The sequence below is a fragment of the Microbacterium sp. 1S1 genome, assembly GCF_008271365.1.
Classification (GTDB): domain Bacteria; phylum Actinomycetota; class Actinomycetes; order Actinomycetales; family Microbacteriaceae; genus Microbacterium.
Genome location: NZ_CP043430.1, coordinates 335256 through 390015 on the forward strand (window position 1 = coordinate 335256; position 54760 = coordinate 390015).

Sequence of the window (54760 nt, forward strand, 5' to 3'; positions counted from 1 at the left end):
GTGGTCTTCATCGCCGATGAGATCCAGACGGGGCTGGGCCGTACCGGGGCGTGGTTCGCCAGCACCCACTTCGGCCTCGTGCCCGACCTCGTGCTCACGGCGAAAGGTATCGCCGGCGGGCTGCCCTTGGCCGCGGTGACCGGTCGCGCGGAGATCATGGACGCTCCGGACCCGGGGGGCCTGGGCGGCACGTTCGGCGGCAACCCCGTGTCCATCGCGTCCGCGCTCGCGGTGTTCGACGAACTCGAGAACGGGACCTTCTTCGCCGACGCCCACCGCATCGGCGCGCACCTGTCCGCGCGTCTCGACGGTCTGCGCACCCGCCACCCTGTCATCGGCGACGTCCGAGGCATCGGGGCCATGCAGGCCTTCGAGGTGAGCGCTCCCGGGACGACGCAGCCGCTCGCCGGAGCCGCCACCATGATCGCGGAGTTCGCCGCTCAGCGCGGCATCCTGCTCCTGACGGCCGGCAGCGACGGCAACGTGATCCGCTTCCTTCCCACCCTCACGACGACCCAGGAGCAGCTCGACCTCGCGGTGGATGTCATCGACGAAGCCCTCAGCACGCTCCGCTGAGCACGCGGAGGCGCAGTGCCTCCCCGTCCCATCGCACCCGGGCCAGGTCATGCACGATCAGGTCCGGGGCGGCGGAGGCGGAGCACGCGCCCACCCCGACGACGAGCCCCGCGCCGGCCGCCCTGGCGGCGCGGATTCCCGGCGACGAGTCCTCGAAGACCACGCAGTCCCCCGGTTCCCGGTCGAGGAGGTCCGCGGCGCGGAGGTAGGGATCCGGCGCCGGTTTACCGCGGTCCACGTCCTCCGCAGCGACGAGCACGGTGGGCACGGGGACGCCCGCGCCGCGCATCCGTGCGGTCGCGACCTCCCTGTTGCTGCTCGTCGCGACCGCCCAGAGCTCGTGCGGCAGCGCGGTGAGCAGATCGGCAGCGCCGGGCATCTCGATCGTCGAGGCCGCGACGGCGAGCTCGCGCTCGAACAGGTCTGCCGTCGCCTCGCCCACGTGCTCGGGACTCACGACGGCCGCGACCACGTCGCTCGGCCGCATGCCGTGCGGCGCGTCGCGGAGGAAGTCGAACTCCGGGGCGTAGCGCCGCGCCCAGGTCTCCCACGCGATCGCCGCCGTCGGGACGGAGTCCACGAGCACCCCGTCGCAGTCGAACAGCAGTCCGGCCGCTCGGACCACCACCTCGGCACCTTCCCGTGCGTGTGCTAACTTTGGCATAGGTCAAATCTAGCCCAGGAGGCAGCGCCATCGTGTCGACCCCGCCCAGAACAGCGATCGCCCTTCGCCACGTCCCATTCGAAGATCTCGGGATCCTCGCGCCCCTGCTGACGGCGCGTGGCTATCAGACCACCATGCTCGACGCCGGCATCGACGACGTCGACCCGGATGCCCTCACCGCCGCGGACCTGCTCGTCGTCCTCGGCGGACCGATCGGCGTCTACGACGACGACCGGTATCCGTTCCTGCGCACCTCGAAGGCAGCCGTCACCGCTCGCCTCGACAACGGCGGCGCGACCTTGGGCGTCTGCCTCGGCGCGCAGCTCCTGGCGGAGGCCCTGGGCGCGCACGTGCGGCCGACCGGCGCCGTGGAGATCGGTTACGCCCCGCTCAGCCTCACCCCGGCGGGCAGGGACTCCGTTCTCGCACCGCTCGACGGTGAGCCCGTGCTCCACTGGCACGGAGACGAGTTCGCGATCCCCGCCGGCGAGCTCTCGCTCGCGAGCACTCCCGGGTTCCCCCATCAGGCGTTCGCGGTCGGCCGCACCCTCGGCCTGCAGTTCCACCTCGAGGCCGATCACCGGGCTATCGAGCGCTGGCTCATCGGCCACGCCCACGAACTCCACCACAACGGTATCGACCCGCGAACCATCCGCCGGCAGGCGCAGACCCACGGGCCGCGGCTCGAGACCCTCGCCACCCGCGTGCTGAACGACTGGCTGGACGCCGTCGAGGCCTAGACGACACCGGGCAGCGGAAGAGGCCGGACCCCCAGCGAATCCGGCCTCTGCTCCCCTCGACCTCAGGCGGCGCGACGCAGCGGCACCGTCGGGAAGTCGATCGGCACATCGAGCGCGATGTTCACGTAGTTCGTGAACAGGTTCAGCGCCACCTGACCGATCGTCTCGACGATCTGCTCGTCGGTCCAGCCGTGGGCACGGAGAGCATCGACGTCGGCCGAGGTCACCTGGCCCCTTTCCTCGACCAGCTTGAGGGCGAACGCGAGCAGGGCCGCCGTGCGCGGGTCGTCGGACTTGCCGTCCTGCGCCTCCGCCAGGACGTCCTTCGACAGACCGGCCTTCTTGCCGAGCGCCGTGTGCGCGGCGAGGCAGTAGCCGCACGAGTTGCGGTTCGCGACGGCGACGGCGATCTGCTCACCGAGTGCGGCGCCGAGCGTCCCCCCGCCGTAGGCACCGAAGGCGCTCCACATGCTGGTGAGGGCGGCGGGCGAGTTCGCCACCGCACGGAACATCGCCGGGACGGCGCCGAAGGCCGAGCCGATCTGCTCGAGCTGGTCCTTGACGGGGCCGGTGGCGGTCTCACGGTCGACGAGAGGGACGTTGGGCATGGGATGCTCCTTTGTTTCGAGATGAGCCGTGTTCGGCTTCCCCTCCAGTGTTCCCGCTTCTGCCGCACTTTGCGCATCATATGGTCTTGCTTTCATTGCAGATCGTCCAGAAGAATGGAGGCATGCCACCGCTCGATCGCCTCACCCCGTTGCTCGACCGCTTCCGCGTGCGCAGCCGCCTGTTCCACACCGGCCCCCTCTGCGGCACCACGGTCTTCGCGGCCAGCGCGGGGCACGGCTTCCTCCACGTGCTGCGACGCGGGGAGATGGAGGTGACGCACCAGCGCCCCGACGGCAGCATCGAGCGCGAGACCATCACGCGACCGAGCCTGCTCTTCTTCCCGCGCCCCCTCGATCACACCTTCCTCAACGCACCGACGGACGAATCGGACTTCGCCTGCGCGACGATCGACTTCGACGGCGGCGCGACGCATCCGCTCGTCCGCACCCTCCCCGCCGTGATCGTCCTGCCCCTCGATGAGGTCTCCACCCTCGAGCCGGCACTGGACCTGCTCTTCGCAGAGGTGGACAACGTGCGCTGTGGTCGCCCGCTGCTCGCGGACCGCCTGTTCGAGGTGGTGCTCATCCAACTCCTGCGCTGGATGCTCGATCACTCCGAAGAACTCACCCTGCCGCCCGGGCTGCTGCCCGGCCTGGCCGACGAACGCCTCGCGCCCGCCCTCGTCGCGATGCACGAAGCGCCCGGGAATCCGTGGACGCTCGATGCCCTCGCCCGGACCGCGGCGATGTCGCGCAGTGCCTTCGCGGCGCGTTTCAAAGAGGTGGTGGGCCGCGCACCCGGCGACTACCTCACGGAGTGGCGGCTCACGATCGCCCAGGAGCAGCTCCGCGCCGGGATGTCGGTGAGCGCCGTCGCCGCAGACCTGGGTTATGCGAGCGCCTCCGCGTTCTCCCGGGCGTTCGCCCAGCGGCTCGGCCGCTCCCCACGCGCCTGGCTCGGACTGGCGGCCTGAGCCTAGCCCCCCGCCGACATCACCGCGGCGACCCCCCTCACGATCCGGTCGAGGTGGCCGGCCGAGAGCGCGGGGTGGACGGGGAGCGAGAGCACCTCCCGTGCCGCTCTCTCGGTCTCCGGCAGCGCATCGGCCGGGGCATAGCGGGCCAGCGAGGGGAGCCGATGGTTCGGGATCGGGTAGTAGACCCCGGAGCCCACGCCGTGCTCGTCACGGAGAGCTTCGCGCACCCGATCGCGCTCACCCGCGGCGATCCGCACCGTGTACTGGTGGTACACGTGCACGGCCCCGTCGGCGACCGCCGGCACGGTGAGCCCGTCGATACCCCTCAGGGCGGAATCGAGGAAGGCGGCGTTCCGCTGCCGCTGCACGGTCCAGGCGGCGACCCGACGAAGCTGCACCCGGCCGACGGCGGCATGCACCTCGCTCATCCGATTGTTGTAACCGACGACCTCGTTCGCGTACTGGGTCTCCATTCCCTGATTCCGGAGCAGACGAACCCTGCGCGCGGTCTGCTCGTCGGCGCACGTCACCATGCCGCCCTCGATCGCGGTCATGTTCTTCGTCGGATACAGGCTGAACATCCCGAAAGCACCGATGGTGCCCACGGGGCGCCCTCGCCACGAGGCGCCGTGCGCCTGCGCGGCGTCCTCGTAGACGTCGAGCCCGTGCTCACGGGCGACCTCCTCGATACCGTCCACGAGGAACGGATGCCCGTACAGATGCACCGGCATGATGCCCTTCGTACGGGCGGTGACGGCAGCGCGGACCCGCGCCGGATCCAGGGTGAAGTGCGTCGGCTCGATGTCGACGAACACGGGCGTCGCACCGGCCAGCACCACCGAGTTCGCGACGGCCGCGAAGGTGAAGGACGGCACGATCACCTCGTCGCCGGGACCGACACCGGAGGCGAGGAGCCCGAGGAGCTGACCGCTCGTCCCGGAGTTCACGGCGACGGTCGTGCGGCCGTCGGCGAACTGCGCCGCGAACTCCTCCTCGAACGCCGCGACCTCGGGCCCTTGCGCGAGCATTCCGCTGCGGAGCACCCGTTCGACGGCCGCCACTTCCTCGTCGCCGATGAGCGGCGCGGCGGCGGGGATGAGGTCCTTGTGCATGGAGATGCCCTTCGTCGGGGAGGCTCGGAGCGAGCCGGATCGGAGGTGGAGGCAGGATTCGAACCTGCGTACGCGGTCTTGCGGGCCGCGACCTGGCCACTCGGTCACTCCACCGGGTCGGATATCGTCATGCCCCCGGCGGCGAATACCCCTGCAGGAAGCGACCGAAGCGCTGCACCGCGTCGACCAGGGTGCCCACCTCGGGGAGGAAAGCGATGCGCACGTGGTCCGTGTCCGCACCGTTGAAGGCGCGGCCGTGCACGAGGAGGATGCGCTCGGCGTCGAGGAAGTCGAGCACCAGCCGCTCGTCGTCGACGATGCCGAAGACCTCCGGGTCGAGGCGCGGGAAGAGGTAGAGCCCGCCGCCCGCCTCCTGCACCTCCACGCCCGGAATCGCTCGGAGCGCCGCCGTGGCGGCGTCGCGCTGCACGGTCAGCCGCCCCTGCGCCGAGACGAGGGCGTCCAGCGAGGTGTCCTGGTTCAGCGCCACGGTGATCGCGTGCTGCGCGGGCACCGAGGCGCACATCCGCATCGACGCGAGCAACCGCACCCCGGAGAGGAAGGGGTCGTCGCGGGCGAACCCGGTCGTGAGCGCCCATGCCGCGCGGTACCCCGCGACGCGGTGGGTCTTCGACAACCCGGCGAAGGTGACACAGGGCACATCGGGTGCGACCTGCGCCATCGACACGTGCGCGAAGCCCGGATACACGACGCGATCGTAGATCTCATCCGAGAGCAGCAGCAGCCCATGGCGGCGGGCCAGCTCGGCGATGCCCTCGAGCGTCGCGCGGTCGTACACGGCTCCGGTCGGGTTGTTCGGATTGATGACGACGATCGCGACCGTCCGCGGGCCGATCGCCGCCGCCATGGCTTCGAGGTCGGGGAGCCAGCCCGACTCCTCGACACAGGGGTAATGCACCGGCGTGCCCCCGGCGAGCACCGTCGACGCCGTCCACAGCGGATAGTCGGGGCTCGGGATGAGCACCTCGTCACCGGGCTCCAGCAGCGCCTGCAGGGTGAGGCCCACGAGCTCGGAGACGCCGTTGCCGACGGTCACCGCGTCGATCCCGAGGGCGGGGAATCCGGGGCGGCGCGCATAGTGCGCGCGGATGGCCTCCCGCGTCTCCGGCAGGCCGGGGGACTCGGAGTACCCGTGGGCGTGCGGCAGGGCCGCCCGGAGCGCCTCGACGATGACCGGCGGCGCCTCGAAGCCGAAGGGGGCCGGATTGCCGATGTTCAGCCGGAGGATCTCCTCACCCCGGGACTCCAGCTCTGCGGCCCGCTCCGCCACCGGCCCGCGCAGGTCGTAGAGGACACCGTCCAGCCGGGACGAGCGCCCGATGCGAATCGCCTCCCGGACGTTCCTCTCGGTCATACGTCCGCCTCCGTGGCCGCAGGGCCGGCCGACGCCGCCACGTCGTCGGCGAGTCGCCGCAACTCGGCGTCGTCGAGATCGTGCACGGTGAGACGGAGGTGGTGCGCACCGGCGGAACCGGGCTCCAGCGCGAACTCCGACCCCGCTCGGACGAGCCAGCCACGCCGCGCGAGCCGGGCGGCGACGTCGGGAGCCTCGTCGCGGACGTCGACCCACACGTTCAGGCCGCTCTCCGCACGGACGTCCAGGCCGCGCGCGGACAGAAGGGCCGCGAACGAGCGATTGCGGACGGCGTACCGGCCGCCCGCCTCCGCGATCAGGCGATGCACCTCGTCGTCGCGCAGCATGGCCGCGGCGAGCTGCTGCATGACATGACTCACCCACATGGTGCCGGGGCTCAGCCGGAGGGCGAGCCGCTCGGCGGTGACCGGATCGGAGGCCGTGAGGGCCAACCGCATGTCGGGGCCGAGGAACTTGGACACCGACCGCACCAGAGCCCAGCGCTCCTGGGCGGGCCCGATGATGCTCGCGTACGGAGTGGGCGCCAGCAGCGAGAAATGGTCGTCCTCGATCACGAGGACGTGCGGATACGGCGCGAGCACCTCACGCAGCTCGGCGGCCCGGGCGGGGCTGATGCTGACGCCGGTCGGATTGTGTGCGCGGGGCGTGCAGACGACCGCGCGCACGCCGCTCTCCAGCGCCTCGCGCAGCCCGTCCACCGTGATCCCCTCGGCATCGACCGGGATGGCGACGGGGGTGTAGCCGGCCAGACGCGCGGTCTGGATGCTGGAGAGGAAGCAGGGGTCCTCGAGTCCGACCCGGTCGCCGTGCACCAGCGTCTGGGCGAGCAGCCGCTCCACCGCGTCGACGGCACCGGCCGTGACGGACAGCCGGAAGGGACGCGCCTGATCTTCGGCGATCCACCGCGTCGCCCATTCGGCGAGCCCGGCGTCGATCACGGACTCGCCGTAGAGGACCGGCGTCGGCTGGACCGCTTTCAGAGCGGCCGCCAGATCGGGGAGCAGCGCCGGCTGCGGGTTGCCGCTGCCGATGTCCCGCAGGGCGGTCCCCGGGGTGAAGCCCTCGTCGTGGGTGGCGGCCGGACCGAGCACCGTCGTCCCGGTTCGCCCGCCGGTGGTCGCGATGCGCGCGTTCACGAGCGAGCGGTACGCGGCGAGCACCGTGTTGCGGTTGACACCGAGCCGCTCGGCGAGGGTGCGGACCGGCGGCAGACGATCACCGGCGACGAGGGTCCCCCGCTCCACGAGGTCGCGCACGCTCTCCGTAATCTCCGCAGCGGTGACACCGCGGATCGCCTCGGTCCCACCGTCTCTGCTCTCCGCCGTGCCCATGTCTCGACGGTAGGGGAGATTTTGGCCTATGTCAAAATATCCCACCCCGTCAGGGACGGTCGTCGACCTCCACGCCGTCCTCGATCTCCTCCGGCTCCAGGTCGGTCACGTCGACCTCGGGGGTGTCGCCCTCGCCGTTGTTCGCCGTCGGCGGCTCCCCGTGGAACCCGGTCGTCTCGTCCTGTCGCGGATCGCTCATGATGCCTCCTCGGTTGGTGTGCCCCCAGGATCGCGGAGGACCGGTGGGGCCGGCGAGCGCCTTGACAACGCCCATACCGTCCGTCAGTCCCTCTCCCCCACCTCCCGCCCCAGGCGCTGCGTGATCCACACCGGGATGAAGGATGCCAGGATCACCACGGTCGCGACGACGTTGACGACGTTCGCCTCGTTGGGCCTGGCCATCTGGTTCATGATCCAGAGCGGAAGCGTGTCCACGCCGGGAGGCGCGGTGAAGATCGTCACGTACACCTCGTCGAAGCTCAGGGCGAAGGCGAGGATGGCGCCCGCGATGAGCGCGCTGCGGAACTGCGGCAGCGTGATCAGCAGGAACGTCTGCCACGGCGTGGCCCCCAGGTCGCGTGACGCCTCCTCGATTCCGGGGTTCATGCGACGCAGGCGCGCGAGGACGTTGTTGAAGACCATCACGATGCAGAACGTCCCGTGCGCGATGATCATCCCGAAGAACCCGACCTGGATGCCGATGGGTTCGAGCAGGCGGTTGTAGGTGTTGTTCAGCGCGACACCCGTGACGATTCCGGGGAGTGCGATCGGCAGCACGACGAGGAGGTTCACCGCTCGCTGCCCGAAGAACGAATAGCGCTGCAGCGCGAAGGCGACGAGCGTGCCGAGCACGACCGCGATCACGGTGGCGCCGGCCGCGACGAGGACCGAGTTGAGCAGTGCCGCGCGCACCGCGTCGCTCGTGAAGGCCTTGCCCCACCACTCGAGGGAGAAGCCGGGGACGGGCCAACTCGCGATCCGTGCGGCGTTGAACGAGTTCAGCACCACGAGTGCCAGCGGGATGTACAGGAACGCGAGGACGATCGCGACGACGACCCCGAGGACGATCGTGGAGGTGCGGGAGAGTCTCAGCATGGCGGCCTCACATCCTTTCCAGAGCCCCGGTGCGCTGGACGCTCACGAGGTAGACGATGACGAAGGCGATGGGCACCAGCGAGTACGCGGCGGCCAGCGGCGGGTTGAGGTTGATGTTGGAGGCGATCACGCTGCCGATCATCTGCGTGTCACCGCCGACGAACCGCGCGACCAGGTAGTCGCCGAGGCTCAGGGAGAAGGTGAACACGGAGCCGGCGATGAGCGCGGGGCGGATGAGCGGGAGCACCACGGTGACGACGGTGCGCAGCGCTCCGGCCCCGAGATCGGCGGACGCGTCGAAGAGGTTCGGTGGCAGTTGACGGATCGCGGTGTACACGGGCACCGCCATGTACGGCAGCCACAGATAGGTGAGAGTGAGCACGACCGTGACGATCGTGAAACCCGGCCCCGAGATGCCGAACGGTGCCAGCGCCCAGTTCGCGAAACCCTGCTCCGTGAAGGTGATGCGCATCGCGAGCACCTTCACGAGATACCCGGCCCACAGCGGCAGCGTGATCGACACCGCGAGCAGCGCACGCAGCCACGGAGAGGCGACCTTGGCCATGAAGATGCCGAGCGGAACCGACACGAGCACGGCGAGGACGGTCACGGCGAGCGCGATGCCGAGGGTGCGCAGCGACGTGGAGAGGTAGGCGGGGTTCACGAAGAGCTGTTCGAAGTTGCGCAGCGTGAACCCCGGCTTCACCTTCGACGTGAACGGATCGGTCACCCAGAACGCCGTCACCAGCAGCATGACGAGGGAGAAGATGTAGATCCCGACGAGCCAGGTCAGCGGGAGGGCCAAGAGTCCGGCGATGCGGAGACGACGCTTCATTTCGGTCCCGTTCTATGAGGAGGAGGCGAGGGGCGGGAAGCCCGCCCCCCGCGGCGGATCAGCCCTTCACCGAGAGCCAGGCGTCCGTCCACTGCTGGAAGTTCGTGCACGTGACGTCGGTGCGACCGTCGATGCACTGTTCGATCGGGGTGGTCCAGAACCACACCTTCTCGAAGTACTCCTCGTCGGTGGCGTTGTAGTAGTCGCAGTGCGCCTGCGCTTCCTCGCTCGTGTCGCAGAACGCAGCATTCGCGGGGGCCATGCCGAAGTTCATCGCGATGGCGCCGTTGACCTCGGGCGAGGAGGCGTAGTCCATCCAGGCATAGGCGCAGTTCGGGTTCTTCGACTCCGCGGCCAGCATCCAGGCGTCAGACCACCCGGTGGAGCCCTCCTCAGGCAGCACGCTCTTGAACTTGTCGTCCTCGGCGAGCTTGCGCAGCACCTCCCAGGAGGTGCCGACGACCGTGGTGCCGCCGGCGAACGAGGTGATCTGCGCCGCGGGGTCGGACCAGTACTCCGACACGATGTCGTTCTGCTGCTTGAGCAGGTCGACCGCGGCGGCGAGCTGCTCCTCGTCGAGCGCGTACGGGTTGGTGATGCCCAGGTCGGGCTCGTGCGCCATCAGGTACACCGCGGCGTCGGCGATGTAGATCGGGGCGTCGTAGGCGATGACCTTGCCCGCGTAGGGGCTGTCCTTCTCCCACGCGATGTCCCAGCTCGTGGGCTCTTCGGTGACGACCTCGCTGTTGTACTGGAGGATGTTGGCGCCGCGGCCGATCGGGATGCCGTACGACTTGCCGTTGATGGTGTCGTAGATCTGGCCCTTCATCCCCTCGACGATGTCGTCGCCGAAGTTGGGGATGAGGTCGAGGTTCAGCGGCTGCACGTCGCCACCCGCGATGAGCCGGAGACTCGCGTCGCCGGAGGCGGACACGAGGTCGTAGTCGCCGGTGCGCATGAGCTGGACCATCTCGTCGCTCGTGCCGGCGACGCGGCGGTTGACGACGCACCCCGTCTCGGCCGTGAACGCATCGCTCCATGCGGGCTCGACGAACCCGCTCCACGCGATGATGTTCACCTCCTTCTCGTTGTCGCCGAGCTCGTCCATCATCGCGATGTCGGGGACGTCGATCTGGATCTCGCCGTTCCCTTCCGGGGCGGCCTCGCCGCCGGAACAGGCGGAGAGGGTGAGGGCGGCGACGGCCGCCAGGGCCGAGGCGGCCAGGGTCTTGGTACGCATGGATCGCTCCTTCGTGATCGGTGCTGAGGGGGACGGGTGTTTCAGGGCAGCCGCGCCGCGTGGTCGGGAGACCAGACGGCGCGGACGTGGTCGCCGCGGCGGATGTCGGCGGCGTCGGGGAGGGCGTTCGGCCGCTCGACGATCAGGTCGAGACCGGCGTCGGCGGAGACCAGGTAGCGCGTTGCCGGTCCGGTGTAGATCACTTCACGGACGGTGCCTGCGAGCGCGACCTCACCGTCACGGAGCACGGCGTCAGGGGCGACGAGCCGCAGCCGCTCCGGGCGGACGCTCATGGTGACCTTCTCCCCCGTGAGCTGAGCGGTGACATCGGCCTCGATGAGGTTGGACAGCCCGAGGAAGCGCGCGACGAAGGCGGTCTGCGGCGCCTCGTAGACCTCCCGCGCCGTCCCGATCTGCTCGATGCGGCCGCCGTTGAACACGGCGACCCGGTCGCTGAGGGTCAGGGCCTCCTCCTGATCGTGCGTGACGAAGATGAAGGTGATGCCCACCTCGCGTTGGATCTGCTTGAGCTCGATCTGCATCTGTTCGCGGAGCTGCTTGTCGAGCGCCCCCAGCGGCTCGTCCAGCAGCAGCACCTGCGGGCGGAGGATCAGTGCCCGCGCCAGGGCGATGCGCTGCCGCTGCCCCCCGGAGAGCTGATGCGGGAGTCGGTCAGCGACGTGGTCGAGGCGCACCTGCTCCAGCGCCCGCTGCACGCGCTCCTGACGCGCCGTCTTCCGCTCCCTGCGGATGCGCAGCCCGTACCCGACGTTCTCGGCGATGGTCAGATGCGGGAAGAGCGCGTAGTCCTGGAACACGGTGTTCACGGCCCTGGCATGCGGCGGGGTGCGCGTGACGTCGGCCCCGGAGAGCCGGATGATTCCCGTCGTGACGTCCTCGAAGCCGGCGATCATCCGGAGCACCGTCGTCTTCCCCGACCCCGAAGGTCCGAGCATCGACAGGAACTCCCCCGGCGCGACGTCGAGGTCCAACCCCTGCACCGCGGTGACGTCGCCGAAGGATTTCGTGACCCCGGAGAGCGTGACCGCACCGGCGACGGATACCGGATCGGAAGGGGCGGGGTCGGGCAGGGCCGTGGCGATCATGTCGCTCCTCGGGTCGTCGTCGAACGGGAGAGTTCCCTAAACGTATAAAACTAGATGTAATAGTTCAATAACGAATTATCACGACTCGCCAACGGAGGGGCAGAATCGCACCATGGGATCGAGCACCGCGCCGCACACGGCCACCGATTCCGCAGTCGCGACGGCGCCGGACGATCTCCCGCACCCCCACCGCCTGCAGGGCGCTCTCTTCCAGCCGATCGGCGACGAAGGGCGCGCCGAGCTCGTCGAACGACGCCTCGTCGACGCGATCACGCGCGGTCACATCCGTGCCGGTGAGCGCCTCCCCTCCGAGGCAGACCTGGCCAAGAGCCTCGGCGTCGCCCCGGTCACGGTGCGGGAGGCACTGCTCGCCCTTCGCGGGCGTGGCCTGGTCGTCACCCGCCGCGGCCGCAACGGCGGCAGCTTCGTCGCTCCGCACGCCGACCCGCTGTCGTTCGCCGAGGAGGCCCTGCGCTCGACCTCGCGCCTCGCCCTCCGTGACCTCGGCGCCCACTACGCCGCGATCACCGGAGCGTGCGTCCGCCTCGCGGCGAAGCGGGCCGATCCGAGCGAGGCGCAGCAGGCGCGGGACCGCCTGCAGCGCCTGGACGGACTCGGCGGCGAGCAGCAGCGACGTCTCCTCGACGACGTGCAGATCGAGGTCGTCGCCCTGAGCCAGTCGGCGCGGCTCACCAGGGAGCAGATGAAGCTGCAGGCCGAGCTCTCGCCCTACCTGCGGCTGATCGCGCACGGCACGGACGACCTGCGACGGCAGGCCACGCACCTGCGCGCCGTCATCGACGCTGTGGAGGCCGGCGACGCCGACGCCGCGGGAGCGCGAACGGAACGGATGGTCACGGAGACCATCGACGCACTGATCCGGCTGCAGTCCGCGGCCGGATAGCCCAGAGCATCACCATCGACGTGCACAGGAGGACGCGATGAGCATTGCCACAGACACCGCCATCCAGGCCGCGGCCCGGATCGTCGAAGAGTACTTCGCCGACCCCGTCCGCACGCTCCGCGGCTGGGTCGACCCCTTCGCCGCCGAAGTCGCCGCGACCCGCAGGATGGGACCGCTCACGATGGCGAAGATCGACGCGCTCGTGGAGCCGTACGCCCTCGCCACCCTCGACCTGCGCACCGTCCCCGTGTACGGCGCCGGATTCATCGCCGCCATCGACCTGGTCTCCGATGCCCGGAGCCACCTGTCGTGGTGGCAGGGCGACGAGCGGCGTCAGCTCGTGCTCGCCTCGCAGTCGGTGAACAAGGAGAACATCGACTACAGCGCCCTCGAGTGGTATCGCGTGCCCATGACGAGCGGGATGCCGCACGTGGCCGGCCCGTACGTCGACTACCTCTGCAGCGACGAGTACACGATCACCATCGCCGTACCGGCCGAGGTCGACGGGACCCGCATCGGCGTCGCGGGGCTCGATCTGCTCGTCTCCGCCGTCGAGCGCGACCTCACCCATCGGTTCGCCGCGTTGGGGCGAGACGTCACGCTCACCAACGGCGTCGGCCGCGTCGTCGTATCCACGGATCCACGGTGGGCGACCGGGGACTCCGTCCGCGGCAGTCGTCTCGCCGAACTGCCGCGGGTGGCGTGCGCCGGCGTCGCGCTGGACGTCATCGTCGACCCCTCGTGACACGCCCTCGTCGGCGCACGCAGGGAGGGTCCAGGTACGCCGGATAGCGTACAGACGCGGCCGGCCCTCACGGACCGGGTTCCCGCACCCCACACGATCACCGCGATCCCCCACAGAGGACACGATGACCCCCGGCTCCCCGCCCCTCGCCGCTTCCGCTCCCGGCTACGACGGCTTCATCGGCTGGGTGCTCAGCCTCATCGAGACCCTCGGCGAGGTGGGCGTCGGTCTCGCCGTGCTCATCGAGACGTTCGTCCCGCCGATCCCCTCCGAGGCGATCCTTCCCGCGGCCGGATTCCTCGCCTACGACGGGCGGATGAACGCCTGGGGCGCCTGGGCCGCGGCCACCATCGGCGGACTGGTGGGGGCCTGGATCTGGTACGCACTCGGCGCCGCGGTCGGCCGGGACCGCACGCGGCGCATCGTCGGACGCATCCCTCTCCTCGACCACGACGACTTCGACAAGGCCGAGGCGTTCTTCGCGCGGTGGGGTGGCGGCGCCGTGCTGTTCGGCCGCTGCGTCCCGCTCGTGCGCTCGTTCATCTCGATCCCGGCCGGCATCGAGCGCATGCCCCTGTGGAAATTCACGCTGTACACGCTGCTCGGCTCAGCGGTCTGGAACGGCATCTGGATCGGCCTCGGCTTCGCTTTCGGCCCTGCCATCCGGCCGATCCTCGAACAGTGGAGCGGCGTGCTCTCCGACGTGGTCGTCGGCCTGCTGATCCTGCTGCTGCTCGTCTTCATCGTCCTGCGCATCCGTCGCCGGATGCGGGAGGCGGCGGCACGCCGCGCGGAGGACAACGGCCCGGCCTGAGTGCCCTCCGTCCGGCGGCTTCACAGAGAAGTCCGCCGAGACGAAGAGCACCGGGAGTCAGTCCCTCGGAGCGACAGAACGAGCGGCGGCGGCGTCGGAGGGGATGACCAGCGTCGGCCTCGTGGCATGGTGAAGGACGTTCGCGGAGGTGCTGCCGAGGACCGTCGCGGCGAGCCCCCGTCGGCCCCGCGATCCGAGGACGATGAGCGTGCTGTCGCGTTCCTCCGCGGCGGCGATGATCGCCTCCGACGCGGAGACGACGCTGGACGACACCAGCGGTTCGGCGCGGAGGCCGAGCGTGCGGGCGAACTCCGCTCCTTCAGCCGCGACCTGCTCCGACGCGTCGAGGAGCGCCGCGTCCACGCCCTCCAGTCTCTCGAGCACCGGGTGCCCCTGAAGGTGCGCCGCAAGACCCTCCATCGGCTGCCGGGCGAAGAAGATCACGGCCTCCGCCCCCGGGAACAGGGCCGCAGCGGCCTCCACCGCTGCGCGGGAGTTCGGGGATCCGTCGTAGGCGATCAGGACTCTCGGAATGGACATGGTGGTCTCCTTCGTTCGGCGGGGCAGTTCCGGTTCCGCGGTGTTCACAGCGTGCGGGTGGAGATCGTCTCCACCGTCCGGTCGGGTCGGCGGGTGCGGAAGAGCACCGCGACGAGCAGGGCGCCCACCAGGGCGATCCCACCGGCCGCGACGAACGCAGCCGAGTATCCGGCAGTGAGGGCCTCGGCGTCGCCCAGGTGGCTCGCGCCGAAACCCGCGGCGACCGCCGACACCGCCGCGAGGCCGATCGCCGAGCCGACCTGATAGCTCGTGTTGACGATGCCGGAGGCGAGCCCGCCCTCCTCCGGCGGCGCAGCCGAGATGGCGACCTGCAGGGACGGGATGAACGCGAGGGCCTGCCCGAATGCGACGACCAGAGACGGCCCGAAGGCATCGACCCAGTAGTTCCCGTCCGGGCGGATGAAGGCCATCCACCCCAGGCCGGCGGCGAGGACGATCAGCCCGAGCACGATGGGCACCTTCGGCCCGAAGGCGGCGATCACCCGCGGGGCCAGCACGATCATCCCGATCATGATGAGGGCGGTCATCGGCAGCAGCGCAGCCCCGGCGGGGAAGGCACTGAAACCGAGCACCTGCTGCAGGTAGAGGTTGAGGAAGAACCACAGGGGGATCCACGCGGCGCCGAGCAGGACCTGCGCGAGGTTCGCGGCACCGAGGTTCGGGGATCGGAAGATCGACAGGCGCATGAGCGGCTCGCGCTTCACGCGCTGGATGAGCAGGAACAGCGCCAGCAGGGCGACACCCGCGCCGATCGCGATCCAGGTCTCACCGGCACCCCACCCGACGACCTCGGCGCGGACGATGCCGTAGACCAGGGCGGCGAGGCCAAGAGTCACCGTCAGAGCGCCGATCACGTCGACGGAGCCCTTCGCTCCGAGCTTTCCTCCGGGGAGGGAGGGCCACATCACCGCGAGGACGAGCACCGCGATCGGGACGTTGATGAAGAAGACCCACGGCCACGAGGCGAACTCGGTGATGACGCCACCGAGGAACACACCGGCGGTACCACCGGCCGGGGCGGCCGCGCCGTAGAACGCCATCGCCTTCGTGAGCTCGCGCGGGTCGCGCGCGAAGAGCATCATGAGCAGCGTGAGCGCGGCCGGAGCGATGAGGGCCGAGCCAGCCCCCTGCAGCACCCGGCCGACGAGCTCGGTGGCGACATCACCCGCGAACCCCGCGACCAGGGAACCCGCCCCGAGGATGACCCAGCCCGTGGCGAACATGCGCCGCGGCCCGAACAGGTCGGACAGGCGCCCACCGAGGAGCAGCAGGCCGCCGAGGGCGATCACGTAGGCGTTGAAGACCCAGGAGAGGGTGTTCGGGGTGAACCCGAGATCCTCCTGCATCCGCGGCAGCGCCACGCCGATGATGGACGCGTCCATGATGACCATGAACTGCGCCAGGGCGATGAGCGTCAGCCCCCACCATCGCGCGGGACTTCTCGTTGACGATGACACGTCGTGCTCCATTTCCGTCGGGAAGAGACGCCGGTCGGCGTCTCTCGTGTTAATACCCTAGGGGGGTATGGTATTCCCAGCAAGAGGCGAGCTCCGTCGGCGACAGTGCCCGATGTCGGCGGGGCCGGGCACGATGGAGGCATGACGGATGGCTACGACCCCGACTTCCTCGGCATCCCGGTGCCGTTGCCCGTGCCGCCGATGCCCGTGCGCTCACTGCCGGCACCGCGGTTCACGGTCCTGCTGGATCCGGAGCGGCGCCTCGCCGCGGTGACCGCCGTCACCATCGACGGCAGCCGCCTGCGGGAACTGCCGCGAACGGGTGAGTGGCGGCTCGACCCGCGAGTGCCCGCGGAGGAGCAGACGGGTCCGACGGTCTACGCCCGGAACGACCTCGACCGCGGACACCTCGTGCGCCGGCGCGACCCGGGATGGGGCGAGCTCGACGAGGCACGCATCGCGGCGGAGGCGACCTTCACCTATCCGAACGCCGCCCCCCAGGCGGCGGGCTTCAATCAGTCGAAGGATCTCTGGCTCGGGCTCGAGGACCACGTGCTCGCGTATGCCGAGACCACGGCGGAGCGTGTCTCGGTGTTCACCGCCCCCGTCCTCGCTGAGACCGATCCGCCGTACCGAGGCATCCGGGTGCCCCTGCGGTACTGGAAGATCGCAGCCTGGCGCGCGGAGGACGGGCTCGCGGCCGCCGCTTTCGTCCTCGACCAGTCCGAGCTCGTGGACACCCGGGAGGGCAGCCTCGCCCTCCCACCGCTCGGAGCTTTCCGCACCTTCCAGGTGCCGGTCGCCGCGGTCGCCGCCCTCACCGGTGTCGACCTCGGCCCGCTGCCCGACGCCGACGTCCTCCCCCGACGCGGGGTGCGCGAGACCGGGTGGCGCCCGCTGCACACGGCCGACGACATCGTCGTGTGACAGCGGGCGCTCCGCGTCATTCGCCGGCGCGCGCGACCTCCAGGGACGGGTAGTCGACGTATCCCTCCGCCGTCGAGCCGTAGAACAGCTCCGGGCGCGGCTCGTTCAGCTCGGCGCCGGTCCGCCAGCGCTCGACGAGATCCGGATTGGCGATGACGGGACGGCCGGCCGCGACCGCGTCGGCCCAGTCCTCCGCCACCAGCTCCTCGGCCGCGGCGCGCGTGGTCTCGACGCCGAAGCCGGTGTTGACGATCAGCGGCGCGCCCGCCGCCCGACGGATGGCCTGGACGAGCTCTCCCGCGGGCTCCGCGTGCAGCACGTCGACGAAGGCCAGACCCAACGGCGCCAGCCCCTCGGCGAGCGCGGTGTAGGTGGCGAGCACGTCGGTCGGGTCGTCCTCGATGACGCCCTGGATGCCGTGGGCGGGCGAGAGGCGGATGCCGGTGCGGTCGGCGCCCACGGCGTGGGCGACGGCCGTGGTCACCTCGATCGCGAAGCGAGCGCGGTTCTCCGGCGAGCCGCCGTACCGGTCATCGCGGACGTTGGAGACCGGGGACAGGAACTCATGGACGAGGTAGCCGTTGGCACCGTGCACCTCGACGCCGTCGAAGCCCGCTGCGATCGCGTTGCGCGCGGCTTGGACGAACTGCTCGACGACCACGGGGATCTCCGCGAGGGTGAGGGCGTGCGCGACGGGCAGATCGGCCTTGCCCGCGAGCGTGCGTGTCTGGCCGGGGGCCGCGAGGGCGCTCGGCGCGACGACGCGAGGCTCCCCCGAGATGTCCGGGTGGCCCACCCGACCGCCGTGCATGAGCTGCATGACGATGGTGCCGCCCTCCGCGTGCACGGCGTCGGCCACGCGTCGCCATCCCTCGAGCTGAGCGGGGGTGACGATGCCCGGCTGCCCCGGGTACGACTTGCCCTCGAGAACGGGCCAGACGCCCTCCGAGATGATCAGCCCCTGTCCCGCACGCTGACGGTAGTACTCCTCGACCATCGCGGTCGGCACGCCGTCGGCGTCCGCGCGCGTGCGGGTGAGCGGCGCCATCACGACGCGGTTGGACAGGTGCAGCGAGCCGAAGTCGGCGGGATCGAAGAGAGTCACAGAGGGACCAAGGCCCCCGCCCGCCACTGTATTCCCGTGAATCAACCGCCGAGGTCGGCGACGAGGTTCGCGAAGTGGTCGAGGTCGGCGGCGGTCCAGCCGCGCAAACGCTCGCCGATGCGCCCCTCGTACCGGGAGCGGGCGAGGGCCACACGCTCCTCGGCCAGTGGCGTGGCGACGAGGACGCGAGCCCGGCGGTCCTCGGGATCCGGGATGCTCTCGACGAGCCCGAGCTGCTCGAGTTGACGCACCTGCCGGCTCACGGCGGACTTGTCGGTCTGCAGCCGCTCGATGAGAGCTCCCGCCGTCGTCGCCCGCCCGGTGAGGATGGAGGTCAGCACCTGGTACCCGAGCGGCTGCAGATCCGGGTGCACAGTGGCGGCGGCCTCCCGCCAGCCGACGCGGATGCGGGCGAACAGGCGCCCGAGCTCATGCTCGACGCGGGCGACGGCCTGGTCGAGATCGTCGATCGCGGCGCCGTCCGTCGGGTCGGACGCCTCGGCGCCGGCGGGGTCGACGGTCGAGGCACTCATGCCGCCAGTGTACGGCGAAGCCCCGCGGCCGGTTGCGGCGGCGGGGCTTCGCTCAGACCTCGGCGAGGAGCCGGAACACCTTGGATGCGGCCTCGACCTCGGTGGGCGTGAGCTGGTCGATGACCGCGCGGAGCCGCGTGCCGTACTCGCGACGGACGGCCGTGAGCGCGGTGCAGGCGGCGGGCGTCGCGGTGAGCACCCGCAGCCTGCCGTCGCGCTCGTCCGGCACCGAGGCGATCAGACCGAGATCCTCCAGCATGCGCACCTGGCGGCTGACGACCGACTTGTCCATCTCGAAGCGCTCGGCGAGCTCGTGCGCGCTGGCCGAGCCCGCGCGATCGATGAACGTGAGCAGCTTGTACCCGGCGACCTGCAGCTCCGGGTGGACCCGGGACGCCGATTCCTTCCACAGCGACCGGGTCCGCGCGAAGATCAGGTTGAGATGCGCCTGGAGGTCGCTGAGGGCGGTGTCGACGTCGGGGGTGACGACCGCCTCGGACGAGATCATGTCAGCGCTCCCGCTTCCGATCCTCGCGCTCGAGCACGCTCACCGCACCGGTGGTGGCGGCCGGCTCGGCCTGCCCGGTCCGGATCGTCCCGGTCGAGAGGTTCGCCCCGACTTCCGCCTCGGAGACCTCGATGACGGACTCCTCGGCCTGCTCGCGCAGCTGCTCCGCGGCGTTTTTGGTCGACAGCGGCTTGTTCTTGATGAACGTGATCGCGATGATCGCGATCACGGCCAGCGGGATGGCGAGGATGAACGCGTCCGCGATGCCGTGCCCGTAGGCGCTCTCGACGATCGTGCGGATCGTGTCGGGCAGCTCGCCCACCTTCGGCACGTCACCCGAACCCAGTCGCTCCAGGGCGCTGATCTCGTCGGGCGTGGTCGGGGTGAAGCCCTTGAGGCCGTCCTTCATGAAGTCGGCGACGCTCGTGGAGAGCAGCGACCCCATCACCGTCACACCGATGGTGCCGGCGATCGTGCGGAAGAAGTTGACGTTCGACGAGGCCGCGCCCAGCTGCTGCGGAGCCGTGTCGTTCTGCACGATGAGGGTCAGGTTCTGCATGACCATGCCGAGCCCCGCGCCGAGGACGAACATGTACACGGCCACCAGGGTGAACGGGGTGTCGTAGCGCAGGGTCGCCATCAGGCTCACGCCGATCGTGGCGAGGATCGAGCCGGTGACCATCCAGCCCTTCCACTTGCCGAAGCGGCTCACGAGCTGGCCGATGATGATGGACGCGCCCATCTGACCGATGATCATCGGGATGGTCATCAGACCGGACTCGGTCGGCGTGGCGCCACGGGCCAGCTGGAAGTACTGCGCGAGGAAGACCGAGGTCGCGAACATCGAGACGCCGATCGCGATCGACGCGATGACCGACAGCGTGAAGGTGCGGTTGCGGAACAGCGACATCGGGACGATCGGTTCCTTGACGAAGAACTCGACCGCGACGAAGGCGGCGATCGCCACACCCGCGGTCACGGCGAGCGCGATGCTCGTGCCGGAGTCCCAGTCGAACTGGTTGCCGCCCATGGAGACCCAGATCAGCAGCGTCGAGACGCCGACGGCGAGGAGGACGATGCCGAAGTAGTCGATGGACACCTTGGTGTCGCGCTGCGGCTTGGGCAGGTGCAGCGTGAACTGCAGCAGGACGAGGGCGACGATCGCGAACGGGACGCCGACGAAGAAGTTGGCGCGCCAGCCCCACGCATCAGTGATCACGCCGCCGAGCAGCGGGCCGCCGATGGTGCCGAGGGCCATGATGCCGCCGACGACACCCATGTACTTGCCGCGCTCGCGCGGGGAGATGATGAGGGCGACGGCGATCATGACGAGCGACATCAGGCCGCCGACACCGATGCCCTGCACGACGCGGACGGCGATGAGCATGTTCGTGTCGGTGGAGAAGCCGGCGATGACGGTGCCGACGGTGAAGAGGATGAGCGAGATCTGGATGAGGACCTTGCGGTCGACGAGGTCGGCCAGCTTGCCCCAGATCGGGGTCGAGACGGCGGTCGCGAGGAGGCTCGCGGTGATGACCCAGGTGTACTGCGACTGGGTGCCGCCGAGGTCGGCGATGATGACGGGCATCGAGGTCGAGACGACCGTGCCGGAGAGCACGGCGACGAACATGCCGACGATGAGGCCGGAGATCGCGGTGAAGACCTCGCGGGCCGAGCGCGCGGTCTCGGAAGAGGATGAGGTGTGTGTCACGGGGGAATGCTCCTGCATAGAAAGTTGATCGAGATCAACCATACGCCGATAGTTGCTGTTTCGCAACTATCGTTGCGTCTACCTCACCGCGGGGATGCGGTCAAGGACATCGCCCCGACTGGCCGAGCGGACGACGCTGACCCCATGACCACGGAAGTCCGCTCCCGCCTCGACCGGCGCCTGCTGCTCTCGGGCTTCCTGTTCGGCTGCGGAATCGCCGCCTCGATGATCGACCTCTTCGTCTTCCATCTCGTGCTGCACTGGCACCACTTCTACGACCTGTCGACCTCCGAGATCGCCCTGGTCTCCGACGGCTTCTTCCACGCGTTCGGCTGGTTCATCACGATCCTCGGGGCCTTCCTCCTCGCCGACGTCCGCCGCCGGGAACCGGTGCGGTGGACGCGGTGGGCCGGTGCCGTGATCGCCGGTGTCGGGTTCTTCCAGCTCTTCGACGGCGTGGCCGACCACAAGCTCCTCCGGATCCATCAGATCCGCTACGGTGTCGAACTCCTGCTCTACGACACCGTGTGGATCGTGTCCGCCATCGTGCTCCTCGCGATCGGCAGCCTCCTGGTGTGGCGGACCCGATCCGTCCGGACGGAGTGATGACCGTGCGCGAAGGGCACGACGGGCACCACGACCCGCCCCGGCTTCCGGGCCTCGACGCCGACGCGAGCGGTGGGGGAATGGACGTCCTCCCCCTCCTCGCGCTCGTCGTCCTCGTCGGTGCCGCTGCGCTGTATCTCGGCGGACTGCGGCTCGCGCGGGATCGCAGCCCCTGGCCCCGGCCCCGGACGGCCGCGTGGATGGCCGGCCTGCTGTGCGCCGGGGTCGGCATGGTCGGCCCGTTCGCCGCTCTGGCCCACAGCAGCTTCCCGGTGCACATGGCCGGCCACGTGATGGTGGGGATGCTGGCGCCGCTCCTCCTCGTGCTCGGGCGTCCGGTCACGCTGGCCCTGCGCGCCCTGCCGGTGACCGCAGCGCGCGCTCTCTCCCGGGTACTGCGCAGCGATCCGATCCGGGTGCTCACGCATCCGGTGGTCGCCGGGATCCTCTCGATCGGGGGCCTGTGGCTGCTCTACACCACTCCCCTCTTCCCCCTCCTGCACGCTTCGCCCTGGCTGCATGCCGCCGTGCACCTGCACGTGCTGCTGACGGGGTATCTGTTCACCGCGAGCATCGTGCGACTCGACCCCGATCCGCATCGCGCGTCGGTCGCCGTCCGCGCCCTCGTCCTGATCGTCTTCGTCGCGGCGCACTCGATCCTCGCCAAGTGGGTGTGGGCACACCCGCCCCTGGGTGTCGACGTCGGGGACGCGCGGATCGGGGCGGAACTGATGTTCTACGCCGGAGACGCCGTCGACGTACTGCTGATGGTGCTATTGCTCCGGCAGTGGTACGCGGCGACGCGACCGCGCGCGTCGGCTCAGCCGCAGAACGAGGAGAATCCGTCGTGGAGGCGCTCGATCGCCTCGACGGCCTCCGGCGCCTGAAGGTCGGTCATGCCGCCCAGCTGATCGGCACCGGAGCGGATGAGGTCGCCGAGCTGGCCCTCCGTTCCGTCCGCGACGTCGTCGAGCGTCGCGACGAGGTCGTCCCGCGCCGCATCGAGCTGCTCCGCGGAGACATCGCCCTGGGCGAGCAGCGCCTGGTACTGCGCGTAGGCGTCGTCGATGGCCGTGCAGGTCTCCGCCACCGGCACACCGAACGCGTCACCGGCGGCCTGGGTGACCTGGGCACAGCCGGCCAGGAGCCCGGCGGTGAGCAACAGGGGGACGAGAGCGATTCGGCGCATGACCCGAGAGTAGCCGCGCCAGCTGGGGCGCGGCTGACCCTCGGTCGGTGCGGCGGTCAGCCTCCGGACGGGTTCTCGAGGGGCTTGCCGTCGTCGTCCGTCGTCTCACGCTCGAGCACGTCCTCGGTGCTCTCGCCGCTGTCGTCGGGAGCGCCGCCGGATGCCGTGTCGGCCTCCTCGTCGGCACCGGGGGTACCCTGCGTGTTCTGGGGGTCGCTCATGCTCTCCTCCTCTGTTCGGTCCGACGAGCGTATGCGTGCGGAACGCGCCTGACGCAGGGGGTTGACCGGGCGCGCGACGACGATCACACTGCCGCCGTCGCCGCGACTCACTCCGCCGTCCAGAGCCGCTCGATCGGCACAGGGCGCCCGAGAATGCGTTCCGCCGCGCGATGCCCGGAGAACAGGGCCGCGGGCACCGTCGCCGGGTCGTCGGTCCAGGTGGCCTCGCCCGCGAGGTGCAGCACGCCGCCGACCGGGGTCGCGATGTCATCGTGGTCCGCGGTGGTCGAGCCGACCGTCATGTAGGCGTAGGAGCCGTGCGCGTACGGATCGTCCTGCCAGGCCGTGCGGTGCATCCGCACCGGAGCCGGGATCCCGTCGCCGTACAGCCGCCGGAGCTGGGTCATGATCGATTCCTGCACCTGCCCGTCGCTCCAGTCGCGCGTCGCGATCGCCGCGGGGCCGGCGGCGAAGGTGAGCAGGAGCGGCTCGTCGTGCAGCGGGGTCAGGTCGTACCAGGAGTGCCACCACCGCGCTTCGGGGCCTTGCTGCCGGACGGCGTAGACGCCGTCCGCCCAGAACCGCTCGGGGAACCGGAGGAAGACCTTCTCGAACGCATTCATCCGCAGCCGCGCGAGCGCCTCGGCATTGACGGCCGGCAGGGGCGGGACGATCTCCAGGGTCCCGGCGTGCAGGACGCCGACGGGAACCGTCACCACGACGGTGTCGCCCGCGAAGTCTCCGCCCGAGGTCCGCGCCCAGATGCCGTCCTCGCTCCAGTCGATACGGGTGACGACATGCTGCAACCGGACGTCGAGCCCGTCGGCGAGGCGTTCCGGGAGGACGCCATAGCCGTCCGGGAACACCACCTCGTCGCCCTCGATCGCGTCGTCATCGAGGCCGTGGGCCGCGAGGTCCTCGATCCACGCGCCGTACTGCTCCTCGGCGCGGTGCTCCAGGTATTCGCGCACCCGCTGCGTGCGATCGGCGCTCCATCCCTGGCGTGAGAGGGCCTCCTCCGTGACGTCGCGGTAGGAGGCGTCAGGAGCAGAGACGGAGACGACCTCGGGCAGCACCGCGTCCACCGCGTGGACATCGTCCGCGAAGGCTCGCGCTTCCTCGGCAGAGAGGGGGCGGCCGTCGGGCCCGTGGTACGCGATCGGTCGGCTGTCCACCTGGAACCCGCCGACGGTGAACTCCACCGTCCGCATGCCGAACGCCTCCGCCGCGGCGGCCACGGGACTGCCCTCGATGCCGTGGATCCAGGAGGCGCCCAGGTCGAGAGCACCGTCCGAGCGGTCCGTGTGCACCCGTCCGCCGACCCGGTCCCGCGCTTCGAGCACCGCCACCGTCCGCCCCGCGTCCTGCAGCAGCCGCGCGGCGGTGAGCCCCGCGACCCCGGCTCCGACGACGATCGTGTCGACGTGCTCCATGCTGCCTCCCGCGGCCGCAGCGGCGCGGCCTCGGTCCGACGATATCCGAGTGCGGATGACGACCACAGCCCGCTCCGAATCTCAACCCCCTGGGCGCCGCACGCGGGACAGCGCATCGTGGGGTCATGAGCCACCACCCCGATGACATCAAGCAGCCCCTGGACCATCTGCCCCCGGCGGACGAGCGGGACAAGGCCGTCGAGATCGACGAGCCGCACTACCCGACCTCCGGCGCACCCGTCGACAGCCCTGACGTGTCGCCGGAGACCGCGGCAGAGCCCGACAAGCCGAACCGCCACGGCGTGGACAAGCTTCCCCCGACGTCGCGCTGACCGCTCCGCCGTCCCTCAACTATTGTTGAGGTCTACGGAAGGGCGGCGGATGGAACCGGACGATCTCCTCCCGATCGGGGAGGTCACCCGACGCACGGGAGTCGCGCCCTCCGCGCTGCACTTCTACGAACAGCTCGGTCTCATCGCCTCGACGCGCACGCCCGGCAACCAGCGACGGTACCGCCGACACATGCTGCGACGGATCTCGATCATCGTCGTGGCGAAGCGCATCGGCATCCCGCTCAGTGAGGTGCAGGAGCTCTTCCAGACGCTGCCCGTGGACGCCCCGCCCTCGCACGCGGACTGGCGACGCGTGGCCAAGCGCTGGCGCGCCGAGTTGGAAGAGCGACGCACCCAGCTCGAGCACCTGCAGCGCGAGTTGGCGGGCTGCATCGGCTGCGGCTGCCTCTCCCTCAAGGCGTGCCGTCTGCTGAATCCCGAGGACACCCTCGGCGAGAGCGGCCCCGGCCCCCGCCGTATCTGACCTTCGAAGCCGGTGCTGGACGAAGGTGGGGTGTTGCGACGCCCCCATCGGTGAGACCGTGGAGGTATCCCCACCAGCGATCAGCGAGGTTGCGCCTCTTGGCAACGGGTTCCTGTGGAGATGGAACGAAGGGTCCATCGAATGGGCAAGTTCATCTATGAGGGTGGTCCGAAGATCGAGATCGAGGACCGCGCTCTCACGCACATCAAGCTCGTCATGATGACGAAGCTCCGCCGCGGCGAACCGATGCCGTTCTCCTGGAAGGAAGACGCGTCCGTCGGCGGCGGACGCACGACCGTCTGGGTGCACGCGCACTCCAACATCGTGTTCACGTTCTTCGGCAGCAGGCCCCCGGCGATCAACCGGCGGTGGGTGGACGCGTTGGCCTTCACAGCCAACTCGCCGACGGGCCTCTATCTGGTGCCCGAGCCGAACGAGTCGAGCAGCGCCTCCGCGCAGCTCGCCGACCTCGCCGTCTGACAGGGGAGCAGCGGAGCGGAGCGTGACGGCGGCTCTCATTCCGGGGAATCGTCGCCGTCTTCGTCGCGCTCGGCCTTCTCCGCTTCCTTCTCTGCGCGCTTCTGAGCCTCCTCAGCACGCTTCTGCGCATCCTGCTCGGCCTTCTTCTGCGCTTCGGCCGCTTTCTCGGCTGCCTTCTCCGCGTCCTTCTGTGTCTTGTCCGCCTTCGTGTCCTCCTCCGGACCGGGCGCAGGCGCGGGAGCCTCGGCCGGGGTCACCGGCTCCTCCGCCTCCTCCGGAACGGTCACGGGAACGACGGCGGGCGACGGCGTCGAGCTCGGCGTCGTTTCCGTGTCGACCGGCGTCACCCCCGGGTCCGGAGCGAAAGCGCCCGCCGCCCAGAGCGTCCCGGCGACCGTGACCGCGACCGCGGCCGCGACAAGGCCCGCCAGCCGCCCCCGACGGCGCCGCGTCCCTCGCTGTCGGCCGCTCTCGGGCAGGGGTACCGCCGCTCCGGTCCGGGCTGCCGTCTCGTCGGCGGCGAGAGACGGCCCCACGGGCAGCACGAGCGTGCGCGTCGCCCCGGACGGAGTCGCAGCCGCCTGCTCTGCGTAGGCCGCGGCGGCGATCGGAGCCGGGATGCGGGGCCGCGGGGGCTTCGCGGGGTCGTGCGAGAGTTCGGACGCCGCCGCGTAGACGCCGGCCGCACTCGGCCGCTCGTCGGGGTTCGTCGCGGTCATCCGCCGGAGCAGGGCACCCCACTCGGGACCCACCGATGCGGGGATCTCCGGCGCCTCGATGAGGCGGGCCAGCGTCGCCCCAATGCCCTCGGCCCCGGCGAACGCCCGCTCTCCCGTCAGCGCTTCCCGCAGCACCAAGCCCAACGCGTAGATGTCGGCGGCGGGCGCCGGCGGGGCGCCGTTCAACTGTTCCGGGGCGAGGTAGGCCGCGGTCCCGATGACCGTGCCGGGGGAGGTCAGCCGCGCCGCGTCCACGAGCACGGAGATCCCGAAGTCCGCGAGCTTCGCGCCCGAGCGGCTTCCAGCGAGTGCGCTACCGGTGAGCAACACATTGGAGGGCTTGATGTCGCGGTGCACGATGCCCGCGCTGTGCACGACGTGCAGCGCCTCCGCCAGATCCGCGGCGAGCGCAGCCACCTCGGTCGGGGGCAGCGGTCCCTGAGCGATCCGCGCCGCGAGGGTCGGACCCTCGACGAACTCCATCACCAGGTACTCGGCGCGTCCGGGACGGAGCTGCGCGTCGTACAGGGTGACCAGCGCCGGGTGGTTGAGTGACGCGAGCACGGTCATCTCGCCGCGGGCCCGCTCGGAGGCCGCTCCCTCCTCCGTCTCGGCGCGGAGCATCTTGATGGCGACGGTGCGCCCCAGAAGGGAATCCTCCGCGCGGTACACCCGGGCCATCCCGCCCTGCCCGACGCACTCCCGGAGGTGGTAGCGACCGTCGAGCAGCGCCTCCGTGGGAAGCGAGTCATCCGTCATCGTCGAATCCTCCTGCCGCGTCATCGGGCGCTGCACGGCGAAGCCCACTCTAGAGGTCCGATCGGAGCTGCCGCCGGGCCTTGACACGCGGCCTCCGGACGGGGGCGGCTTCGCACCGCGGGAGAATGGGACTCATGTCCGCGCGTTCCTCCCAGCGACTGCTCCTCTCCGTCCGCCGGCTGCTGCACACCGATCCGTCCGCGGTCGCTCACACCGAGGCGATGCCCGTGATCGACGAGCACACCGTGCCGCGCGTGCTCGACCTGGCGACGCGCATCGGCGAGTCGATGTTCGCGGTCGGGGCGTCCGCTCACGAGGTCACTCTTGCGATCACACGCGTGTGCGAGGCGTACGGCCTGAAAGGTGTGCAGGTCGATGTCACCTACAACTCGATCACCGTCTCTTTCCACCTGAGCGGCGAGGTCTGGCCGGAGACGCTCGTGCGCGTCGTGCGGGTCGCCGCCCCTGACCACGCCAAGCTGCAGCGGGTGCAGGCGCTCGTCGCCGACATCGACGGCGGACTGGACCTGGAGTCCGCGCGCACCGCGTTCCGAGTGATCCGCCGCGTGCCCTTCCGCTATCAGCAGCCCGTGGTGATCGTCGCCAGGGCGCTCCTCGCGGTCGGGGTGAGCATCATGCTCGGGGCATCTCCGCTCATCGTCGGTCTCACCTTCGTCGCCGCCCTCGGCGCGGCGCTCACCCAGGCGGGCCTGGCCCGACTCCGGGTGCCGCTGTTCTTCAGCCAGATCGCGGGAGGCTTCGTCACCACGGTGGTCGCGGTGGCGGTGTCGGCTCTCGGAAGCGCGGGTGTCGAGCCGTTCGTCGGCATCCGCCCGTCCATCATCGTCGCCTCGGGCATCGTGCTCATGCTCGCCGGACTCACCGTGGTGGGCGCCGCGCAGGATGCCATCGACGGCTTCGCGCTCACCGCGGGCGGACGCATCCTCGACCTCACGATGCAGACCCTCGGGGTCGTGATCGGCATCCTCGTCGGGTTGGAACTGGGCGGAGTGCTCGGGTTCACGATGGGGCTGCCGGACGACCCGGCTCCGTTCGGGCCGCTCCTGGGCCAGTTCGCCGGAGCGATCATCATCGCGGTCGCCGTGGCGGTGTTCAACGGGGCGGGGCTCCGCATCATCCTCGTGAGCGCCCTGCTCAGCGCCGTGACCCTCGCCGGCTATGCGGGCACCGTCGCCGTCGGGCTGCACCCTGCCGCGGCGAGCGCGGTCGGAGCGCTGCTGGCGAGCTTCATCGGCATGCTCATCGCGCACAACCTGCACGTGCCCTCCGTCGCGGTGACCACGGCGGCGATCGTCCCGCTCGTGCCCGGTGTCGCGGTGTTCCAGGGCCTGCTCGAGGTCGTGCACGCGGCGGGCAGCTCCACCGGCATGCTCACCGTCGGCGGATCGCTCATCGACGCGGCGGTGATCGGCATCGTCCTCGCCTCCGGCGCTTCCCTCGGCCTGTACCTCGGGACCCCCGTGCGGGCGACGCTCGCCGGTGTCGCGAAGGCCAGGGCCCGCGTACGCCGCTGAGCGCCGCTCCTCCCGGCGCCGGAGAGGACGATGCGCCCGCCCGGACGGAGCCTCGACGGACGCAGCGGGTGGAGTCAGTGGCCGCCGAGGTCTCTGATGAGCTCGGCCTCGTCTTCCTTGGACAGCGAGGTCTGCACCACGGTGCCGTTGTAGGGGGCAAGGGCTTCGGCGAACTTGTCCTCCGTGAGCTTGAGCGCGTAGATGACGACGGCGGACTTCCCGGCCGTCACGGTGGACTTCACGCGGTCACGGAACTCGGCGTCGATGCCGGTCTTGTCGAGACCGGAGAAGAGGGCCCCGAGCAGGCCCCCGAACACCAGACCGGCGACCGGGATGAAGAACAGGATGCCGATCAGCGCACCGAACAGCGCGCCGGACGCGACGCCGAGGCCGATCCTGCTCCCGGCGCCCGGGTACTCCACTTTGGTCTTGCCCTCGCCGTCGACCTTCACGAGGGCGAGGCCGGCGAGTTCGACGACGAGGTCGTCCTGCAGCGCCTGGACGCGGTTGTAGGCGCCCTCCGCGTCGCTCTCGGTGTCGTAGGAGATGACGATCAGTTCAGCCATGGTTGTCCTGCTTTCGATTGCGTTCGGAGATGCTCTCCACGCGCGCAGAGGCACCGGTCTCGCCACCGACATTAGGCGCGGCCTCGGCACGTGACGAGGACGTCCGCGTGGATTCACCCGGGTGACTCTTACGCCGGGATCCGAGCCAGGCGCCCCGATCGATCGTGCGATCCGCGACAGGGGGTATCCGAGAGCCTCGCTGACCTGGTGTACTGAGCCGTATCGGCCCGGCGCAGGGGGTGCCGGGCATTCGCGAGAGGGCCCCGCTCATGGCCGAACACGCTCATCCGACCCTCCGGCGCGTCGCCGCGTTCGTCACGGCCGCCGTGCTGGCCGCCACGGGTGCGGTCGCGATGGCGGTGTCCTCCCCTGCTCCCGCCGCTGCCGACTTCCCGGAATCCGTGAACCCGTTCGCGGTCGGGGGTGGCTTCACCGTCTACGCCCGCGACGACGCGCTGATCCGGAACCAGGAGACCGAGGGCAGCATCGCCGTCGGCCGGACCGCGACGGTCGCCCCGGCGAACGCGAGCCAGTACACGATCATCCACGTCTCCGCAGGGACCGGCGACTACGACCTCCCCGTGGTCGACGGCGATCCGACGCGCTTCCTCGTCGGTCGCTACAGCCCGGACAGCACCGGCATCCTCGCGATCACGAGCGCCGGCACCACCGATCCTGACCTGCTGGGCGACCTGAAGATGGTCCAGCGGGACGGCCCCTGGCAGGCCTTCCCGCGTGCCGACTGGCTGCGGCTGAACGAGAACCCGGCGAACCCCGATCAGACACCGCTGATCGATGCCACCCACCAGCGATACCCGGCGGACGCGGCTCCCCCCACCGGCACCGCGGGCGGCGGGAGCATCTACACGGTCGACACCTCCGCCACCGCCGTCGCCGACTACGTCGAGGCGAACCGAGACGCCTCCTGGCAGGAGGCGCAGACTTGTCTCGCCGACATCGCGGACCCGGCCGCCGGCCTGGGCTCCCCGGTCACCGTCGCCGAAGACGCCGGCAGTCGTGTGGTGCTCGCGCCGCTGAGCGCCGACCAGCCGAACGTCCTGGACTACGCCGACATCGCCGGCACCGCGCTCATCCAGTTCTCCCCTGGGCCCACGCCGGGCGCCTCCAACCCGCTGATCATCCGTGTGCCGGCGGGGACGACCGAGGTGATCGGAGCGCGCGCCGATCCGCAGGGCGCCTTCTCGCCGTACATCATGTGGGATCTGTCCTCGCTCTCGGGCGATGTCACGGTGCGCGCGGCGGAGGCGAGGATCGACGGCTCGATCTACGCTCCCGACGCATCGGTGACGGTCAACGCCGCCCCCCTCGACGGGCAGGTCATCGGGAGGAACGTCGTCCTCGACGGCGGCGAGACGCACTCCTTCCTGTTCGCCGGGGAAGTCCCGTGCGCGGCGGATCAGGGGACCTTCGCCGTGCGCAAGGAGCTGTCCGGCATCACGGCCGCGGACCTCCCGGAAGGCGCGACGTTCACCGTGAACTATCTCGCGACCGATCCCGACGGCGAGACCACGGTGGGTACCCTGGAGGTGCCGGCGGACGGCAGCCCGGTGCTCGCGGGCGAACAGTTCCCGCTGGGCACGGTCGTCGAGTTCGAGGAGATCGAGGCGGAGAGCGTCCCCGGGTGGGAGTGGGGCGAGCCGGTGATCGACCCGGACCCGCTGACCATCGGTACCGGGACCGCGCAGGTCGTCGTGACCAATACCGCCACCGCGCAGACCGGCACCTTCAGCATCGTCAAATCGATCGACGACGTCTCCGGCGGTCAACCGGGACCGCCGTCTCAGGCCACCGTCCCCGTCTCGTGGACGGCGACGTTCCGTGGCGAGCAGATCGGCGCGGGGACCCTCGACGTGCCGGTCGACTCGACGGTCGTCGACGTGGGCGTCGCCTTCCCCGTCGGCACGGTGATCGTGCTGTCCGAGGACCTGTCGGGCATCGATCCGCCCGACGGCTACGAATGGGCGGGATCGCACTGGTCACCGCGGCGGGTCTTCGTCATCAGGGACACCGGCACGGTCGCGGTCGAGCTGGTCAACGCCGTGACCCCTGCTGCTTCCGAACGATCCATCACGATCGTCAAGTCCGCGGAGGGCGGGGCGTCGGACGCGGGCTACGAGTACGCGATCTCGTACAACACGGACCCGCCCGGAACCCGCACCCAGCTCACGCTCCCGGTGGGCGAACCCGCCGCTCTCGACGACATCGAGTCCGGGGCCGACACTCTGCGTCTCGCCGAACTCATCCCGACTTTCGAGGGCGAACCCGTCGACCCTGCCGGGTGGCTCCCCCCGGTCGTCTCCGTGACCTCCGGCGGCGAGACGACGCAATACCGCCCCGCGAACTTCGAGGGGGCAGGACCGCTGGAGACAGCCATCGTCGAGATCCCGCTGCCCGCCACCGGCGACATCCTCATCGACATCGACAACGAGCTCCGTCAGGGGACGTTCGAGGTGTCCAAGGCCTTCGCCGGCATCCCGCCCGAGAGCGTGCCGAGCGGCCTGCAGTTCACCATCCGCTGGACCGCGACGCTCCCCACCGGTGAGGTCCAACGCGGAACCATGCGGGTGCCGGGCGACGGCACTCCGCGTGCCCCGCGGGACGACGCCGGCGAGCCGATCCTCTTCCCTGCGGGGACGACTGTGACGTTCGAGGAGCTGCCCGCCCCGGCGCTCCCCCGGATGAGGTGGGGGGCGGCGGCGTTCGAACCCGCGCAGGTGGTGATCGGACAGAACGGCGCAGCTGTCGTCTCGACGACCCTCCGGAACAGCGGCACTCTCCTCACCAACACGTTCACCGTGGTGAAGGACCTCGCCGGGATCGACGCCGATGAGCTTCTGGTCGACTCGTTCACCGTCGAGTACACCGCCCGGATCCCGGGACAGAGCGAGCCGGTCACCGGCACCATGACGGTTCCCGCCGACGGCACTCCCGCGACGCCGCTCGACGACGCGGGCGAACCGGTCATGTTCCCCTTGGGGACGACCGTGGAGCTGACCGAGCCCGCTCCGGACGACGCCGCGCTCCCGCCCAACTTCGACTGGAGCGAGGTGACCTGGTCGCCTCAGAGCAGTCTGGTCATCGGATTCCGCGACGCGCCCGCACTGCAGGTCACCAACTCCGCGGTGGAGCTGACCCGCTGGGCGCTCACGAAGCGGGTCGAGGGGACCGATTCCCTCCCGCCCGGCACGGCCTTCGCCTTCGACTGGTGGGCCAACGAGGTGCCCCAGTCCCGCGTCGAGATCGAGCCGGGCGCCACCATCCTCTCGCCGTACTTCCCCGTCGGGACGATCCTCAAGGTGCGGGAGGCGGCACCACCCTCCGTGCCGGGCCTCGCCTGGTCAGAACCGCAGTGGAGCGTCGACGGCGAGGTCCTGCAACCCGACGCGGATGGGCGGGTGGCGCTCCCGACCACGGTCTCCCGCGATGTCGGTGTCGCGGAGCTCCTCCTCACGAACACGGCGAACGGGGAGGCGGCGACCCCGACGGCGGGGGTGGCGACGACGGCGGAGGCGGCGGGTCCGGTGGGGCGCTGCCCTCGACCGGCGGGCAGCCGGTGTCGCCGCTGGTGCTCCTCGGCGCTCTGGCCGCGGTCCTGCTGGGCGCCTTCCTCGCCTCGCGTCGGCGCCGCCGCAGCTGAGGGACCCGGGGGTTCGTCGCGTCGCCCTCGGACGCGCGGGAACCGCGATGTCGGTGGCGGCGTCTACCGTCCCTGTCGTGCCGGAGCCCGTGCAGCAGTGGTGGTCGAGACGTCAGTTCTCGCGGGGCCTCGACGTGCCCTACGCCGTCGGGACGTACCGGGCGGCGTGGGCGGCCTATCCCGAGCTGATCCGGCAGTACCACCCCGAGCTCAATCAGGGGATCGCGCTCTCGCAGATCCCGCTCGCGGCCGACGTGCTGCTGTGCTGGGAGTGCGGCGTCGGGCATCTGTTCGCCGCGACCCCGACGGAGCAGCGCGAGCGTCCCGGCCGGGTCCGGCGCCGCTCGTCGTGGTGCCCGGAGTGCTCCGCGCTCGCCCGGCCGCAGCCCGTCGTCCTCGGCGAGGCACGCGCGATCCCGGCGCGGCCCAAGAAGGCACCACGCGCCGTCTGCAGCAAGACCCCCGATCTGCCGACCGGCACCGCCTTCCTGAGCACCTGCGCACCGGCTCCCGCCTCCGCCGCCGAGGCCCGGCTCCGCCACGCGCTGGGAGAACACCTGCTCTTCACGGGCGGGGTCAACGCCATCAAGGTGGCGCGGCCCTTCTTCCAGCACACGGAGGTGTGGCCGGACATCCTGCTCCCGGAGCTGCGGATCGCGATCGAGTACGACACCGTCGGCCGGCACGGCCTCGAGCACGTGGGCAGACGGCAGCAGACCGACCTCCGGAAGGACCGGGCGGTGCGCGGCGCGGGATGGGAGGTCGTGCGGGTGCGGCTGGGGCCGCTCGAGCCGCTCGGTCCGTTCGACCTTCAGCTCGCCACCGTCGGCGCCGCGGGCGTGACCCGGATCATCGACCGGCTCCGCGACATCCGCGGAGCACTCATGGTCGACGCGTACCTGCGCTGACGGAGCCCTCGTCTGCCGGGACGACTGCGCCGTCACGGAGGGCGAGTTCACGTGCGGCATCGGCGACCAGCGCCCCGTCGTGCGTGACACAGAGGACGACAGCACCCCGTTCCGCCTCCGCGCGCAGGACCCCGCGGACCCGCGCGACGGAGTCCGCGTCGAGCGCGGATGTCGGCTCGTCGAGGAGAAGGATGTCGGCTTCGCCCGCGAGCCCCTGGGCGAGGAGCACGCGCTGTTGCTGCCCGCCCGACAGCGCGGCGAACGGGATCCGCTCCAGGGAGGAGACGGCCGTCCTGTCCATCGCCTCGTCCACGCTCCGCCGCGATCGCCGACCGCTTCTCCGCCGCCCCCAAGTGCCGACTTCCACCACGTCTCGCGCGGTCAGGGGGAGGCGAGGCGAGACTGCGGCCCGCTGGGGCACGAACGCGATCCGGCCGTCCACGAGTCGCCGGCCCCGTGTGGGGGCGCGAACGCCCGCGACCACCTCGAGGAGCGTGGACTTTCCGGCACCGTTCGGGCCCGTGATGGCGACGAGCTCGCCCGGTCCGATGTCGAGGTCGACGCCGCGCAGCGCTTCCCGCCGTTCGTAGAGGACGTCGACCGCGTCCAGCCGGATGCGGGCGTCGAGGGTCCCTGTGGTCGTCTGCACGACTCCAGTTTATGAATTTGATAATCATTCTCAAAAACGCATAGGCTCACCTCTCGTGACCGCACCCTCCGTCGCCCTGATCAGCCCGTTCACGCTCGACTTCGTCCAGCGCGGGCTGATCGGCGGCGCCCTCGTCGCGATCCTCTGCGGGGTCGTGGGCACCTGGGTCGTGGTCAGGGGGATGGCGTTCCTCGGCGAAGCCCTGGCCCACGGGATGCTGCCGGGCGTCGCCCTCGCCACGGTGCTCGGAGCCCCCGTGCTCGTCGGCGGGGCGCTCAGTGCCGTCGCCATGAGCATCGGTATCGGGGCGCTCCAGCGCCGCGCGAAGCTCTCCTACGACACGAGCATCGGACTGCTCTTCGTCTCGATGCTGGCGCTCGGCGTGATCATCGTCTCCCACTCCGGCAGCTTCGCCACGGATGCGACGGCCATCCTCTTCGGCGACATCCTCGCGATCACCGCAGCCGACCTGCTTCTACTCGCCGCCGCCGCGGCCATCGGCGTGACCGTGACGGTCGTCGCCCACCGACCGCTCGTCGCTCTCGCGCTCGACGGGCGGATCGCCTCGGTGCTCGGCCTCCGCCCGCGGCTGGCTCAGGCCACCCTCGTCGGTCTCGTGACCCTGGCGGTCGTCGCCTCCTACCAAGCCGTCGGCTCCATGCTCGTGGTCGGTCTCCTCCTCGCCCCGGCGGCCGCTGCCGGTCCGTGGACGTCTCGGATCCCGTCCCGCATGATCCTCGCCGCCGCGTTCGGCGTCGTCGCGGTCCTGCTCGGCCTCCTCGTCTCCTGGTATGCGGCCACCGCCGCCGGGGCCTCCGTCGCCGCCGCGGCGATCGGCCTCGCGGTCCTGTCCTGGGCGGCGCGCACCACGGTGACCGCGCTGAGACCGTCCGCACGCGACGGCTCGCGCCCCTCTTCCGTCCCCGCTTCCTGACTCCTCTCGAAAGGCCCCCGTGCGCTCCCCATTCGTCCCCGTCACCGCCCTCGCCGCGCTGGCGTTCGCTCTCGCCTCCTGTGCCGGACCCTCGACGTCCCTCCCGACCGGCTCCTCCCCGGCAGCCGACGGTCACGGCGCGATCGCCGGAGCAGAGGAGGTCGCCGAACCGCCGCTCGGCCTCACCACGATCGATCCTGCGGGCGTGGTGACGCACCTGGACCTCCTCGACGAGACCATCAGCGAGCTCGGCACGGTCGATGCTCCGACCGGGATGACCACCGATGGCCGGTACCTGTTCGCGGACACCGGCGACGGCGTCGACATCGTCGACAGCGGCGTGTGGACCTGGGACCACGTCGATCACTTCCACTACTACCGGGCGGAGTCCGCACTGCTCGGCACGGTGTCAGGAGACGGCGCTGCGACGATCGCCACGACGAACAGCTCCACGACGGGCGGGACGGGCATCTTCTTCGCCGGCTCCGGAGCCGCCGTCCTGCTGGACACCGAGGCTCTGTCGAAGGGCGAGATCCGCGAGTCCTTCCGGCTGCAGCGCGAACCGCACGACGGGCTCGTCGTCCCGGTGGGCTCCTTCGCCCTCGTGACGGACGGCGAGCAGGGTACGGCGACGAAAGTCGTCGGCTACACCTCGACCGGGGAGCCGACCGGTCTCGAGGAGCCCTGCGCTGCACCCTCGGGCTCCCGGACGACCCGCGTGGGCGCCGTGATCGGCTGTGCGGACGGCGCCCTGCTCGCAGTCGTCGAGGACGGCGAGCTGGCCGTCGAGCGCGTCCCCTTCCCCCATGGAGCGACGGGAGGGGTCACGGCGTTCGACAACCGCGAGGGCCGGCCGACGGTCGCCGGCCTGGCCGGCCCCACCGACATCCGGCTCCTCGACACCCGGCAGCGCGCGTGGACGCTGCTGACGGCGCCGTCGCCGGTGGTGCAGGTGACCGCGGTCCACGACGAGGACGGACACGTGCTCGCCCTCACCGAGGACGGCCGCGTGCTGGTGCTCCGCGCCGCCGACGGGGCCGTGCTCGCCGAGACCGCCCCCCTGGTCGCCGAGTCGCTGTCCGCGGGAGCCTCTCCGACACTGATCGCCGATCAGCACCGCGCGTACCTCAGCGGCCCGGTCGAGCATCGGCTGTTCGAGATCGACTATGCGGACGGCGCGAGAGTCGCCCGCACGTTCGACACCGCCACCGAGCCGGCCTTCATGGCCGAGACGGGACGCTGACATGCGACTCCTCCGTCCCCTCGCCGTCGCCGCCCTGGCCGGTCTCGCCGTGGCCGGTCTGACGGCCTGCACCGCCCCCGCCGACGACCGGCCGGTGGTCGTCGTCTCGACGAACATCCTCGGCGACGTGGTCGACGAACTCGTCGGCGACCAGGCACGGGTCGTCACCCTGATGAAGCCCGACGCCGATCCGCACTCCTTCGAGATCTCGGCGCAGGAGGCGGCCACGCTCCGCGACGCCGACCTCCTGGTGTCCAACGGTCTCGGCCTCGAGGAAGGGCTCCAGCAGCATCTCGAGGCCGCCGTCGATGCGAACGTGCCGTCCTTCGTCGCTGGCGAGGCGATCGAGGTCCTGGACTACCGCGAGGGCGATGCCGCCGGGATGCCGGACTCGCACTTCTGGACGGATCCCGGTCGCATGATCGACGTCGTGGATGCCCTCGAACCCGCACTCCGCGAGATCGACGGCATCGACGCCGATGCCCTCGCCGAGAGCGTCGCCGCGTACCGCGGGCAGGTGGAGGAGCTCGACGCCGAGATGACGACCGCGTTCGCGAGCATCCCGGACGATCGCCGGGCGCTGGTGACCAATCACCACGTGTTCGGGTACCTCGCCGACCGCTTCGACTTCGAGGTCGTCGGCGCGGTGATCCCCGGCGGCACGACGCTCGCCGCCCCCTCGGCATCCGATCTCGCCGACCTCGTCGACGCGGTGGAGGAGACGGGCGTCCCCGCGATCTTCGCGGAGTCCTCCTCCCCCGACCGTCTCGTCCAGGCGCTCGCCGACGAAGCCGACATCCACGTCGACGTCATCGAGCTGTTCACCGAGTCGCTCACCGCCGACGGCGGCGACGCCCCCGACTACCTGACCATGATGCGCGTCAACACCGAGCGCATCACCTCCGGTCTCACGCGCTGAGACCATCCCTCACAAGAAAGAAGCACCAGATGAAGACACTCCCCCTGCGCCGAGCGTTGGTCGGGGCCGTCGCCCTCGGCGCCGCCGTCACGCTCGCCTCCTGCTCGACCACGGCGGGCGGCGGCTCCGCGCCGAGCGACGCCCCGGCCGCGGACGCCGGCCCCCGCGTCGCCATCTCGTATGACGGGGGCATCGTCGTCCTGGACGGCGAGACCCTCGACACCGTTGCCGACTTCGACTCCGAGCCCTTCACGCGGCTGAACCCGGCCGGCGACGGTCGCCACGTCATGGTGACCATGAGCGAGGGCTTCCAGGTTCTGGACACCGGTGCCGGCTCGACCGACGAGGCCGAGCTGACCGACACGGTGTTCGAGGCCGACACCCCGGGGCACGTCGTCCGGCACGGCGGCAAGACCATCCTCTACGCCGACGGCACCAGCGACACGACGATCTTCGACACCGCCGACCTCGGCTCCGGAGAGCTCCCGGAGGTCGAGACCGTCGACGGCGTCGAAGCCCATCACGGGGTCTCCGTGCTCCTGGAGGACGGCACATTCCTCACCACGGTCGGCGATGCCGACGGACGCACCGGCATCGTGGTGCGTGACGCGGAGGGGAACGAGGTCGCGTCCTCCGACCAGTGCCCCGGCGTGCACGGCGAAGGCACTGCGGCGGGCGAGGTCGTCGTGTTCGGCTGCGAGGACGGCGCCCTCGTCTACAAGGACGGCGAGATCACCAAGCTCGCCGCCCCGGACCAGCCGTACGGCCGCATGGGCAACGCCTACGTGAGCGAGACGAGCCCGATCGTCGTGGGCGACTACAAGAACGACCCGGACGCCGAGGGCTACCTGCTCGACGCGGTCACGCTCATCGACACCGACGCGCTGACCTCGAAGGTCGTATCGCTGCCCGAGGGCGCGGAGTACACGTTCCGCGACGTCGTCCGCGGTCCGGGCGACCTCGCCTACATCCTGGGCGCTGACGGAGCCATCCACGTGCTCGACCCGGAGTCCGGCGAGGTCACCGACTCCTACCCGGTCATCGACGCGTGGGAGGGGCCGGCCGAGTGGCAGGATCCGCACCCCGCCATCGTCGTCGCCGGCGACATCGCGTACGTGACCGAGCCCGCCGCGAAGAGCGTGCACGCGGTCGACCTCACCACCGGCGAGGTGCTCGCGAGCGCCGAGCTGGAGGTCACCCCGAACGAGATCGCGCCGGCCGCCGGCTGAGGCGTCCACAGGCCGCGGGTCCGTCCCCTTCGGGCGGGCCCGCGGCATCGCGGGCGCACAGCATCCCCCTCGCCACGCCATCGCGCAACCCCCGTGCCCGAACGTTCCTCTCCTCGTAGTACTGGACGGGCGAGCGGCGCTCGCCCCGAGGCCGAGGAGGAGCCATGTCGAAGGCAACCGACGACCGACGCGGAGCGACGTCCGCCCCGTCGCCCGAGCACGAGGACAAACCGGACAACCCCACCGATCTGCAGAAGCGGTCGTGGAAATACGTCCTGGTCAAGAGCATCCGGGAGTTCTCCGCGGACCAGTGCATGGACGGCGCCGCAGGCCTGACCTACTACGCGGTGCTCTCGATCTTCCCCGCCATGATCGCCGTCTTCTCGCTGCTCGGCGTGTTCGGGCAGGGCGGGGCCGCCGCCGACGCCGTGCTCGGAATCATCGAGGACGTCGCGCCGCCCGAGACCGCGCAGGCGCTACGCGGTCCCATCGAGCAGATCTCCCAGGCCCCCGGAGCCGGTATCGCCCTCGTCACCGGTATCCTCCTCGCGCTGTGGTCGGCGTCGGGGTACGTCGGCGCCTTCAGCCGGATGATGAACCGCATCTACGAGATCGACGAAGGACGCCCCTTCTGGAAGCTGCGGCCGATGCAGCTCCTCGTCACCCTCATCACGGTCGTCTCGCTGACCATCGTGGCCATCGTGCTCGTACTGTCCGGCGACGTGGTCTCGGCGCTGGGCGACGCGATCGGCGCCGGCGAGGGCGTGCAGCTCGCGTGGAGCATCGCCAAGTGGCCGCTGCTGCTGTTCGTCGTGGTCTTCCTCGTGGCGGTCCTCTACTACGCCACCCCGAACGCCAAGCAGCCGAAGTTCCGATGGATCAGCGTGGGCGCCATCGTCGCGATCGTGGTCCTCGCGATCGCCACCCTCGGCTTCGTCTTCTACGTCACGACCTTCTCGAACTACGAGCGCACGTACGGATCGATGGCGGGCATCATCGTGTTCCTGCTGTGGCTGTGGATCGCGAACCTCGCCCTGCTGTTCGGCGCGGAGTTCGACGCCGAGCTCGAGCGCGGACGCCAGCTCCAGGCGGGTATGGCCGCCGAGCGGGACATCCAGCTTCCGCCGCGGGACACCCGGCAGAGCGACAAGCGCGCCGAGAAGGAGGAGAAGGACATCGCGGAGGGCCGCCGTATCCGTCTGGAGAACGAGGGGGACGACGACGAGGACGGTCACCGTCGCGGTGGCCGGTCGAGCCGTTCCTGAACCGACCCGGCTCGGACGAGGCGCCCGCCAAGGGGGAGGAGTTCGGCGAGCGCCTCGTCAGCCCCTCGCGGCTCGGAGGCGGCCCCCCGCTACCTCGCACGGCGTTCGGAGCAGATAAAGGATGCTCCGGACTTCCGTCGAGCGCAATCGTTTTTCGCTTTCCGCCGCACACTGTGGACGAAAGTCGCTAGTCCGTGCGAGCGAGCGCCCGGTGCACGGCCTCTCGCGGGGAGGGTCGTGTGGTGGACTGTCCACATGGAGCAGACACCCGGGACAGCCCCTGCGGCGAGCGCAGGGTCGGATCCCGACGGCGCCGCGCGGCTGCGAAGGCTCCTCGCCACGGCAGAACACCTCAGGGAGAGATGGCACCTGCACCAGGACGGCCCGATCCGTTCCGGCGAAGCCGGCATCGTCCTTCTCGTTCGTGGCCCGCGTGGGGAAGCGGCCGCGCTCAAGGTGCAGCCACCCGGCCCGGAGGTCGACGCGGCCGTTCTCGGCCTGGGCCAGTGGGACGGCGAGGGGGTCGTGCGGGTGCTCGCGAGCGACGCCGAGCGAGGCGCACTGCTCTTGGAGCGCCTCGATCCCGACCGGAGTCTGGAGGGCGTCACGGATGACGACGAGGCGACCCACGTCGTCGGCGCGCTTCTCGCGCGCCTGCACAGCGTCCGCCCTACCGACGGCCTTCCGTTCCTCGGCACGGTCGTGCAGCAGATGCTCGACCGCGCACAGGAGGCGAGGACGGCGCTCTCCACTGAGGACCGGCGGCGGTTCGACCGCTGGGTGGGCCAGGTCGGCGAGGTCGCCACGGAGTCGATCGATCGCTTCCTGCACTGGGACATGCACTTCGGGAACGTGCTGCGTGCGGACCGAGAACCCTGGCTGGCGATCGACCCGGAGCCCCTCATCGGCGACGCCGGCTTCGATCTCTGGCCCGTGCTGGACAGCGGGTGGAGCAGCGACCCCACGAGGACCGATGCCGCTCGCATCGTCCGTCGCCGCTTCGACATCCTCACCGACATGCTGCAGCTCGACCGGGACCGCGCAATTGCCTGGACTGCGGCGCGACTTCTCCAGAACACGCTCTGGGACATCGAGGACGGGGAGCCGACCATCGCCTTCTCCGCGACCGTGCTCGACGATGCCTTGCGGAACCGTCCCGCATCCTAACCTGTCCCCAGGGAGAAGCGCCAAGGGATCGATACGCCGAGAGCACCGAGCGACCCTGGCGACATGAGCACTGTCCTGTCCCGCACTGCGGGCATCGTCCTTCGAGGGATCATGGCGGCGATCCTCCTCGTCCGACGCCCGCGGCCGATCCACGCGCACGGCGCGATCTTCGACGGACGGCTGGAGATGCGACCGTCCCCCGGCTCAGGCATCCGCGGGATCGACGATCCGCCGGTCGCCGACGTACCGGTCGTCGTGCGCGTCTCGCGATCGGTGGGGCTGCCGCCGTGGGCGCCGGACGTCTACGGTCTCGGCATGAGGTGGGTACAGGGCGGAGAGGAGATCGACCTCCAGCTCGCGTCGACGGGCATCGGCGTGCCGGGACGCTTCCTGCTCCTACCCCGCCTCACGCCGAGCCGAGCGACCCTGAGCAGCGTCGTGCCGTACCGGACGCCGCGGGGACCGGTCATGCTGTGCGCGCGGACCGTCCCGCCGCGGCGCCTCCCCGGCGCACTCGAGGAGCTGCGCCGGGCCGTGGACAGTGAGCCGTGGACGCTCCGGCTGTCCTTCGCGTCGCCGCGCGGACGGTGGCATCCGTTCGCCGACGTCCGACTCGACTCCGCGAGGGCCACGGACGATCCGGGCCTGCGCTTCGACATCGATCGGCGGCCTCTTCCCGGCGCGGAGACGTACCCGTCGGTGCAGGCGCTGCGCGGCCCCTCCTACCGCCTCACCCAGGGGTGACGCACCGCCGGCTCAGTCCAGACGCGCGGACAGCTCCGTCGTGATCCGCGCGACCTGGGTTCGCGCGTCGGCCAACCGTCCGACCTCGTCCTCGAGGCCGACCAGCATCGGCCTCGAGGCTCCGTGCGAGCGAGCGAGCTGCAGGTTCGCGCGGAGGTTCAGCGATGCGCCGGCCAGTCCCGCTTCCAGCGCCTCCGTCGCGACGGCGAGATCCACGGCGAGGTGCGGATTCCCCTCCGCGGAGAGCATGCGCGCTTCGGTGACCAGGGCTACGCCGGCACGGCCGAGCCGCGCGACCGATTGCGCGGCCTCGATGGCCGCCTCACGGACGCGGTCCTCTCGATCCGGGTCCTCCGGCGACAGCGCGAGCGCGGCACCGAAACTCGCCGACACCACGCCGTCCGCTTCGACCGCCCGCAGGAGGTCGCTGCGCACAGCGTCGAGCCGGCCGGTTCGCTCAGCGACGGCGGGCACGTCGGGGGTGTATCCGGCGACCATGCCCATCAGCGCCGCCGCGAGGCCGAGCATCACTCCCGACGCCGCCCCTCCGCCCGGCGATCCGGTGGGCTGACTGAGCGCGTCGAGCCAGGCATCCATCGGGCGTGACGTCGGGACGTCTGCGGATTCCGTCATGCGCGCCAGACTATCGGGGCGCACGGCTGCCCCATCCGGGCGGCCTGTCTCTCTACGATGGAGTCGTGCAGCTCGTGGACACCTTCTCCGTGGTCGGCGAGGTGCTGGCATGGATGGGTCTCGGGATCGGCGCGCCCCTCCTCGTCGTGGCGCTGCTGATCGGGCTCGTCGAAGGCCGGTGGGTCCCGGTCGAGATCGCCGTGATCGATCGAGACGGGCAACCGACGGCCCGGTGGTTCGCCGGCGGCGACTTCCACGAGCGGCCGCTCCGGCGTGGAGAGCCCGTGCCCGCCGACGACGGCTGGGTCGACGGGTTCTACAGCTCGAACGATCCCTCTCGCGCCCGGATCGGCGAGCCTCCGCACCTGCGCCGGGTTGTGCGGACGGTCGGCATCGTGTTCGCCGCCGTGGGCGTCCTTGGTCTGAGCGCGTCCTTCCTTCCGCTCCTCCTGTGAAGGGGGCCCCGAGAGGGTGCCCCTCGCCCGGCGAGCCGTCGATACGCTGGACGGTATGGGCGAGACAACAGGGTCACGGGCGGCACCGACGCCGGGACCGGTTCGCGTCGTCTTCGACCGCCATCTCGACGTCGTGGTCGCCAGTCCACTCGCGACCACGTTGTCGGCCGCCTTCTCTGTGGGGAACAACCTGGCACGCTCGATGTTCTTGAACCCGGAGTCTCAGACGGTCCTCGAAGAGTGGGAGCAATCCGCGGGCCACCTCGTCACCACGCTCCGCGCGAATGTCCGCCGGTTCGGGAAGGACCCGCGATTCGACGACCTGGTCGGCGAGCTCGGGGCGCTCAGCCCGCGGTTTGTCGAGCACTGGGCTGGCGCGGAGACCGCCGCCCCCGCGACGGACATCGTGCACTTCTTCCACCCCATGACCGGCACGCAGGCGTACGCGTGCCGTCTCGAACCCGACGGCGGCGAGCGCGTGGAGATGCGCTGGTCACCGGCGGACGGCCCGTGTCGAACGGCCCTCCATGCGCTGTGGGTTCGGACGCGTCAGCTCGAGGAGAGACGCAGGGTCTCGGCGAGATAGCGGATCGCGGCTGCGGCGGGTGACCCGGGCGGGTTGGCGAACATCACCACCACGAGGTCGGTGCTCGGGATCCGCAGATGCTGCCAGCACACATCCACCAGGCCGAAGGGCTCGATCCGGTGGCGCGTGACGTCGGTCCCGAGTTCGCGCACGTCGTGGCGCGCCCAGATCGCGGGGAAGTCGGGATCCTGAATCAAGAGCCTGGCGAGCAGTTCTCGGAACCGAGGATCGTCCGGGTCGCTGCGCAGCCGGAACGAGGCGGTGATCCGAGTGGCGAGGTCGAACCAGGTCTCCCCCACGCGGTCCCTCGCCGAGACGTCGAACGTCGCCAGCAGCAGGTTCTTCCCGGGCTGCAGCGATTCCGGCTGCAGTGCCTTCGCGATGGCGTTGCCGGCGAGCACATCCTGGTTGCCGTCGATCACGATGGCGGGCGTGTGCGACAGGTGCTGCAGGAGCGCATGCACGGACGCCGGCACCTTCTGCTCCCTCGGCGTGCGCGGAACCGACGTCCGCAGACCGCCACTGTTCAGCCGAAGAAGGTAAGCGGTCGCGTCGTCATCGAGGCGGAGCGCCTGAGCCAGCGCGAGGAGCACCTGATCGGAGGGCTGATGGTCGTGCCCGCGTTCCAGCCGCACATAGTATTCCGCGCTGATCCGCGCCAACGCCGCGACCTCCTCGCGCCGGAGGCCTTCCACTCGACGGCCCGGGAGCCGCGGCAGGCCGACGTCTTCGGGCTGGAGCACTGCACGGCGCGCGCGCAGATACTCCGCCACCGCATGACGATGCTCGCTCATACCCTCCGAACCCACGACGGAAACGCTCGTCTCTCGGACTGATCGCGCTCCGGATGCCACGGCCGATTTTATCCTCACCACTGCGCCCAGGAGGGGGTCCTTGGCAGGGACACGACAACCACGACACCGCTCCCATAGCGTGGCGGACAACAGCCCCCGCCCTGGAAGGAACACCACATGCCCGCCCCCACAATCGTGCTCGTTCACGGAGCCTTCGCCGATGCGGCCAGCTTCGAGCCCGTGACGCGCGAGCTGCTCGACCGCGGCTATGCGGTCATCGCGCCCGCCGTTCCCAACCGCAGCCTCCTCGGCGACTCGGCCTACATCCGGTCCGTCGTCGAGAACATCGACGGACCTGTCCTGCTCGTCGGGCACTCCTACGGCGGCGCGGTCATCACGGTTGCCGGCGCCGCAGCCAACGTGGTCGGCCTGGTCTACCTCGCGGGCTACGCACTGGAAGAGGGCGAGAGCCTCGGTCAGTTGCAGGGTGGTTTCCCGGACTCCGACCTTGCCGCCAACCTCGTCTACACCGCCTTCCCCACCCCGGGTGCCGACGACGGCACCGACGTCTCCGTCAAGATCGAGGCTTTCCCCGAGGTGTTCGCCGCCGGGATCGACCCGGCCGTCGCCGAGGTCCTCGCGGTCACCCAGCGCCCGCTCGCCGCACTCGCGTTCAGTGAGACGGCACCGGTAGCCGCATGGAAGACCACGCCGGCGTTCGGAATCGTGTCGGCCGCCGACCGCACCATCAACCCCGACGTGGAACGCTTCGGATACACGCGAGGCAACTTTCGTCGCATCCTCGAGCTCGACGCACCGCACCTCGTGATGCGTGCCCTCCCGCACGAGGTGGTCTCGTTCATCATCGACGCAGCGACCGACGTCGCCTGATCCCCCTCCCCCACCTCATTCCACACACACCCTGGAGACGCACATGCCTTTTGTGACCACCGACGACGGCACCGAGATCTACTTCAAGGACTGGGGTCCCCGCGACGCGCCGCCTGTCATGTTCCACCACGGCTGGCCCCTGTCGTCTGACGACTGGGACGCCCAGATGCTCTACTTCTCCAGCAAGGGCTTCCGAGTCATCGCCAGCGACCGGCGCGGACACGGCCGCTCGTCGCAGACCAGCGTCGGCCACGATATGGACCACTACGCCAGCGACGCGAACGCCGTCGTCGAACACCTCGACCTGCGCAACGCGATCCACGTCGGGCATTCGACCGGTGGAGGCCAGGTCGCCCGCTACGTCGCGCAGTACGGCGAGCCCCAGGGACGCGTCGCCAAAGCCGTGCTCGTCTCCGCGGTCCCACCCCTGATGGTCCAGACGGAGGCGAACCCCGAGGGCACCCCGATCTCCGTCTTCGACGGCTTCCGCGACGCGCTCGCCGCCAACCGCGCCGACTTCTTCCAGGCTGTCGCATCGGGTCCGTTCTACGGGTTCAACCGCCCGGGGGCCGAGGTCTCGGAGCCGACCGTCGCCAACTGGTGGCGGCAGGGCATGACCGGAAGCGCCCTCGCCCACTACGAGGGCATCAAGGCGTTCTCCGAGACGGATCAGACCGAAGACCTCAAGGCCATCACGGTCCCGGTCCTCGTCCTCCAGGGCGACGACGACCAGGTCGTCCCGTACCAGGACGCCGCCATCAAGCAGCACGAGCTTCTCCAGAACTCCGAGCTGAAGATCTACGAGGGCTTCCCGCACGGCATGCTGACGACGCACGCTCACGTCATCAACCCGGACATCCTCGCCTTCATCCAGAAGTAACGACACCCAGCACGTGTGAGCGGCGCGACCCGCAGGATCGCGCCGCTCACACGTGCTTCACGAATGCTCCGCCGTTCGTCACCGAAGCCCGGGCGGTGGCTAGGATCGCTCCGTGACCCAGATCTCTCCGTTGCCCCGTCGCCGTGCCTTCGGATGCGGGGTGGCGGCGACGGCCGTGGCACTCGTCGGCATCCTGCCGACGGTGATCGTCTTCGTCCTCGCGGGAACCGCGGACCCGAACTACGGATGGCTGCTCTTCGTCACGCTGCCGCTTGCCGTCCTGTTCGGTGGCATCGCCCTCATCCTCGGCATCATCGGGCTCGTCTTCGCTCGCACCGACCGCAGCGGGTACCGGTGGCCGGTCGTCGGAGTCGTGCTCGGCGCGGTGGCGGTCCTTCCCGCCGCGGCGTTCCTGATGGGCGGCTGACCTGCCGCGAGCGAGATGTCAGCCGGGCCCCAGCGCCCCCTCACCGCTTCCGGAAGGAGAGCTCCTGTGCGCCAGAACCCGCCCGCCAACAGACTGATGCTCGCGATAGCTGCGGCACTGGCGGCGTTCTTCGTCTGGGGCGCCCTCGTGCGTCCCCTGATCGAGGGCGAGCCGCCCGTAGCGACCTCGCTGGTGTTCGCGACAGGAGTGGTGCTCGCCGGTCTGATCATCTGGATCGTGCTCGCGCGAATCCAGCGGCTGCAGCGCGCCCAGCGGCGTGCCCTGCAGGAGCGAGAGCCGCAGGCGCGGGTCTTCGGCTCCTACGCCCTCAACGGCGTGGCGGCCTACCTCTCGCGCACGATCCCGCTTCTCGGGCTCGGCGCCGCGCCCCGCGGCCTGCTGACGGCGAGTCCGACGGGCGTCATCGACCCTTCGGGTTTCCGGGTGGTCCGCGGCGGGGCGCGACTCCTCACCGCCTACAGCGTTCCGCGGGGGCGGATCCAGGGCGTGACGAAGGGGGCCATCCAGGAGGGCGCCTTCCTCTACCCGACGCTCGTGATCGTCGTCTCAGGGGCTGCGGGACTGGCCACGATCCCCGTGCCGGTCACCAGGGACGACGCGCCGCTTCGCCGGGAGTCGCCGGACGGCATGGACCGCTTAATCACCGACGCGGCGCGGATCTGGGGCGTTCCGGTGCTCGGCGACGGCGATCAGCCGCGGGATTCCTCCTGACGGGCCCCGACGCACGGGCGGGTAGAGTACCGGGAACTGAGGGGGGCACAGTGTCTGACGAGTCCACCGCGCAACGACGCGACCACAACCCGGGACCACGAGTGGGGATCACGTTCTCCACGTTCGATCTGCTGCACGCCGGGCACATCATGATGCTCGCGGAGGCGAAGCGGCAGTGCGATTACCTCATCGTCGGTCTGCAGATGGATCCGACCCTCGACCGCCCGGAGAAGAACGCGCCGACCCAGACGGTCGTGGAGCGCTACATCCAGCTTCGCGGCTGTCAGTACGTGGACGAGATCGTGCCGTATTCGACGGAGCAGGACCTCGAGGACATCCTTCGTTCCTTCAAGCTCGACGTGCGCATCGTCGGCGATGAGTACCGTGATCGGGACTTCACCGGACGCGCGTACTGCGAGACGAGCGGGATCGACCTGTACTTCAACAGTCGGGACCACCGGTTCTCCAGCTCGGGCCTCCGGAGGATCGTCGCGGAGAAAGAAGCCGCGCGAACCGCGAGCCTCTGAGTTCAAGAGCGCACCGACGGAGCAGACACGATCAACTGATGCGCACTTCGACAGCGTGGGTTCTGATCGCGGCAATGACCGCGGTCTCGCTCGTCGTCCTCGGCGTCGTCATGACGTTCCGCTTCGCGATCCCGCTCGTGGACCCTCCTCCACCGGCGCCCGACTACGGCGTCCAGGCGCTCGTCGCCGGCGTGGCGATGACAGCAGCGGTGGCGAGTGGCCTGGGCGCGGGCGTGTACGCGACGAAGCGCGAGGTCGATCGAGGTCGCGTCGTCGGCTGGACGGCTGCCGCCATGCTCGCTGGCACCGTTCTCGGAACGGTCCTGGCCTTCGCACTGAGCGCACGCTGACGGCTGCCGCCGACGCCCGTCAGCGGGGATAGATAGCACCTCGTCCGCGGCTGACGTGCTCGCTCCGCGGGATCACCACCAGAACATCGCCCGGCGTCGAAGCAAGCGGCGAGCCGACCGCAGCCTCAGCGATCGCAACAGTTCACGGACTGCTGTACTATCGGGGCATGCCCACCGCTCTGGCCTCGGCCGCACATACGGAGGCTGTCGCGCGGCTCGGCCACGCGCTCTCCGACCGGACCCGCGCCGGGATCCTGTTGGCACTGCGGAACGCCCCCGCCCGCCCGTCGGACCTCGCTGACGCGCTCGGCGTCTCCCGTCAGGTGATGTCGAACCAATTGGCGTGCCTCCGCGGCTGCGGGCTCGTGGAGGCCAGCGCGGACGGCCGGCGCACCTGGTACCGCCTGGCGGACCCTCACCTCGCCCCGGCCCTGGATGAGTTGATGCGGGTGGTCCTGTTCGTCGAGCCCGGGTGCTGCGCCGGAGAGAGCTGCACCTGCCCATGAGCACGGCCGCTGCACCCCACGCCGAGGGGCGTCGCTCCGTCCTCCACCGACGCATCCGCTGGATCGTTGCTGCGACGATCGCCTACAACGTCATGGAGGCGATCGTCGCGATCACCGCGGGCTCTCTCGCCTCGTCTGCGGCATTGATCGCGTTCGGCCTCGACTCCGCCATCGAGGTGCTCTCCGCGGCCGCCGTCGCCTGGCAGTTCACACGTCGCGACCCGGAGCGATGGGAGAAGGGCACACTGCGGGTCATCGCGGTCGCCTTCTTCCTCCTCGCCGCCTACGTCACCGTCTCCGCGGTGATCGCCCTGTTCGGCCGGGCCGATGTCGAGCACTCCACGCTCGGCATCGTCATCACCGCGCTCAGTGTCGCGATCATGCCGTTCCTCTCCTTCGCCGAGAGACGGGCCGGCCGCGAGCTCGGGTCGGCCACGGCCGTCGCGGACTCGAAGCAGACCCTCATCTGCACGTACCTCTCCGCCGCGGTGCTCATCGGGCTCGTGCTCAACAGCCTGCTCGGCTGGTGGTGGGCCGATGCCATCGCGGGCCTCGTGATCGCCGGATTCGCGGTGCGCGAGGGGGTCGAGGCATGGCGAGGCGACGCGTGCGCGACCTCCGTGGGCCTGATCCTCGAAGACGAGGACCAGGCCCACGCCGAGCCGTAAGGACTCTCGGACCTTCCCGGGCCTCGAACGACCACGCTTCCGCAGGAGACCGACCGGTCGGTCGGTCTGCCTTCCTGACCGGCATGCGTTCGAACATCCTGGAGACCGCACGTCGGCTGACGCTCGAGGAGGGCACTGTGCCCTCCCTCAACGCCGTGGTCGCGGCTGCCGGAGTGTCGAAAGGCGGCCTGATGCATCATTTCCCGACACGCTCGGCTCTCGTCGCCGGTCTCGCTCGCCAGTCCCTCGACGAGGTCGACGCGGCGATGGTCAAGGCCGCGGCGGCAGGCACCGCGGCGCGAACATGGCTGGAGCTGTCGCTGCCGGACGGCAACGAGCGCGCCCTGATGCAAGCCCTGGCCGCCAGTTTTCACCCTGCGGACGCCGTCTTCGAGACGCTGATGGCTGATGCGAAGAGGGCGATCGCCCGATGGGAAGCCCTTATCGCGGCCGAAGTCGGAGATGCGCTTCGTGCGCACGTGATTCGCCTCGTGGGGGACGCACTCGTCACCAACGCACTGGTGGGACTCGGAGACAGCGACGATGCCGTCGACGACATCCTCCGGTTCCTGACACCCGAACATCGCCAGTCGGAAACCGCCCGATGAGCCCGGCGCTCATCGTCGGGATCGCTGGGCTGGCCCTGCTCGATTCACTGAACCCCGCCACGATCGTCGCCGTGACACTCGTGCTCATCGCCGCTCCCCGTCGCCCTGCCCTCGTGGCCGGGTCGGCCGTCCTCGGCGCGGCGCTGACCGTCTTCGTCGCCGGAGCCGCGCTGTTCCTCTCGGCAGGCGCGGCCGCCGGCGCGGTCGAGGGGATCGTCGTCGGCCTTCGCTTCGTCGCGTTCGGCGCCGCCGGCATCGCCCTCGTCATCGCAGGCATCCGTCGATTGCGAGATCGGCCCCGGAGGGCCATCGAACTTCCCTCCTGGTTCAGCCCGTGGACGGCTCTCCCGTTCGGCGTGCTGCTCACCGCTGCGGATCTGCCCAACGCGTTCCCCTACTTCATCGCGATCGAACGAATGGTCGCGACGGACGTGCCCGTCGGTATGGGCCTCGCAACACTGGCCGGGTACACCGTCATCTACTGCCTCCCGTGCCTCATCCTGCTGGCCGTCGGTCTGGCTCACGGCCCACGGGTGCGAGAAAGGCTGCAGCGCCTGGTCGACCGCCTCGGCACCGGCACCGCCACACGGTCCGTTCCCCTGGCCATCATGCTCACCCTGATCGGCGCCGCGGTGGCATCGGTCCCGTTCTGGCTGCTCTGACAACGCCCTCCGCTCGATGCATGCCGCCCCACGAGGTCATCCGGCCGTCTGGGCCGGCTCCGTCGAGGGCGGTGGTTCGTCTCGGTCCCTCGACAGCGTCGCCGTTCCGAGGGCGGCCCGAGCCTCCGTCAGCGGACAGGTGAAGACATCCCTCTCGCCCAGCCCGACTCGATTGATGTAGCGGACGACGATCGCGTACGAGGCGAGCAGTCCCACCTGGGTGTACGGCACTCGGTTGATTTCGCAGTAGTGCTGCACGATCGATGCGGCCTGGCGAAGATGCGGTCGTGGCATCGATGGGAACAGGTGGTGCTCGACCTGATAGTTCAACCCACCCATCAGCACGTCCAGCGCGCGTCCCCCGCGAATGTTGCGGCTCATCCTCACCTGGCGGCTGAGGAAGTCGAGCACGAGGTCTCTCGGCACGACCGGCATCCCCTTGTGGTTGGGGGCGAACGCGATGCCCATGTAGAAGCCGAAAACTCCCAACTGCACCGCCAAGAAGGTCACGGCCACCCCGGGAGACAGCACGATGAAGACCAGGACGGGGTAGCCGGCGAGGCGGACGACGAGGAACGCGATCTCCACCCACCGTCGCTGGAGCCGACCCCTGGAGCAGACGCGTCGGACGCTCGACGCATGGAGGGAGATCCCTTCGAGCAACAGGATCGGGAAGAAGAAGAGGCCCTGGTGCGCTTGCAACCAGGCGAGACTCCTGTGTCGTTGGGACGCGACGGACTGCGGAGTCAGCGCGATGACGGGCAGTTCGATGTCCGGATCCGAACCGAGCTTGTTCGGGTTGGCGTGATGGCGAGTGTGCTTATGCTGCCACCACCCGTAGCTCATCCCGACGAGAAGGTCGCCGAGGATGAGGCTGATCCAGTCGTTCCAGCGTCCCGAAACGAAGATCTGACGGTGTGCGGCGTCATGTCCGAGGAAAGCGATCTGCGTGAAGAGCACGGCCAGGACGGCCCCGGTGAACAACTGCCACCACGTATCCCCGATCCACACGAACAGGAGAAGGGCCAGCCCGACCGCCAACGGGGCGGCGACAAGCCTCGTCCAGTAATACCCGTAGCGTCTTCGGAGCAACCCGAGCCCACGGACCTGCTGCGCCAGGGCGGTGAAGGAACTACCCTGGGGGACCGCGGTTTCGCGCGGCCGGGTCGGGGTGAACGGACGGGACGCGTCCATGATGACCTGATTTCCTTGTGTCCGCTGGCGCGGCACCAAGGCCGGGGCTGGTCCTTGATGTCGCCCTCGCCGACGGCGATGGCGGCTCATACGATAAGCGAGTGATCCGCACGGACCACGTGCATGCCTCTGACGCTACGCGCTGGTCTCGCGATCGGGTACCCGTTGACAAGCGGACGAATCAGGAGGTGGGCCTGGCAGCGGGGGCGGGGCTGCTGAAGTGGCGGTGACCACAACTTCGAGGACGACGAGCACCGAATCCTCACGGACGAATGGTGCAGGAGCATCGCGGGCATGCGCTGGGAACTCCTCTGGGGACCTGTCGGACCTCGATAGGCTGTGACAATGGATCGTCTGCACTCGGTTCACTCATGAGCACCTTCCACATTCGTCAGGGAAGAGCTGACGACGCCGCCGCCGTATCCGCTCTCGCGTTGCGCTCGAAGGCCGTCTGGGGATACTCCGCCGCCTTTCTGGCCGCATGCCGCCAAGAACTGACCTTCACGAGTGAGCAGTGCAGCTCGCCCGGCATGCGCCTCGCCGAACGGCATGACTCCGTCATCGGCTTCGCCTTGATCGAGACAGGAGGAGCAGACCCCGAGCTCAGCGCGCTTTTCGTCGACCCCGAACACATGCGTGATGGCGTGGGCAGCGCCCTCCTCATCGACGCCCTGGACTCCGCACGGGACCTGCACCTCGAACGGCTGATCCTCGACGCCGACCCAGGGGCGGAGCCGTTTTACCTCCGCCATGGGGCCCGGCGCGTGGGCGAGGCACCCAGCGGATCTATCCCCGGGCGCGTCATCCCGCGCCTGTGCTTCGACCTCGGGTGATGCTGCGTGCACTGGGCTTCTTCGGAGACGTCAACGGAGTTCGCTGACCATATCGAGGGCGCGGTTCACGCGGGTGCGCGCGCCGCGCGCAACACCGTCGCGGCTTCGGCATCGTGATACGGAGACCAAAGCAGTCCGCTTCTCGCAGCCCTGAAAGAGCCGATCCTCGGAGATGCGAAAACCCCCGATTTCTCGGGGGTTTTCGTGGCGGTGACGGTGGGATTTGAACCCACGGTAGGGGGTTACCCTACACAACTTTTCGAGAGTTGCACCTTCGGCCGCTCGGACACGTCACCGCGGATCAGTTTACGACACCGGGGCCGAGCGCGCGAATCGGCGGGTCACCAGGCGGCGGCGACCTCCGCGTGGATGCGGAGGATGCCCTCCGTGGAGCCGGCGGGGGCGCGGCCGATGCCGCACTCCGTCGCGACGCCGAACTCCGGAGCGAACCGGGCCGCGGCGGCGATCCGGCGGCGGGCGCCCTCCGCACCGTCCTCGCGGTGCACGAGGCCGAGGTAGAGCTCCTCGACGGAGGCGAGGTCGGCGAGCGGCGCGAAGTAGGCCTCGTCGTCGTGGTCGATCGGCACGGGAAGGTGCAGCCAGGTGAGCGGACGGCGGGCCTCGGCGATCACGGCGTTGGCGTAGCGGACGAGGGCGCCGGAGTCGGTCGGTTCGAAGAAGTGCTTCTCCCCCGCGTCGCCGTAGCAGAGATGCACGCCCACCTCGACGTCGTCCGGAACGGCGTCGACGAGCACAGCGAGACGCGAGACGAGTCCATCGAACGGGTCGCCGGGCCACCACGCCTCCATGACGGCACCGTAGCCGGAGGCTCCCTCGATGATGCCCATCTCACTGGCGACATCCCACTGCACGGCGAGGTCGCCGTGCGGGATCGCGGCGAGGATCTCGTCGAGCTCGTGGAGCATCGCGGCGGTGTACACGGGCTCGATCGCGGCCCGGTCGTCGCCGTGGAAGAAGGAGGAGATGACGGCGAGCGGGGTGGGCAGCGACACCTGGAACCGGGTGCCCGCCGGAACGGCCCCCTCCTCGCGCAGTCGCACGAACAGCTCGTAGGACTCGATGGCGGCGGAGGCGTACCCCAGCGGAGGCAGCGCGATCGCCGACGGATCCGCGCCCTCGGCGATGTGGAGGCCGCGGGCGTCGATGCCGGCCGGGAACGGGATGGGCTCATCACCGATGCGCTCGATGCCGTCCGCCTGGCCGATGACGTCGGGCTGGAACATGATCCAGTGGAACCGCTTGCCGACCTCGCCGTCCGGGATCCGTCGCAGCCGGTCGCCGAGCATCTCCGCGGCGGTGCGCATCGTGGTCTCGGCATCGTCGAAGTTCACACTGCCCACGAGGAGGGCACCCTGGGGCTGCGTCATGCCCCCAGAATATCCCTCGCCCGACCCACCCCTTCCGGCCGAGCCACCCCTCTGCGTGCGGCCGGAAGGGGTGGGACACACGCGAGGGGTGGGTCGGCGAGCCAGGGCCGGGATTAGGATTGCCTAAGAACCCGCCGCCTCGGGGGCAGAACGACGGGAAGGATCAGCAGCATGGGATTCATCACATCCGCGGCGCTCGCCGAGACCGGATACGTGGTCCTGGACGACGAGACCACCCCGGTGGACCCGTCGGAGTGGCAGGACCTCGAATACGTCGGCTGGCGCTCCTCCGGCGTCACCCGCTTCGCGCCTCTGACCAGCTACGCCGGCGAGATCGACTGCAACGGCTTCTGGAACCACACGCCCCCGCGCACCGACAAGGACGGCGTCTGGATCCCCTCGCAGGTCGCCGTCGCGCCGACCCTGCAGCGTCGCGCCCTGGCCCCGGGCGCCGGCATCGGCCGCTGCCGCGTGATCGAGCTCCAGCCGAACGACTACGCCGACGCCATCTACAACCTGCACCAGGACGACAACAACCGCCTGAACGAGCCGGGCACCGGCTGGGTGGTCCGCGGGTATGACAACCTCACCGACGACACCGACTCGATGCTCATCCTCCGCTCCGACCGGTTCGACCCGGC

62 protein-coding genes, 2 tRNA genes and 1 pseudogene (2 of these 65 only partly in view) are annotated in these 54760 nt (G+C 70.2%); 37 read left to right on the plus strand and 28 right to left on the minus strand.

The window, feature by feature from the left end; translation table 11 throughout:
- Positions 1–576, plus strand: partial view of a 4-aminobutyrate--2-oxoglutarate transaminase gene (gene gabT / locus FY549_RS01770; protein ID WP_149083557.1) — the 3' portion only. The gene continues 768 nt to the left of window position 1, outside the view; only the last 576 of its 1344 coding nucleotides appear in the window; its start codon lies off the left edge, out of view; it ends in the stop codon at positions 574–576.
- On the opposite strand, the gene FY549_RS01775 is transcribed toward gabT, so the two are convergent.
- The gene (locus FY549_RS01775; protein ID WP_149083558.1) at positions 560–1240 is read right to left on the minus strand and encodes an HAD-IA family hydrolase; all 681 of its coding nucleotides are present in this window, start codon (positions 1238–1240) and stop codon (positions 560–562) included. The genes gabT and FY549_RS01775 overlap by 17 nt on opposite strands.
- 32 nt (positions 1241–1272) lie before the next feature.
- Here FY549_RS01775 and FY549_RS01780 point away from each other — a divergent pair, with 32 nt between their 5' ends.
- Positions 1273–1980 carry a glutamine amidotransferase gene (locus FY549_RS01780; RefSeq protein ID WP_149083559.1) on the plus strand — a complete coding sequence of 236 codons (708 nt, stop codon included), beginning with the start codon at positions 1273–1275 and terminating at the stop codon, positions 1978–1980.
- Positions 1981–2042: 62 nt separating this feature from the next.
- Here FY549_RS01780 and FY549_RS01785 read toward each other — a convergent pair whose 3' ends face one another.
- Positions 2043–2588, minus strand: coding sequence for a carboxymuconolactone decarboxylase family protein (locus FY549_RS01785; RefSeq protein ID WP_149083560.1), 546 nt, complete (start codon positions 2586–2588; stop codon positions 2043–2045).
- Between the two features lie 122 nt (positions 2589–2710).
- Between FY549_RS01785 and FY549_RS01790 the strand changes: the two genes are divergently transcribed.
- The gene (locus FY549_RS01790) at positions 2711–3562 is read left to right on the plus strand and encodes an AraC family transcriptional regulator (protein WP_149083561.1); all 852 of its coding nucleotides are present in this window, start codon (positions 2711–2713) and stop codon (positions 3560–3562) included.
- A gap of 2 nt (positions 3563–3564) precedes the next feature.
- On the opposite strand, the gene FY549_RS01795 is transcribed toward FY549_RS01790, so the two are convergent.
- The 9 genes from FY549_RS01795 to FY549_RS01830 all read right to left on the minus strand — a co-directional run bounded on the left by FY549_RS01795 (position 3565) and on the right by FY549_RS01830 (position 11680).
- Complete coding sequence (locus FY549_RS01795) at positions 3565–4677, minus strand: DegT/DnrJ/EryC1/StrS family aminotransferase (protein ID WP_149083562.1); 1113 nt, start codon at positions 4675–4677, stop codon at positions 3565–3567.
- A gap of 43 nt (positions 4678–4720) precedes the next feature.
- Positions 4721–4791 (minus strand) — tRNA-Cys (locus tag FY549_RS01800).
- 13 nt (positions 4792–4804) lie between these two features.
- On the minus strand, positions 4805–6052 hold the full coding sequence (locus tag FY549_RS01805; RefSeq protein WP_149083563.1) for an aminotransferase class I/II-fold pyridoxal phosphate-dependent enzyme: 1248 nt from the start codon (positions 6050–6052) through the stop codon (positions 4805–4807).
- Positions 6049–7404, minus strand: coding sequence for an aminotransferase class I/II-fold pyridoxal phosphate-dependent enzyme (locus tag FY549_RS01810; protein WP_149083564.1), 1356 nt, complete (start codon positions 7402–7404; stop codon positions 6049–6051). The genes FY549_RS01805 and FY549_RS01810 overlap by 4 nt, the downstream gene beginning before the upstream one ends.
- Positions 7405–7453: 49 nt before the next feature.
- A complete protein-coding gene (locus FY549_RS16405) occupies positions 7454–7603 on the minus strand; it encodes a hypothetical protein (RefSeq protein ID WP_159463170.1) in 150 nt (49 codons plus the stop codon).
- A gap of 83 nt (positions 7604–7686) precedes the next feature.
- Positions 7687–8499, minus strand: a complete 813-nt coding sequence (locus tag FY549_RS01815; protein WP_149083565.1) for an ABC transporter permease — start codon at positions 8497–8499, stop codon at positions 7687–7689.
- A gap of 7 nt (positions 8500–8506) precedes the next feature.
- Positions 8507–9334 (minus strand): ABC transporter permease, encoded by an 828-nt coding sequence (locus tag FY549_RS01820; protein WP_149083566.1) that lies wholly within the window; start codon positions 9332–9334, stop codon positions 8507–8509.
- 58 nt (positions 9335–9392) lie between these two features.
- The gene (locus tag FY549_RS01825) at positions 9393–10574 is read right to left on the minus strand and encodes an extracellular solute-binding protein (protein ID WP_149083567.1); all 1182 of its coding nucleotides are present in this window, start codon (positions 10572–10574) and stop codon (positions 9393–9395) included.
- Between the two features lie 41 nt (positions 10575–10615).
- A complete protein-coding gene (locus tag FY549_RS01830; protein ID WP_149083568.1) occupies positions 10616–11680 on the minus strand; it encodes an ABC transporter ATP-binding protein in 1065 nt (354 codons plus the stop codon).
- A 112-nt stretch (positions 11681–11792) separates the two neighbouring features.
- On the opposite strand from FY549_RS01830, the gene FY549_RS01835 reads away from it, so the two are divergent.
- The 3 genes from FY549_RS01835 to FY549_RS01845 all read left to right on the plus strand — a co-directional run bounded on the left by FY549_RS01835 (position 11793) and on the right by FY549_RS01845 (position 14143).
- Positions 11793–12584 carry a FadR/GntR family transcriptional regulator gene (locus FY549_RS01835; RefSeq protein ID WP_149083569.1) on the plus strand — a complete coding sequence of 264 codons (792 nt, stop codon included), beginning with the start codon at positions 11793–11795 and terminating at the stop codon, positions 12582–12584.
- A gap of 37 nt (positions 12585–12621) precedes the next feature.
- Positions 12622–13329, plus strand: a complete 708-nt coding sequence (locus FY549_RS01840) for a cache domain-containing protein (protein ID WP_149083570.1) — start codon at positions 12622–12624, stop codon at positions 13327–13329.
- Positions 13330–13453: 124 nt separating this feature from the next.
- Positions 13454–14143: a DedA family protein gene (locus FY549_RS01845; RefSeq protein ID WP_149083571.1), complete on the plus strand. Its 690-nt coding sequence runs from the start codon at positions 13454–13456 to the stop codon at positions 14141–14143.
- 57 nt (positions 14144–14200) lie between these two features.
- Here the strand turns inward: FY549_RS01845 and FY549_RS01850 are convergent, their stop codons facing one another.
- Together FY549_RS01850 and FY549_RS01855 are read right to left on the minus strand one after the other, a co-directional pair.
- Complete coding sequence (locus FY549_RS01850) at positions 14201–14683, minus strand: universal stress protein (RefSeq protein ID WP_149083572.1); 483 nt, start codon at positions 14681–14683, stop codon at positions 14201–14203.
- Positions 14684–14727: 44 nt separating this feature from the next.
- A complete protein-coding gene (locus FY549_RS01855; RefSeq protein ID WP_149083573.1) occupies positions 14728–16161 on the minus strand; it encodes an MFS transporter in 1434 nt (477 codons plus the stop codon).
- Positions 16162–16302: 141 nt separating this feature from the next.
- Here FY549_RS01855 and FY549_RS01860 point away from each other — a divergent pair, with 141 nt between their 5' ends.
- Complete coding sequence (locus tag FY549_RS01860; protein ID WP_149083574.1) at positions 16303–17088, plus strand: DNA/RNA non-specific endonuclease; 786 nt, start codon at positions 16303–16305, stop codon at positions 17086–17088.
- A gap of 16 nt (positions 17089–17104) precedes the next feature.
- Here FY549_RS01860 and FY549_RS01865 read toward each other — a convergent pair whose 3' ends face one another.
- From FY549_RS01865 to FY549_RS01880, 4 genes are read right to left on the minus strand one after another with little or no spacing between them, the layout of a single operon-like run.
- Positions 17105–18193 carry an alkene reductase gene (locus FY549_RS01865; RefSeq protein ID WP_149083575.1) on the minus strand — a complete coding sequence of 363 codons (1089 nt, stop codon included), beginning with the start codon at positions 18191–18193 and terminating at the stop codon, positions 17105–17107.
- A 41-nt stretch (positions 18194–18234) separates the two neighbouring features.
- Positions 18235–18726, minus strand: coding sequence for a MarR family winged helix-turn-helix transcriptional regulator (locus FY549_RS01870; RefSeq protein WP_149083576.1), 492 nt, complete (start codon positions 18724–18726; stop codon positions 18235–18237).
- Positions 18727–18778: 52 nt separating this feature from the next.
- The gene (locus tag FY549_RS01875) at positions 18779–19234 is read right to left on the minus strand and encodes a MarR family winged helix-turn-helix transcriptional regulator (RefSeq protein ID WP_149083577.1); all 456 of its coding nucleotides are present in this window, start codon (positions 19232–19234) and stop codon (positions 18779–18781) included.
- A gap of 1 nt (position 19235) precedes the next feature.
- Complete coding sequence (locus tag FY549_RS01880; protein ID WP_149083578.1) at positions 19236–20963, minus strand: MDR family MFS transporter; 1728 nt, start codon at positions 20961–20963, stop codon at positions 19236–19238.
- A gap of 126 nt (positions 20964–21089) precedes the next feature.
- Here FY549_RS01880 and FY549_RS01885 point away from each other — a divergent pair, with 126 nt between their 5' ends.
- Positions 21090–21551 (plus strand): DUF2243 domain-containing protein, encoded by a 462-nt coding sequence (locus tag FY549_RS01885; protein ID WP_149083579.1) that lies wholly within the window; start codon positions 21090–21092, stop codon positions 21549–21551.
- Positions 21521–22438, plus strand: a complete 918-nt coding sequence (locus tag FY549_RS01890; protein WP_259614175.1) for a cytochrome c oxidase assembly protein — start codon at positions 21521–21523, stop codon at positions 22436–22438. The genes FY549_RS01885 and FY549_RS01890 overlap by 31 nt, the downstream gene beginning before the upstream one ends.
- Here the strand turns inward: FY549_RS01890 and FY549_RS01895 are convergent.
- From FY549_RS01895 to FY549_RS01900, 3 genes are all read right to left on the minus strand, one after another.
- A complete protein-coding gene (locus tag FY549_RS01895) occupies positions 22372–22740 on the minus strand; it encodes a hypothetical protein (protein ID WP_149083580.1) in 369 nt (122 codons plus the stop codon). The genes FY549_RS01890 and FY549_RS01895 overlap by 67 nt on opposite strands.
- A 56-nt stretch (positions 22741–22796) precedes the next feature.
- Positions 22797–22961: a hypothetical protein gene (locus tag FY549_RS16410; RefSeq protein ID WP_187614904.1), complete on the minus strand. Its 165-nt coding sequence runs from the start codon at positions 22959–22961 to the stop codon at positions 22797–22799.
- Positions 22962–23068: 107 nt separating this feature from the next.
- Positions 23069–24394: a flavin monoamine oxidase family protein gene (locus FY549_RS01900; RefSeq protein WP_149083581.1), complete on the minus strand. Its 1326-nt coding sequence runs from the start codon at positions 24392–24394 to the stop codon at positions 23069–23071.
- A gap of 125 nt (positions 24395–24519) precedes the next feature.
- On the opposite strand from FY549_RS01900, the gene FY549_RS01905 reads away from it, so the two are divergent.
- From FY549_RS01905 to FY549_RS01915, 3 genes are all read left to right on the plus strand, one after another.
- Positions 24520–24726 carry a hypothetical protein gene (locus tag FY549_RS01905; RefSeq protein WP_149083582.1) on the plus strand — a complete coding sequence of 69 codons (207 nt, stop codon included), beginning with the start codon at positions 24520–24522 and terminating at the stop codon, positions 24724–24726.
- 49 nt (positions 24727–24775) lie between these two features.
- Entirely contained in the window at positions 24776–25210 is a 435-nt protein-coding gene (soxR, locus tag FY549_RS01910) for a redox-sensitive transcriptional activator SoxR (RefSeq protein WP_149083583.1), read from the plus strand.
- 141 nt (positions 25211–25351) lie between these two features.
- The gene (locus tag FY549_RS01915) at positions 25352–25690 is read left to right on the plus strand and encodes an ATP-dependent DNA ligase (RefSeq protein ID WP_149083584.1); all 339 of its coding nucleotides are present in this window, start codon (positions 25352–25354) and stop codon (positions 25688–25690) included.
- A 35-nt stretch (positions 25691–25725) separates the two neighbouring features.
- On the opposite strand, the gene FY549_RS01920 is transcribed toward FY549_RS01915, so the two are convergent.
- Complete coding sequence (locus tag FY549_RS01920) at positions 25726–27168, minus strand: serine/threonine-protein kinase (protein ID WP_200838656.1); 1443 nt, start codon at positions 27166–27168, stop codon at positions 25726–25728.
- A 134-nt stretch (positions 27169–27302) separates the two neighbouring features.
- On the opposite strand from FY549_RS01920, the gene FY549_RS01925 reads away from it, so the two are divergent.
- Complete coding sequence (locus FY549_RS01925) at positions 27303–28703, plus strand: threonine/serine exporter ThrE family protein (protein WP_149083585.1); 1401 nt, start codon at positions 27303–27305, stop codon at positions 28701–28703.
- Positions 28704–28777: 74 nt separating this feature from the next.
- On the opposite strand, the gene FY549_RS01930 is transcribed toward FY549_RS01925, so the two are convergent.
- On the minus strand, positions 28778–29269 hold the full coding sequence (locus tag FY549_RS01930) for a DUF1269 domain-containing protein (RefSeq protein ID WP_149083586.1): 492 nt from the start codon (positions 29267–29269) through the stop codon (positions 28778–28780).
- Between the two features lie 353 nt (positions 29270–29622).
- Here FY549_RS01930 and FY549_RS16660 point away from each other — a divergent pair.
- The 3 genes and pseudogenes from FY549_RS16660 to FY549_RS16665 all read left to right on the plus strand — a co-directional run.
- A pseudogene (locus FY549_RS16660) lies at positions 29623–32397 on the plus strand (DUF5979 domain-containing protein); the annotation flags it as partial.
- Positions 32398–32855: 458 nt separating this feature from the next.
- Complete coding sequence (locus FY549_RS16895; protein ID WP_410428259.1) at positions 32856–32927, plus strand: hypothetical protein; 72 nt, start codon at positions 32856–32858, stop codon at positions 32925–32927.
- A gap of 77 nt (positions 32928–33004) precedes the next feature.
- Positions 33005–33835, plus strand: coding sequence for a zinc-ribbon domain-containing protein (locus FY549_RS16665; protein ID WP_149083588.1), 831 nt, complete (start codon positions 33005–33007; stop codon positions 33833–33835).
- Here the strand turns inward: FY549_RS16665 and FY549_RS16670 are convergent.
- Positions 33810–34484 (minus strand): metal ABC transporter ATP-binding protein, encoded by a 675-nt coding sequence (locus FY549_RS16670; RefSeq protein WP_200839010.1) that lies wholly within the window; start codon positions 34482–34484, stop codon positions 33810–33812. The two genes, FY549_RS16665 and FY549_RS16670, sit on opposite strands and share 26 nt — an antisense overlap.
- 55 nt (positions 34485–34539) lie before the next feature.
- Here FY549_RS16670 and aztB point away from each other — a divergent pair, with 55 nt between their 5' ends.
- The 7 genes from aztB to FY549_RS01985 all read left to right on the plus strand — a co-directional run bounded on the left by aztB (position 34540) and on the right by FY549_RS01985 (position 41985).
- The gene (gene aztB / locus FY549_RS01955; RefSeq protein WP_200839011.1) at positions 34540–35418 is read left to right on the plus strand and encodes a zinc ABC transporter permease AztB; all 879 of its coding nucleotides are present in this window, start codon (positions 34540–34542) and stop codon (positions 35416–35418) included.
- A gap of 19 nt (positions 35419–35437) precedes the next feature.
- Positions 35438–36661, plus strand: coding sequence for an ABC transporter (locus FY549_RS01960; protein WP_149083590.1), 1224 nt, complete (start codon positions 35438–35440; stop codon positions 36659–36661).
- Position 36662: 1 nt separating this feature from the next.
- Positions 36663–37580 carry a zinc ABC transporter substrate-binding protein AztC gene (gene aztC, locus FY549_RS01965; RefSeq protein ID WP_149083591.1) on the plus strand — a complete coding sequence of 306 codons (918 nt, stop codon included), beginning with the start codon at positions 36663–36665 and terminating at the stop codon, positions 37578–37580.
- 29 nt (positions 37581–37609) lie between these two features.
- Positions 37610–38809 carry a zinc metallochaperone AztD gene (aztD, locus tag FY549_RS01970; RefSeq protein WP_149083592.1) on the plus strand — a complete coding sequence of 400 codons (1200 nt, stop codon included), beginning with the start codon at positions 37610–37612 and terminating at the stop codon, positions 38807–38809.
- Between the two features lie 164 nt (positions 38810–38973).
- Positions 38974–40074, plus strand: coding sequence for a YihY/virulence factor BrkB family protein (locus FY549_RS01975; protein WP_149083593.1), 1101 nt, complete (start codon positions 38974–38976; stop codon positions 40072–40074).
- Positions 40075–40329: 255 nt separating this feature from the next.
- Entirely contained in the window at positions 40330–41241 is a 912-nt protein-coding gene (locus FY549_RS01980) for an aminoglycoside phosphotransferase family protein (RefSeq protein WP_149083594.1), read from the plus strand.
- Between the two features lie 63 nt (positions 41242–41304).
- Positions 41305–41985: a hypothetical protein gene (locus FY549_RS01985; protein ID WP_149083595.1), complete on the plus strand. Its 681-nt coding sequence runs from the start codon at positions 41305–41307 to the stop codon at positions 41983–41985.
- Positions 41986–41997: 12 nt separating this feature from the next.
- Here FY549_RS01985 and FY549_RS01990 read toward each other — a convergent pair whose 3' ends face one another.
- Complete coding sequence (locus FY549_RS01990) at positions 41998–42618, minus strand: cyclodeaminase/cyclohydrolase family protein (RefSeq protein WP_187614907.1); 621 nt, start codon at positions 42616–42618, stop codon at positions 41998–42000.
- A 65-nt stretch (positions 42619–42683) separates the two neighbouring features.
- On the opposite strand from FY549_RS01990, the gene FY549_RS01995 reads away from it, so the two are divergent.
- Both FY549_RS01995 and FY549_RS02000 read left to right on the plus strand, forming a co-directional pair.
- Positions 42684–43073, plus strand: coding sequence for a hypothetical protein (locus tag FY549_RS01995; protein WP_149083597.1), 390 nt, complete (start codon positions 42684–42686; stop codon positions 43071–43073).
- Between the two features lie 55 nt (positions 43074–43128).
- Positions 43129–43659 carry a hypothetical protein gene (locus FY549_RS02000; protein ID WP_149083598.1) on the plus strand — a complete coding sequence of 177 codons (531 nt, stop codon included), beginning with the start codon at positions 43129–43131 and terminating at the stop codon, positions 43657–43659.
- Here FY549_RS02000 and FY549_RS02005 read toward each other — a convergent pair.
- On the minus strand, positions 43623–44453 hold the full coding sequence (locus FY549_RS02005; RefSeq protein WP_149083599.1) for a helix-turn-helix domain-containing protein: 831 nt from the start codon (positions 44451–44453) through the stop codon (positions 43623–43625). The two genes, FY549_RS02000 and FY549_RS02005, sit on opposite strands and share 37 nt — an antisense overlap.
- 177 nt (positions 44454–44630) lie before the next feature.
- Here FY549_RS02005 and FY549_RS02010 point away from each other — a divergent pair, with 177 nt between their 5' ends.
- The 10 genes from FY549_RS02010 (at position 44631) to FY549_RS02055 (ending at position 50704) form a co-directional block, all read left to right on the plus strand.
- On the plus strand, positions 44631–45344 hold the full coding sequence (locus FY549_RS02010) for an alpha/beta hydrolase (protein WP_149083600.1): 714 nt from the start codon (positions 44631–44633) through the stop codon (positions 45342–45344).
- Between the two features lie 43 nt (positions 45345–45387).
- Entirely contained in the window at positions 45388–46224 is an 837-nt protein-coding gene (locus FY549_RS02015; RefSeq protein WP_149083601.1) for an alpha/beta fold hydrolase, read from the plus strand.
- A gap of 112 nt (positions 46225–46336) precedes the next feature.
- Positions 46337–46651, plus strand: coding sequence for a hypothetical protein (locus FY549_RS02020; RefSeq protein ID WP_149083602.1), 315 nt, complete (start codon positions 46337–46339; stop codon positions 46649–46651).
- A gap of 66 nt (positions 46652–46717) precedes the next feature.
- Positions 46718–47383 carry a heme exporter protein CcmD gene (locus FY549_RS02025; protein WP_149083603.1) on the plus strand — a complete coding sequence of 222 codons (666 nt, stop codon included), beginning with the start codon at positions 46718–46720 and terminating at the stop codon, positions 47381–47383.
- Positions 47384–47433: 50 nt separating this feature from the next.
- A complete protein-coding gene (locus FY549_RS02030) occupies positions 47434–47910 on the plus strand; it encodes an adenylyltransferase/cytidyltransferase family protein (protein WP_149083604.1) in 477 nt (158 codons plus the stop codon).
- Positions 47911–47948: 38 nt separating this feature from the next.
- Complete coding sequence (locus tag FY549_RS02035; protein ID WP_149083605.1) at positions 47949–48260, plus strand: hypothetical protein; 312 nt, start codon at positions 47949–47951, stop codon at positions 48258–48260.
- A gap of 167 nt (positions 48261–48427) precedes the next feature.
- Complete coding sequence (locus FY549_RS02040; protein ID WP_149083606.1) at positions 48428–48766, plus strand: ArsR/SmtB family transcription factor; 339 nt, start codon at positions 48428–48430, stop codon at positions 48764–48766.
- The gene (locus FY549_RS02045) at positions 48763–49434 is read left to right on the plus strand and encodes a cation diffusion facilitator family transporter (RefSeq protein WP_149083607.1); all 672 of its coding nucleotides are present in this window, start codon (positions 48763–48765) and stop codon (positions 49432–49434) included. Before FY549_RS02040 ends, FY549_RS02045 begins: the two co-directional genes overlap by 4 nt.
- Positions 49435–49517: 83 nt before the next feature.
- On the plus strand, positions 49518–50042 hold the full coding sequence (locus FY549_RS02050) for a TetR/AcrR family transcriptional regulator (protein WP_159463485.1): 525 nt from the start codon (positions 49518–49520) through the stop codon (positions 50040–50042).
- A complete protein-coding gene (locus FY549_RS02055) occupies positions 50039–50704 on the plus strand; it encodes a GAP family protein (RefSeq protein WP_159463486.1) in 666 nt (221 codons plus the stop codon). The genes FY549_RS02050 and FY549_RS02055 overlap by 4 nt, the downstream gene beginning before the upstream one ends.
- Positions 50705–50740: 36 nt before the next feature.
- On the opposite strand, the gene FY549_RS02060 is transcribed toward FY549_RS02055, so the two are convergent.
- The gene (locus tag FY549_RS02060; RefSeq protein WP_149083610.1) at positions 50741–51898 is read right to left on the minus strand and encodes a fatty acid desaturase family protein; all 1158 of its coding nucleotides are present in this window, start codon (positions 51896–51898) and stop codon (positions 50741–50743) included.
- Between the two features lie 371 nt (positions 51899–52269).
- On the opposite strand from FY549_RS02060, the gene FY549_RS02065 reads away from it, so the two are divergent.
- Positions 52270–52731 (plus strand): GNAT family N-acetyltransferase, encoded by a 462-nt coding sequence (locus FY549_RS02065; protein ID WP_149083611.1) that lies wholly within the window; start codon positions 52270–52272, stop codon positions 52729–52731.
- A gap of 205 nt (positions 52732–52936) precedes the next feature.
- On the opposite strand, the gene FY549_RS02070 is transcribed toward FY549_RS02065, so the two are convergent.
- Together FY549_RS02070 and FY549_RS02075 are read right to left on the minus strand one after the other, a co-directional pair.
- Positions 52937–53027, minus strand: a tRNA-Ser gene (locus tag FY549_RS02070).
- A gap of 45 nt (positions 53028–53072) precedes the next feature.
- Entirely contained in the window at positions 53073–54119 is a 1047-nt protein-coding gene (locus FY549_RS02075; protein WP_149083612.1) for a hypothetical protein, read from the minus strand.
- Positions 54120–54290: 171 nt separating this feature from the next.
- Here FY549_RS02075 and FY549_RS02080 point away from each other — a divergent pair, with 171 nt between their 5' ends.
- Positions 54291–54760, plus strand: the 5' portion of a protein-coding gene (locus tag FY549_RS02080; protein WP_149083613.1) for a hypothetical protein. The gene runs 313 nt beyond the window's last position; only the first 470 of its 783 coding nucleotides appear in the window; it begins with the start codon at positions 54291–54293; the stop codon falls past the right edge of the window.

Coding starts and splice junctions, on each gene's coding strand:
- FY549_RS01775 (WP_149083558.1), bottom strand. CDS start 1,240: ATGCCAAAGTTAGCACACGCACGGGAAGGTGCCGAGGTGGTGGTCCGA.
- FY549_RS01785 (WP_149083560.1), bottom strand. CDS start 2,588: ATGCCCAACGTCCCTCTCGTCGACCGTGAGACCGCCACCGGCCCCGTC.
- FY549_RS01790 (WP_149083561.1), top strand. CDS start 2,711: ATGCCACCGCTCGATCGCCTCACCCCGTTGCTCGACCGCTTCCGCGTG.
- FY549_RS01795 (WP_149083562.1), bottom strand. CDS start 4,677: ATGCACAAGGACCTCATCCCCGCCGCCGCGCCGCTCATCGGCGACGAG.
- FY549_RS01805 (WP_149083563.1), bottom strand. CDS start 6,052: ATGACCGAGAGGAACGTCCGGGAGGCGATTCGCATCGGGCGCTCGTCC.
- FY549_RS01810 (WP_149083564.1), bottom strand. CDS start 7,404: ATGGGCACGGCGGAGAGCAGAGACGGTGGGACCGAGGCGATCCGCGGT.
- FY549_RS16405 (WP_159463170.1), bottom strand. CDS start 7,603: ATGAGCGATCCGCGACAGGACGAGACGACCGGGTTCCACGGGGAGCCG.
- FY549_RS01815 (WP_149083565.1), bottom strand. CDS start 8,499: ATGCTGAGACTCTCCCGCACCTCCACGATCGTCCTCGGGGTCGTCGTC.
- FY549_RS01820 (WP_149083566.1), bottom strand. CDS start 9,334: ATGAAGCGTCGTCTCCGCATCGCCGGACTCTTGGCCCTCCCGCTGACC.
- FY549_RS01825 (WP_149083567.1), bottom strand. CDS start 10,574: ATGCGTACCAAGACCCTGGCCGCCTCGGCCCTGGCGGCCGTCGCCGCC.
- FY549_RS01830 (WP_149083568.1), bottom strand. CDS start 11,680: ATGATCGCCACGGCCCTGCCCGACCCCGCCCCTTCCGATCCGGTATCC.
- FY549_RS01835 (WP_149083569.1), top strand. CDS start 11,793: ATGGGATCGAGCACCGCGCCGCACACGGCCACCGATTCCGCAGTCGCG.
- FY549_RS01840 (WP_149083570.1), top strand. CDS start 12,622: ATGAGCATTGCCACAGACACCGCCATCCAGGCCGCGGCCCGGATCGTC.
- FY549_RS01845 (WP_149083571.1), top strand. CDS start 13,454: ATGACCCCCGGCTCCCCGCCCCTCGCCGCTTCCGCTCCCGGCTACGAC.
- FY549_RS01850 (WP_149083572.1), bottom strand. CDS start 14,683: ATGTCCATTCCGAGAGTCCTGATCGCCTACGACGGATCCCCGAACTCC.
- FY549_RS01860 (WP_149083574.1), top strand. CDS start 16,303: ATGACGGATGGCTACGACCCCGACTTCCTCGGCATCCCGGTGCCGTTG.
- FY549_RS01870 (WP_149083576.1), bottom strand. CDS start 18,726: ATGAGTGCCTCGACCGTCGACCCCGCCGGCGCCGAGGCGTCCGACCCG.
- FY549_RS01875 (WP_149083577.1), bottom strand. CDS start 19,234: ATGATCTCGTCCGAGGCGGTCGTCACCCCCGACGTCGACACCGCCCTC.
- FY549_RS01880 (WP_149083578.1), bottom strand. CDS start 20,963: ATGCAGGAGCATTCCCCCGTGACACACACCTCATCCTCTTCCGAGACC.
- FY549_RS01885 (WP_149083579.1), top strand. CDS start 21,090: ATGACCACGGAAGTCCGCTCCCGCCTCGACCGGCGCCTGCTGCTCTCG.
- FY549_RS01895 (WP_149083580.1), bottom strand. CDS start 22,740: ATGCGCCGAATCGCTCTCGTCCCCCTGTTGCTCACCGCCGGGCTCCTG.
- FY549_RS16410 (WP_187614904.1), bottom strand. CDS start 22,961: ATGAGCGACCCCCAGAACACGCAGGGTACCCCCGGTGCCGACGAGGAG.
- FY549_RS01900 (WP_149083581.1), bottom strand. CDS start 24,394: ATGGAGCACGTCGACACGATCGTCGTCGGAGCCGGGGTCGCGGGGCTC.
- FY549_RS01905 (WP_149083582.1), top strand. CDS start 24,520: ATGAGCCACCACCCCGATGACATCAAGCAGCCCCTGGACCATCTGCCC.
- soxR (WP_149083583.1), top strand. CDS start 24,776: ATGGAACCGGACGATCTCCTCCCGATCGGGGAGGTCACCCGACGCACG.
- FY549_RS01915 (WP_149083584.1), top strand. CDS start 25,352: ATGGGCAAGTTCATCTATGAGGGTGGTCCGAAGATCGAGATCGAGGAC.
- FY549_RS01920 (WP_200838656.1), bottom strand. CDS start 27,168: ATGACGGATGACTCGCTTCCCACGGAGGCGCTGCTCGACGGTCGCTAC.
- FY549_RS01925 (WP_149083585.1), top strand. CDS start 27,303: ATGTCCGCGCGTTCCTCCCAGCGACTGCTCCTCTCCGTCCGCCGGCTG.
- FY549_RS01930 (WP_149083586.1), bottom strand. CDS start 29,269: ATGGCTGAACTGATCGTCATCTCCTACGACACCGAGAGCGACGCGGAG.
- aztC (WP_149083591.1), top strand. CDS start 36,663: ATGCGACTCCTCCGTCCCCTCGCCGTCGCCGCCCTGGCCGGTCTCGCC.
- aztD (WP_149083592.1), top strand. CDS start 37,610: ATGAAGACACTCCCCCTGCGCCGAGCGTTGGTCGGGGCCGTCGCCCTC.
- FY549_RS01975 (WP_149083593.1), top strand. CDS start 38,974: ATGTCGAAGGCAACCGACGACCGACGCGGAGCGACGTCCGCCCCGTCG.
- FY549_RS01980 (WP_149083594.1), top strand. CDS start 40,330: ATGGAGCAGACACCCGGGACAGCCCCTGCGGCGAGCGCAGGGTCGGAT.
- FY549_RS01985 (WP_149083595.1), top strand. CDS start 41,305: ATGAGCACTGTCCTGTCCCGCACTGCGGGCATCGTCCTTCGAGGGATC.
- FY549_RS01990 (WP_187614907.1), bottom strand. CDS start 42,618: ATGACGGAATCCGCAGACGTCCCGACGTCACGCCCGATGGATGCCTGG.
- FY549_RS02000 (WP_149083598.1), top strand. CDS start 43,129: ATGGGCGAGACAACAGGGTCACGGGCGGCACCGACGCCGGGACCGGTT.
- FY549_RS02005 (WP_149083599.1), bottom strand. CDS start 44,453: ATGAGCGAGCATCGTCATGCGGTGGCGGAGTATCTGCGCGCGCGCCGT.
- FY549_RS02010 (WP_149083600.1), top strand. CDS start 44,631: ATGCCCGCCCCCACAATCGTGCTCGTTCACGGAGCCTTCGCCGATGCG.
- FY549_RS02015 (WP_149083601.1), top strand. CDS start 45,388: ATGCCTTTTGTGACCACCGACGACGGCACCGAGATCTACTTCAAGGAC.
- FY549_RS02035 (WP_149083605.1), top strand. CDS start 47,949: ATGCGCACTTCGACAGCGTGGGTTCTGATCGCGGCAATGACCGCGGTC.
- FY549_RS02040 (WP_149083606.1), top strand. CDS start 48,428: ATGCCCACCGCTCTGGCCTCGGCCGCACATACGGAGGCTGTCGCGCGG.
- FY549_RS02045 (WP_149083607.1), top strand. CDS start 48,763: ATGAGCACGGCCGCTGCACCCCACGCCGAGGGGCGTCGCTCCGTCCTC.
- FY549_RS02050 (WP_159463485.1), top strand. CDS start 49,518: ATGCGTTCGAACATCCTGGAGACCGCACGTCGGCTGACGCTCGAGGAG.
- FY549_RS02055 (WP_159463486.1), top strand. CDS start 50,039: ATGAGCCCGGCGCTCATCGTCGGGATCGCTGGGCTGGCCCTGCTCGAT.
- FY549_RS02060 (WP_149083610.1), bottom strand. CDS start 51,898: ATGGACGCGTCCCGTCCGTTCACCCCGACCCGGCCGCGCGAAACCGCG.
- FY549_RS02065 (WP_149083611.1), top strand. CDS start 52,270: ATGAGCACCTTCCACATTCGTCAGGGAAGAGCTGACGACGCCGCCGCC.
- FY549_RS02075 (WP_149083612.1), bottom strand. CDS start 54,119: ATGACGCAGCCCCAGGGTGCCCTCCTCGTGGGCAGTGTGAACTTCGAC.